A 55,566-nucleotide genomic window follows, 5' to 3' on the forward strand; every position below is an offset into this window, starting at 1 on the left:
ACGACCGGCGGGAGTTCTTGATTCATCTTTTCGCGGAGATCTGCGAGCAGGTGGTGGGCGACGACGAGAGCGGCCGGGAACCGCGAAGGATGCTCGGCGCGGCGGTGCGGGCGTTGCCCGGGGTGCTCGTCGTCGGCGGTCTGGTCACGGCGTTGCTGGCCTGGGCCTGGCCCCGGGTCGTGTCGGCCGCGCAGCTGTTCACCATGGGACAGCGCACGGCGGTCATCGCCGGTGGGCTCGCCGCCACCGCTCTCGGCCTCGTCCTGGCGCTGCTGACCAGCCGGAGTGGAGACCGCAGCGCCCAACGATCGGCCACCACCCAGCAGATGGCCGCCGCTCAGCTGCGCCGGTTGCGCTATCAACTCAGCACCACGGCCATCCGCGGCGGCAAGATCGGGCTGCCGGCCGGCGCGGAGTTCAACGCCTCGGCGAACACCCAGCGGACCGAACTGCAGCGCAGTTACCCCGAGCTGGTGGCCGACTTCCGCGAACTGCTGCAACAGGTCGCCCTGGAACGGCGCAGCGTCGGCCGCCGGGTCATCATCGGGATCGACGAACTCGACAAGATCGCCTCGGCCGCCGACGCCGAACGCTTCCTCAACGACCTCAAGGTCATCTTCGGCATTCCCGGCTGCTACTTCCTGGTCGCCGTGTCCGACGACGCGCTGGTGGCGTTCGACCGGCGGGCCCTGGCCGTGCGCACCACCTTCGACAGTGCGTTCGACCAGATCATCTCGGTGCCGCCGCTGGCCCTCGACGAGGCGCGGGAGCTGCTGAGCCTGCGCGGGGTCCTGCTGCCCGAGCCGTACCTGTGGTTGTGTCACGCCCTGTCCGGTGGTTTGCCCCGGGACCTGCTCCGCTCGGTCCTGCAACTCGCCACGGTGTCCACCGACCCGAACGACGAGCTGCCGGACCTGGCCCGCAAGCTGATCGAGAGCGACGTCCGCTCGGTGCTGCGCGCGCAACTGCATCAGGCCGAGGTCGCGACCGACCCGGCCCGCCCGGCGGTGACCGCGTGGCTGGCACTGGGCGCCGACGGCCAGACGTCCGGCGCGGTCCTGGAACGGATGGTCGAGTCGGCCCCGGTCCTCGACAGCAAGAGCACGCTGACCCAGCTGGTCAGCCAATCGTGCGGCTACGCCCGCTATGCGGCGACGCTGGTCCAGACCTTCGCCGACGAGGCCACGGCCGCCGTCGACTGGCTGCGCGAGGGGCAGCACAGCACGAACATCGACCTGCTGGCCTCGGCCCGCGCGCAGCTGTCAATCAGCACGGATTCGGCGCTGACCCGGGTCGAGCGGTTCCGGGAGGAGGCACCGTTCCTCACCGCGTCGACGCCCGGCGACGGCCAGCTCCGGGTGAACGGCGCAACCGCTCCGCCGCACCTCAACTGATCTCAGGCCTCGCCGAGGACGTTCTGGACGCCGGCCACCGCGGCGCCTCGGGCCCAGTCGTTGAAGGTCAGGGGGGTGGTGACCACGTCCAGGACGCAGCGCTGGACCTCGTGCGGGCCGGGGCGCAGGCGGTCGGCTATCACCTCGGCCAGGGCGGGGGACGCGGTCAGCGCGGCGATGTCCTCGCCGGCCAGCACGATGCAGGTGGTCTGCAGGGCGCCGGCGAAAGTCGCCACCACGTGGCCGAGCGCGCGGGCGGCGGCGTCATCGAGACCGGCGCCGCGTTTTTGCAGGTCCTCGCGGTTGAGGTAGGCGGCGGCGCAGCCGGCGTGGCCCAGGGTGCAGCGCGGGCCCCGCGAGTCGATCGGTGAGTGGGCCAGCAGGTGCCCGTTGTCGATCAGCTGCTCCACCGCTATGCCCTCGCGGACCACGCCGAAGCCGAGGCCGGCGCCGACCGTGATGACGCCGAAGGTGGCGTGGGTGCGGCCGGCGCCGAACCACAGCTGTTCGCGGGCCAGGGCGGTGACGTCGTTGGTGACGATCACCGGCAGGCCGGTGCGCGCGCCGAGCGGGCCGGCCAGGTCGACCTCGCTCCAACCCAGGAAGGTGCCCTCGCGCACGACCGCACGGTCGGCCACCACGCCGCCGACGGCGACGCCGATGCCGTCCAGCGACGGGACCCGGCGGGCCAGCCTCGTGGTCAGCTGGGCCAGCACCCGGATGGCGGCCGGGACCGGCACGCCGCCGCCGGCATCCGGGCCGGGCAGCGCGGCCCGGGCGGTGGCCCGGACGTTGCCGAACATGTCGCAGACCACGCCGTACGCGGTGTCGGCGGTCAGTTTGAAGCCGGCCACGTGCCGGGCGCTGGGCACCGCGGTGAGGATCTGGCGCGGGCGGCCGATGGCCGTCTCCGGTTCCAGGGCCTCGGACGCCATGCCGCCGTCGACAAGCGCGCGGGCCAGCCGGGACATCGAGGCGTAGGAAAGTTTGAGCCGGTCGCCGAGGTCCTGGCGGGTCGCCGGGCCGTGGACCAGGAGGTGTCGCGTCACGGCGAGCTCCCCGGCGGACAAGGTCATGGAACCAGTCTACGAGTGACCCTTGTCACAGGGAGATCGGAGGCTTATTTTCAATCTGGTTGCAAATAAGTCGCCGACTGCGAGGAGGCAGCTCCCCATGGCGATCAGCACCGCTCCCCCACGCCCGCGCCGCCGGGACGACACCCGGCTGGCCATCGCGTTCATCGCACCCGCACTGATCGGCTTCCTCGTCTTCATGGTCTGGCCGACCCTGCGCGGCATCTATCTCAGCTTCACCAAGTTCAACCTGCTCACCCCGCCGGAGTTCAACGGCCTGGACAACTACGTCCGGATGGTCCAGGACCCGGTCTTCTGGAACTCGCTGAAGGTCACCGTCTACTACGTGTTCGTCAACATCGTCATCCAGACGGTGTTCGCGCTGGTCATCGCGGTGATGATGCAGCGGCTCACCAAGCGCACCTGGCTTCGCGGCGTCATCCTCACGCCGTACCTGGTGTCCAATGTGGTGGCCGCGATGGTGTTCCTGTGGATCCTCGACTACCAGCTCGGCATCGGTAACAAGGTGATCGAGATGATCGGGCTGGACCGCATCGCGTTCCTGTCCGACAGCGCCTGGGTGATCCCGACCATCGCGCTGATCAACGTGTGGCGGCACGTCGGTTACACCGCCCTGCTCATCTTCGCCGGGCTGCAGACCATTCCGGAGACGATGTACGAGGCCGGCCGGATGGACGGGGCCAGCGAGATCACCATGATGCGCCGGATCACCATTCCGCTGCTGCGGCCGATCCTGGCGCTGGTCCTGATCATCACGGTGGTCGGGTCGTTCCAGGTCTTCGACACCGTCGCGATCACCACCCGCGGCGGGCCGGTCGACTCGTCCCGGGTCCTGCAGTACTACATCTACGACATGGCGTTCGGGCGCTTCCAGTTCGGATACGCGTCGGCCATGTCGGTGGCCCTCCTGATCATTCTGGTGATCGTCACGTTCGTGCAGTACCGGCTGACCCGCGCCGAGTCGTCGGACCTGAGCTGAGGAGGAGGACGCCATGTCCACCACCACCACGCCGATCGCCGTACCGGCCGGCCGTACCGCCGAAGCCCCACCGCCGCGGCGACCGATCAACATCGGCCGTACCCTCGCCTGGGTCTTCATGGTTTTGGTTATCGTCGCCAGCCTGTTCCCGTTCTACTGGATGCTGCGCACGGCTCTGTCCAGCAACAACGCGCTCTACGCCGGGTCCGACAGCGTGCTGCCGGTGCAATTTTCCTGGGGTGGTTTCGAGCGGGTCTTCGGGCTGCAGACCGGGCAGGAGGCGATCGACGCCGGCGGCGCCGGGCAGCCGATCGCGTTCTGGCACTACCTGCTCAACTCGGTGATCGTGTCCACTCTGGTCACCGGCGGGCAGGTGTTCTTCTCGGCGATGGCCGCGTACGCCTTCGCCCGCCTGCAATGGCGGCACCGGGAGAAGGTCTTCGGGTTCTTCCTGGCCGGCCTGATGATCCCGGCGATCTTCACGCTGCTGCCGAACTTCGTGCTGATCAAGCAGTTGGGCCTGGTCGACACCCTGCTCGGGGTGGGGTTGCCGACCATGCTGATGACCCCGTTCGCGGTCTTCTTCCTGCGGCAGTTCTTCCTCGGCATCTCCCGTGAGGTGGAGGAAGCGGCGCTGGTCGAGGGCGCGTCGAAGGTGCGGGTCTTCTTCCGGCTGATCCTGCCGATGTCGTCGGCGCCGCTCGCCACCCTGGCGATCCTGACCTACATCACCTCGTGGAACGACTACTTCTGGCCGTTGATGGTCAGTTACACCGACCGGTCGCGGGTGCTCACCGTGGCGCTCGGGGTCTTCAAGTCGCAGACCCCGCAGACCGGGCCGGACTGGGCCGGGCTGATGGCCGCGACGCTGGTCGCGGCGCTCCCGATGCTCGTGCTGTTCCTGTTCTTCGCCAAGCGCATCGTCAATTCCATCGGCTTCAGCGGGATCAAGTGATGAGAAAGTTTGCGGCTTTTATGATGACAGCGCTTCTGGCCGGCTGCGGCTGGAGCGGCGCCGACGCCGCCACGTCAAGCGGCGGCGGAACCATCGAATACTGGCTGTGGGACTCCGGTCAGCAGCCCGGCTACCAGAAATGCGCCGACGAGTTCGCCGCCGCCAACCCCGGCCTGCGGGTGCACATCTCGCAGTACGGCTGGGACGTCTACTGGTCGAAACTGACCGCCGGCTTCATCGCCGACACCGCGCCCGACGTCTTCACCGACCACCTCGCCAAGTACGCCCAGTTCGTCGACCTCAAGGTGCTGCGCCCGCTGGACAACCTGGCCCCGACCAGCGACCTCGCCGACTCCGACTACCAGCCCGGCCTGGCCGAGCTCTGGAAAGGACAGGACGGCAAACGGTACGGCGCGCCGAAGGACTGGGACACCATCGCCATGTTCTACGACCGGGCCGAACTCAAGGACGCCGGCGTCGACCCGGCCTCGCTGAACACGCTGATCTGGAACCCCACCGACGGCGGCACGTTCGAGAAACTCGTCGCCCACCTGACGGTCGACACCAACGGCATCCGAGGCGACGAGGCCGGTTTCAATCCTCGTAGTATTCGCATCCACGGGCTGAGCTCGGAGGGTTCCGGCGGGGCCGGTTGGGGCCAGACCCAATGGTCGGCCTTCGCCGGAAGCGCCGGCTGGCAGGCCACCGACAAAAATCCCTGGGGTACGCGCTTCAACCTCGATTCCCCGGAACTGCAACAGACCCTGAACTGGTATTTCGGGCTGGCTCGTAAGGGATACATGCCGACCTACGAGGAGATCGGCGGCGCCAACGCGATCGGCACCGACAAGCAGATCCAGTCCGGCATCGCCGCGATGGGACTGAGCGGATCGTGGATGATCTCGACGTTCAGCAAGCTGACCGACGCGACCGGCGCGAAACTCGACATCGGCCTGGCACCCACCCCGATCGGCCCGAGCGGCAAGCGGGCGTCGATGTTCAACGGCCTCGCCGACTCGATAACCACACTCTCCAAGCACCCGGACAACGCCGCCAAGTGGGTCAAGTTCATGGCCGGCGCCCAGTGCCAGGACATCATCGGCCGCTCCGGGGTGGTGTTCCCGGCCCGGCCGGCGGCCACCGACCTGGCCATCGCCTACAACCGCGACGAACGCAAGCTCGACGTCACGCCGTTCACCGACCAGGTGAAGGACAAGACCACGTTCCTGTTCCCGGTCACCTCCAACGCCGCCGATATCCTCGCTCTGATGAACCCCCGGATGGACGCGGTCTACATCGGCAGTGCCCCGGTCTCCTCACTCACCGCGGTCAACGACCAGCTCAACAAGCTGTTCGAGGTCGCGCAGTGACGCCGCTGCACTGGCGGGCCGGCGGGGTCAGTCTGGTCCTGGACTGCACCCCGCCGCTGCTGCCCCGGGTGCTGCACTGGGGAGCCGACCTCGGCCCGGGCGACCTGTCCGGCCTGGTCGGTGCATCCGTCCCGCAGCAGGTCTCGAACAACATCGACGCCGTGATCCCGGTAAGTGTGCTGCCGGAACACTCGGTGGGCTGGGTCGGTACGCCCGGCCTGACCGGGCACCGGGACGGCACCGGGTTCTCCACCAGCTTCACCGCCGACGCGGCGACCGAGCCGTCCCCGCACCGCCTGGAGGTGACCGCGCACGACGCCGCGGTGGGATTGTCCCTGCTGCTCGAACTGGAGCTGCTGGAATCGGGGCTGGTGCGACAGCGGGTGTCGGTGACCGCAAAAACCCCGTTCACCCTCGACGGCCTGCTCCCCACCCTGCCGGTTCCGCTGGAAGCGACGGAGTTGCTCGACTTCACCGGGCGGCACCTGCGCGAGCGCAGCCCGCAGCGGCAGCCGTTCACGGTCGGCACGAGGCTGCGGGAGAACCGGCGCGGCCGCACCGGCGCCGACGCCTCGATCGTGCTGGCCGCCGGGACGGCCGGCTTCGGCTTCGCGAACGGCCAGGTGTGGGGCGTGCACGTGGCCTGGAGCGGCAACCACCGCGTTCTGGCCGAGCGCACCCCGAACGGGGATTCCCTGCTCGGCGGCGGCGAACTGCTGCTCTCCGGCGAGGTCCGGCTCGGGCCCGGCGACACCTATCGCAGCCCGTGGCTCTACGGCTCCTACGGCCGGGGGCTGGACGAACTGTCCGGGCGTTTCCATCGGCACCTGCGGGCCCGGCCCCGCTCGCCCCGGCCGGTCATCGTGAACACCTGGGAAGCCGTCTACTTCGACCATGACCTGGGCAAACTCACCGCGCTCGCGGACGCGGCGGCGGCCGTCGGGGCCGAGCGGTTCGTCCTCGACGACGGCTGGTTCCGGCATCGCCGGGACGACCACGCCGGGCTCGGCGACTGGTACGTCGACGAGACGGTCTGGCCGAAGGGCCTGCATCCGCTTGTCGACCACGTGCGCGGGCTGGGCCTGGAGTTCGGACTCTGGGTCGAGCCGGAGATGGTCAACCCCGACTCCGACCTGGCCCGGGCCCACCCCGAGTGGATCCTGGCGACCGGCGGCCGGCTGCCACCCGAGGCCCGTTACCAGCAGGTCCTCGACCTCGGGCACGCCGAGGCGTACGACTACATCCTCGGCCGGCTCGATGCCCTGCTGTCCGAGTACGACATCGCCTACCTCAAGTGGGACCACAACCGCGATCTCATCGACGCCGGCCATTCCCCCGCCGGCGAGGCCGGCATTCATAAGCAAACCCTGCAGCTGTACGCGCTGATCGACGAACTGCGGGCGCGGCATCCGGGCGTGGAGATCGAGTCCTGTTCGTCCGGCGGCTCCCGGGTCGACCTGGGCATCCTGGAACGCACCGACCGGGTCTGGTCGAGTGACTGCAACGACGCCCTGGAGCGGCAGTTCATCCAGCGCTGGACCGGCACCCTCCTGCCACCGGAGATGATCGGCGCGCACGTCGGCCCGACCGTCTCCCACACCACCGGCCGGGTGCACACCCTCGACTTCCGGGCCGGCACCGCACTGTTCGGCCACTTCGGCATCGAGTGGGACATCACCCGGGCCACCGACGAGGAGCGCGAGCGGCTGGCCGAGTGGGTGCGGCTCTACAAACAGCTGCGCGGGCTGCTGCACAGCGGCACAGTGGTGCGCTCGGACCACCCCGACCCGGCGCTGTGGGTGCACGGGGTGGTCGCGGCCGACCGGTCCGAAGCCGTCTACGCCCTGGTCGCGATGAGCACCGGGGTGTGGTCGCCACCCGGCCGGGTGCGGCTGCCCGGCCTGGACCCGGCGTCGGTCTACCGGGTCGCCCCGCTGCCGCCGGGGGACGTTTTCGAGGGGCCGGGCCGGAACCCGCTGCCCTGGTGGGGTTCCGGCGTTTCGATGACCGGGCGGATGCTGGCGGTCACCGGGGTTCAGGCGCCGGTGCTGTTTCCGGAACGGCTGGTGCTGCTGCGAGCATCGCGCTGACCTCGGCGGCGTCGACGTTCGCCCCGAAAACCGGGGTGCCGGGCTCCATCCGTACCCCCGCGGTCAGGGGCCCGGCCACGACGGGGTCGAAACCGAGCCGGTCGACCAGGACCGACACCTCGTCGGTCCGGTCGCCGGCGATCGCGATCGCCTTGCGGCCGGGCGCACCTTGCGGCCGGGCGCCCTCCTCGAGGTCGTGATAGCCCATGTGGTTGAACGCCTTGACGACCCGCGACTCGCTGAGGAACGCCTGCACCAGTTCGCTGGAGCGGGACAGGTCGTCGCGGACGCCGTCGACCTCCCACCAGTAGTTCATGGCGTCGACGACCAGCTTGCCGCGCAACTGCTCGGCCGGGATCGTGCGGTACTTGCCGAGCGGCAGCGCCAGGATCACGATGTCCGACCGCTCGGCCGCCTCGGCCGCGGTCACCACCTTCGCGCCGGGGGTGAGGACCTCGACGATGAGCCGGATCTTGGCGGGGTCGCCGGAACCGGCCATCAGAACCTCGTAGCCGGCGGCCAGCGCGAGCCGGGCCAGCACCGTGCCGACCTTGCCCGCGCCGAGAATGCCGATCGTGGTCATCTCAACCGGCCAGAATGTCGCGGACCATGGGCATCACCTTCGCGCCGAAGAGTTCGACCGCGCGCATCCGCGCGGCGGCCGGCTGGGCTCCGGCGCTGTAGATCAGATCGAAGCGGCCCACGCCGAGTTTGTCCACCGCGCGAGCGATCTTGCGGGCGACCGTCTCCGGCGAGCCGATGTACAGCGAGCCGTGCGCGACCTCGGACAGGAACTCCTCGCGGCGCAACGGCGGCCAGCCGCGCAGGGCGCCGATCCGGTCGCGCATCACCTTGTACGGGGCGTAGAACAGCTCTCTGGCCTCCTCGTCGGTGTCGGCGACGAAGCCGGGCGAGTGCATGCCGACCGGGTGGGCGGTGGTGCCGAGCTGCTCGGCGGCCCGGCGGTAGAGGTCGACGTAGGGGGCGAAGCGCGCCGGGTCACCGCCGATGATGGCCAGCATCATCGGCAGGCCGTAGCGCGCGGTGCGGACCACCGACTGGGGTGAGCCGCCGACGCCGACCCAGGTGGCCAGCCGGCCGGACTCGGTCTTCGGGAACACGTCGGCCTCGTCCAGGGCGGCCCGGGTGGTGCCGCTCCAGGTGACCGGCTTCTCGTCGAGGAGCTTCACGAACAGGTCGAGCTTCTCCTCGAACAGCACGTCGTAGTCGCTCATGTCGTACCCGAACAGCGGGAACGACTCGGTGAACGACCCGCGCCCGAGAATGACCTCGGCCCGGCCGTTGGACAGCGCGTCCACGGTCGCGAACCGCTGGAACACCCGGACCGGGTCGTCCGAGCTCAGCACGGTGACCCCGGAGGCCAGCCGGATGCGGTTGGTCTGCCCGGCGATGCCGGCCAGCACGGTCTCCGGGGTGGAGATCGAGTACTCCGGGCGGTGGTGCTCGCCGAGCGCGATCACGTCCACGCCGAGCTCGTCGGCGACCACCGCCTCGGCCACCACCTGACGGATCGCGGCGGCGTGCGAGCTGCCCTCCGGAACATCGCCGAAGGTGTCGAGGCCGAACTCCAGGTCTGTCATGTCACCCCTCCTATGATTGACACGTCAACCACAGGGGGTGGGAGTTTATGCCCGGGCCACGGAGACTGCCGTCACGTTCGGAACTGGACGTCTGGCGCGACTTCATCGAGACCACCGAGGTGCTGCGCACCCAGATCGGCGGCCGGCTGCAGCACGACACCGGCCTGTCGACCGGCGACTACAGCGTGCTGCTCGCCCTCAGCGAGGCCCCCGACCGGCGGCTGCGCTCCTCCGAGCTGGCCGCCGGCGTCGGCTGGGAACGCAGCCGGCTGTCCCATCACCTGGCCCGGATGGAACGCCGCGACCTGATCACCCGCGAGGGCCACGCCACCGACAGCCGTGGCGCGGTGGTGGTGCTGGCCCCGGCCGGCGCCGCCGCGTTCCAGGCCGCCACGGTCCCGCACCTGCGAGCGGTGCGCGAGCTCTTCGTCGACGCCCTCACCCCGGCCCAGCTGGCCGCGGCGGGAGAGATCGCCACGGCACTGCGCCGGCATTTAGACTCGTCCGCATGAAGGCCCCGAAAAAGTCGATCCTGTCGTACAAATCCGAGGGTTCCGTGCTCAGCCTCTGGTCGAACGGGTCGGTTCTGTCGATCGGGTCCACCGGGTCGGCGCTGTCGATCGGATCGATCGGGTCGTACGGGTCGATCCTGTCGATCGGGTCGTTCCTCAGCGTCGGGTCGGTGCTGTCGGCCGTGTCGATCGTGTCAGTGCTGGCCTGGCGCTCGCGCGGCGCTCTCCTCGCTTCCGGCGACCGTCACCGCCCAGCTCGAAAGTAAGCGCAGCGCGTCCGCGGCGGCCGTGCCCGGCTCGGCGCTGTACGCGGTGAGGGTCAGGCCCGGGTCGGCCGGCATCGGCATGGCCTCGAAGCCGAGCTCCAGGTAGCCCACCACCGGGTGCTGGAAATACTTCACCCCGGTCTGGTGCAGGCGCACGTTGTGCGCACCCCAGCGGGTGCGGAACTCGTCGCTGCGGGTGGCCAGCTCGCCGACCAGGTCGGTCAGTGCCCGGTCGTACGGGTCGCGGCCGGCCTCGGTGCGCAGCAGCGCGACAGTGGTGTTGGCGGCCTCGTCCCAGCCGGGGTAGAGCTGCTCGGCGCGCGGATCCAGGAAGCAGAAGCGGGCCAGGTTCACCGGGGTGGTCTCGAAGGCGTACGAGTAGAGGGCGCGCGCCAGCCGGTTGGCGGCGAGCACGTCGAGGCGGCCGTTGCGAACGAACGCCGGCGCGTCGGTCATCGCGTCCAGCAGGTGCTGGGTGGCCGGGCGGACCTGCTGTTTCCCGCCGGGCCGGCGCCGGCTGCGCGGCTGGGAGGCGGCGCGGGCCAGGTCGTACAGGTGGGAGCGCTCGGCCTCGTCCAGGCGCAACGCCCGGCTCAGGGCGTCCAGGACGCTGTCCGACACCCCTGACAGGTTGCCGCGTTCGAGGCGGGTGTAGTAGTCCGGGCTCACCCCGGCCAGCATCGCCACCTCGGCCCGGCGCAGCCCGGCGACCCGGCGGCTGCCCCCGAAATCCGGCAGACCGGCCTGCTCCGGGGTGATCCGGGCCCGCCGGGAGGCCAGGAACTCGCGAATGTCGTCCCGGTTGTCCACGTCACCCACGCTACTTTTCGCGGCGCGGCCGAAGGGGGCCCTGCCATTACCTGCTTCGCCAGGCACTCCCTGCTGCCCGATCCGCCCGCTTTCATGGGTGACATGCGACAGGCAATCATCTACGCCCCCGGCGACGTACGCGTCGAAGAGCGCGACCGCCCCACCATCCTCAAGCCCACCGACGCGATCCTGCGGGTGTCGGCCGCCTGCGTGTGCGGGTCGGACCTGTGGCCGTGGCGCGGCATCGAGCCGGTCGGCGACGCCCACCCGATGGGCCACGAGTACGCCGGGATCGTCGAGGAGGTCGGCGCCGAGGTCACCACGATCAGGCCGGGCCAGTTCGTGGTCGGGTCGTTCTTCGCCTCCGACAACACCTGCGAGATCTGCCAGGCCGGTTATCAGAGCCGCTGCGTGCACGCCGAGCTGGTCGGCGGCGCCCAGGGCGATTACCTGCGGGTGCCGCTCGCCGACGGCACCCTGGTGGCCACCCCCACGGTGCCCGACGCGGACCTGATCCCGTCCCTGCTGACCGCCTCGGACGTGCTCGGCACCGGCTGGTTCGGCGCGGTCGCCGCCCAGGCCGGCCCGGGTAAGACGGTCGCGGTGGTCGGCGACGGCGCGGTCGGCCTGCTCGCGGTCCTGGCCGCCAGGCAGCTGGGCGCCGACCGGATCATCGCGATGAGCCGGCACGCCTCCCGGCAGCGGCTGGCCCGCGAATTCGGCGCCACCGACATCGTCACCGAACGCGGCGACGAGGGCGTCGCCAAGATCAAAGAAATGACCGGCGGGTACGGCGCACACTCGGTCATCGAGGCGGTCGGCACCCAGGAGTCGATGATGCAGGCCATCCACTCCACCCGCCCCGGCGGACACGTCGGCTACGTCGGCGTCGGCCACGGGGTCGAGCTGCCCGGCCTGGAGTTGTTCTTCTCCGGGGTGCACCTGCACGGCGGCCCGGCCCCGGTGCGGCGCTTCCTGCCCGACCTGATCAACCGGATCCTCCACCGCGAGATCAACCCCGGCAAGGTCTTCGACCTGACCCTGCCGCTGGACGACGCGGCCGAGGGCTACCGCGCGATGGACGAACGCCGAGCGATCAAAACCCTGCTCACCATGAACGGATAAGCATGGAACTCAAGCCCGTAAGCCCCACGGTGAAGACCCCCGCCTCATGGTTCACCGGCGACGTCTACCTGACCCCGATCCACACCGGCGCCGGCCCGTCCCGGCTGACCGTCGGCCTGGTGCGATTCACCCCCGGAGCCCGCACCAACTGGCACGCACACGCGGTGGGCCAGACCCTGCACGTCACCGAGGGGGTCGGCCTGGTCGGCACCCGCGACGGCGAGGTCTTCCGGATCCACGCCGGCGAGACGGTGGTCTGCCCACCCGGCGAGGAACACTGGCACGGCGCCACCCCGGACACCTTCATGAGCCACCTGGCCATGGTCGAGGCCACCCCCGACGGCAGCGACCCCACCACCTGGCTGGCCCCGGTAACCGACGACGAGTACAAGACCGCCGACCAGACCTAGACACCTTTCGCGCTCGAGGCCGGGCGTTCCACACCCGCCATACCGATCGGCGCGCGCCGATTCCCAAAGAAACCAACCGCCCTCTCCCCCGACGGCCCGGCGTCCAAAAACCGGCCACTTTCGCCCAAAAAGAGCAAATCCCTTCTTCAGTACGCCCCGACCCACTCCCGTGGCACTCGGTCCCGGTAGGCGCAACTCACCCTCCGCGCGCCCGCCCCGGGCGGTCCCGACCCAAGACCTCAACCCCACCCCACCCCGCCAGCGGGTGCCGGCGCACCTCGCTGACCGGGACAAACATCAGCCTCTGGGGTGGGTGTTCGGTTGCGCGAGAGGCGCGGCACGCGCCGGTGTTGCAGGCCGCCGCGCGGTGGCGGCGGTCGGGGGTAAATGCGGTTGTCTACTGCGTCGCCCGTACCGGAAAGGGTTTCGTTTCTTGGGGCTCTGATTCTGAAAGGTGTCTAGCTCTAGCGGCTCAGAGCCAGCTCCGCGAAGCGGGCGGCTATGCGGCGGTGGGCGGCGGCGTCCGGGTGCAGGGCGTCCGGCAGCGGCAGCTCGGCGTGGTCGGCCTCGCCGTACAGGTCGAGGCCGTTGACGTAAAGCAGTTGGGGGTCGGTGGCTGCGCGCTCGGCGACGATCCGGGCCAGGTGCTCGCGGATCACCGTGAGGGTCAGCTTTCCGGCGGCCCGCTCGGCCGGGTCGCCGGTGGCCCGGAAGCGGATCCGGCCCTCGCGCAGCGCGTCCGGGTCGAAGGCGCCCGGGCCGGGCGTGTCCTCGTGGATCGGGCAGTAGATCGGCGAGGCGACCACCAGCGGCGTGTCCGGGTGGCCGTCCCGGATCGTGTCCAGGAAGCCGTGCACGGCCGGGACGAACGCGCGCAGCCGCATCACGTCGGTGTTCACCAGGTTGATGCCGATCTTCACGCTGAGCAGGTCGGCTGGGGTGTCCCGGATGGTGCGGGCGGTGAACGGGTCGAGCAGCGCGTTGCCGGACAGGCCCAGGTTGATCAGCTCGAGGCCGCTCTGCCGGGCGGCCAGGGCCGGCCAGGTGGAGGCCGGGCTGGCGGCGTTCGAGCCCTGGCTGATCGAGCTGCCGTGGTGCAGCCAGACCGGTCGCCGGGTCGCGGACGGTTCGATCGGGGCGTCGGCCCGCAGCGCCACCAGGTCGGCCGCCTCGGTGTGCGGGAGCCAGATCTCGACCTCCTTGGCGGTGGCCGGCAGGCCGGTGAACGCGATCGTGCCCGGCTCGCCCACCCGGTGCTCGATGGTGCCGGTGGTCATGTCGATGGTGTGCACGGTGCCGCCGGGGATGGTGGCCTGCGCGACCAGCTCGCCGTCGACGAGCAGGTCGTAGACGCCGTCCGGGCGGGGCGGGACGCCGCGGTAGGCCCAGCGGGTCGGCAGGGCATCCAGCTCGATCCCCGTGGCGGCGGTGCGGAAGACCAGGCGTACGCCCGAAGGTTGCGCCTCCACCATCTGCGGCTGGAAGTCGGGGGTCTGCGCGCGGGCCCAGGCCGGCAGCCGATGCGGCCGCAGGCCGCGCCCGATCCGCTCCACCTCGAGGGCGCCGCGCAGCAGGTCCGGAGTGATCTCGATGTCGTGCATGTGTCCCCTACTCATCGGGCCAGTGCCTCAGCAGTGCGTCCAGCGCGTCCATGGCACGCGACCAGGAGCGCTCCGAACTCGGCGAACTGTGGTCGAAGCCGCCGGCCAGCTCCAGGCTCACGTAACCGTGGAAGGTCGCGCCGAGAACGCGTACGGCATGGGTCTCCTCGGCCTCGGGCACGTCGTAGCCGCGCAGAATCGCCCTGATCATCTCGGTGTGCCGGAGTCCGGCACTGGCCGCGGCGGTCGCCGGGTCGAGCGGCATCCGGGCCGCGGCGTAGCGGCCGGGATGCGCGCGGGCGTAGTCGCGGTAGACGTTGCCGAGCGCGGTCAGCGCGTCCCGGCCGGACCGGCCGGCCAGCGCCACCAGACCTCGATCGGCCAGCTCGGCCAGAGCCAGCAGGGCGACCCGGGTCTTGAGGTCGTGCGTGCTCTTCACGTGCGAATAGAGGCTCGGCACCGACACCTCGAACCGGCGGGCCAGCGCCGACAGGCTGACCTGCTCGAACCCGGCTGCATCGGCCAGCTCGGCCGCGGCCTCGGCCAGTCGTTCCGCGGTAAGCCCCGCACGCGCCACACGCCACCTCCCCCAATTGCCTATGCTATCTAAGCAAAAACCTAAAGGCTTTAGGAAGGGTACGGATGCGCTTCGATGGCTGGATCGCCGGCCTAGGCACCGCCAGTGGCGTGCGGCTCGTGCTGGGGCATTGGCCGGGGTCGCCGTTCGGGCCGGTCAGCGACGTCATGATCGAGCACGCGAGCGGCCACCGGGAGCTGCTCGCGCCGACCGAGGAGCTGGCCCGGTTCGTCGCCGACACCTACTCCTTCGACCAGGTGCGAATCGTGCCGGTGACGGTCGAACGGTCCGGGCCGGAGTGGGCCGTCGCGGCCGGGCCGCTCAGCCTGCGATTCACCACCGGTGGGCGCGGAGCGCTGGGGTGGCTGCTGCGCGCGGTGCCGCCGGTCCTGGCCCGGCAACTTCCGTGGGTTCGGCTGATCGACGTGCCGGCCCGGCTGCTGACCGGCGTGCGCACCTACGGCAGTGCGGGGAACGGCCGCCGCGAGTGGTATGCCGTGCAGGACCTGCACCGGATCACCGCGGCCGGCGCGACGCTCGACGGCGTGGATCTGGGACCGCTCAGCGACGTCGACCCACCGGTGCGGTTCGGCTTCGGCTCGACGCCACGCTCCCCGTCCCTGGCCCGCATCACCACCACGGTCCGGGTGTCCGGGCGAATGGCCGGGAAGTGAGCACTGGTTGACCTTCCGGGTGAACAACGGATCACCGCAGAATCCGCCATCAGGGCGCACGCGTTGTCCCGTTTAGTTTCCGGGGGGAATTCCACATGGCTCACAGTCAGAACGGGTGGTCGGCCGGCACGCCGACCACGATCGGTGGTCTCGACAAGTCACCGGTACCGGGCACGAAGATCAAGCTGCCGCAGGGGGTGCGCAAGGGTGATGTGGCGACAGTGCTGCTCTACGTCGCCGAGCGGTTCCACCATTCCGTCGAGGCTCTGCACGCGGATCAGTGCTGGGGGTACAACTATCGCAAGGTCCGCGGCTCGGAGAGCACCCTCTCGAACCATGCCTCGGGCACCGCGATCGACCTCAACGCTCCGGCGCACCCGCTGGGCAAAGCCGGCACCTTCAACGCCAAGCAGGTCGCCGCGATCCGCAAGATCCTGGATTTCTGCGACGGGGCGGTGCGCTGGGGCGGCGACTATCGAACGCGTAAGGACGAGATGCACTTCGAGTTGATCAAGGACGCCTCCGACGTCGCCCTGATCGCCAAGAAGATCCACGTCGCGCGGGCCGACGCGGCGGCGCATGCCAAACTGGCCGAGACCAGCCTGCTCGACCCGGCAACGATCCGGCGCTGGCAGCAAATTATGCACACCCCGGCGGACGGGGCGATCCACGAGCCGTCGGATCTGGTCAAGGCTGTGCAGCGACACCTCAACAAGCACGGCGGCAAGCTGACCGTCGACGGCCTCGGCCTGGCTCGGGGCACGAAGACCAAGACCGTCGCGGCGCTGCAGAAATATCTCGGCATCCGAGCCACCGGGATCCTGCCCAAGGGCAAGTCGGCCACGGTCCTCACGCTCCAGAAGCGCCTCAACACCGGCACGTTCTGATCGCGACGGTCCGCTAGGCTGGACGCTTTCCCGGCCACTGTCGTGAGTGGATGGCGTTCCGCATGGATGTCGGCAGCGCGCTCGACCACCAACTCAGGAAGGCCCGCATGCGGGCCTTCCTCGGTCGCGCCCGGGAGCTGGCCGCTTTCCGGGCGGCCCTGGCCCGGCAACCCAGCTACACGGTGCTCTACCTGTACGGTCCGGGCGGCATCGGCAAATCCACGCTTCTGCAGCGCATCGCCGATGAGATCCCAGCCGTCTTTCTCGAGCCGGGCGCCGAACCGGGCACCGAACCAGCGCCGCTGATTCTGATCGACGGCCTCGACCGCCTCGACCGGCCGGCGGAATGGCTTCGCGAGAAGGTGCTGCCGACCGGCCCGGTGATCGTGGTAGCCGCTCGGCAGCCGCCCTCCGCACAGTGGCGCGCCGACCTTGGCTGGAACGACATCCTGCGGCCGCTGCCGCTGGGGCCGCTGACTCCCGCCGAGTCGGCCGCGCTGCTGCACACGCACCGGGTGCCGGCCGACCGGCACGCCGCAGTGCTGGCCTTCTGCTGCGGCAATCCGCTGGCGCTGCGGGTGGCCGCGCAGTTGGTCACCGGCGACCGCGACGCGACCGACGACGACATCTGCCGCGACGTCGCGGCGTCGATCGCCGACCAGTTGCTCGGCGACCTCCCGTCACCGGCCCATCGGCAGGCCGTGGAGGCAATCGCGCACGCCTGGCGGACCAACGAGGAGTTGCTGCGCGCCGCGCTCCCCGGTGAGGATGCCGCGACCCTGTTCAGCTGGCTGCGAGCTCAGCCGTTCACCGCGGCCGACGCCCGCGGCGTCTACCCGGTCGACGCGGTGCGCAACGTCGTGGAGGCCGACCTTCGGTGGCGCGACGAGAACCGCTTCGCGGCCATGCATACCAGGATCAAAACCCACTTGATCGTACGCGCGCGGACCGCTACCGGCAGCGCCGAGCTGCCCAACGCCGCCGACGTGATATTCGTGCAGCGCCACGAGAACCGCCTGTGGCCGTACTTCACCAGGCTCTACGGATTCGAGGTGACCGAGCACCCGTACGATCCGGCCGACCGGCCGCAGGTGCTGGAGATGGCGCGGGCGGCCGAGGGCCCGGAGAGCGCGGCCATCGCGGACTTCTGGCTCGGCCGGCAGCCAGCCGCGTTCCGGGTCTATCGCCGCGCCGGGAATCTGTGTGCTTTCGGCGCCCGGCTGCGGCTGAGCCGGCCCGACGACGACGAACTCGCCGCGGATCCGGTCGTCGCCACGGCCTGGGCCCGCACGCAGCGCGTCACGCCGCTGCGGCCGGGCGAACACCTGAACATTGCCCGGTTCAACGTCGAACCCGCGGCCTACTACCGGCCGTCCGAGGCGATGGACCTGATGCGGCTGCGCCTGGCCGCGACCATCATGTGTGAGGACGGCCTGGCCTGGTCGGTGATTCTGACCCCCGACCTGTTCTGGGCACCGACCATCGAGCGCAGCCACACCCGTGATGCCGGGCCGCCGATCACCGTCGGCGGCCGCGACTATTTCCTGTTCTCGCAGTGCTTCGGGGCGATGCCGATCACCGCCTGGTCGGACGTCGGCGTCGACCTGATGATGGAGCGCCGCCCCCGGTCGGTGCCCCGCGCGGCCTCGCCGTGGAACCGGGACGACTTCGACGAGGCGGTCCAGCAGGCATTGCGCTGCTGGCGGCGCACCGACGAACTCGCCGAAACCGACCTGACCCACAGCCGGCTGGCCCTCGAGGCGGGCAACGGCGACCCGGTGGCCGGTCTGCGCCGAGTCCTGGAAGCCGCGCTCGGGACACTCCGCGACGATCCCCGCCAGCAGCGGTACCACCGAGTCCTGCAGGTCACCTACCTCGACGGGGTGCCCAGCCAGCAGGCCGCCGCCGACCGCCTGCATCTGCCCTTCAGCACGTACCGCCGGCACCGGCAACGCGGCCTGACGGCCCTCTGCGACCTGCTCTGGAAGGTCGAGACGCACGGCATAGGAGTGCTTTCGTAACTAGGGTTTCGGGGCTTCGATCGCGGCCGCACCCGCCGCGGACGCCCGCAGTGAGGTGGCCGCGCCCGGGTCCTGGGCGGCGGTCGGCGGCTTGGCGCCGGTTGTTCGCAGGGAGACCAACCTGGAGAGTACGTCGAACCAGAACGGTGCCCCGAGCATCAGCAACAGTGCCGTGACCAGCCAGCCGGCGAGGTGCGACACGGTCCACGCGGCGTCGCTCCAGTGGGTGCCGTGCTCCCAGCCGACCGGCAGGCCGAGACCGGCGAGGTCCTGCACCGTTTCCACGTTCTTGGTTACCAGGCCGTCGCCGGTGGGGCTCTTCGCGGCGGCCTGCTCGGCGGCGTCCAGGGCGGCCTGCCGGACGGCCGGCTGCTGCCACAGGGTCTGGGCGGTGTGGAACGCGGACACGTTGCCGGCCACCGCCAGACCCAGCCCGACGACGAACAGCACGCCGGTGGCCCACCGCTTGTAGGCGCCGCTGAGCCGGCCCATCGTTTCGTCGTACCAGTTCTCCAGGGCGGCCTTCGCGTCCAGCGCCAGCGACTCGCCGTCGGTCTTGAAGTTCTTCAGGCGCTTGTTCACGCCCTCGACCGGCGTCTCGGTCAGCTTGTCGGTCAACTCGTCGATGGCGTCGGCGAACGAGCGGGCCGACAGGTAGGCGGGGCCGACGTCCTTGCGGAACCAGCGCCGGCCCTTGCTCGCCGCCATCTCCGCCGACTGGTAGATCGAGGTGCCCTTGAACAGCGTCAGGGCCTGCTTGGCGGCGTCGTCGAAGGTCGTGCTGCCGCTGAGCATCTGGCCGATCGTCTCTTCGAGGTCCTTCGCCCGCTTGCGCAGCAGCCGCGAGGTGCCCTCCACGATGGCCGAAGCCAGCGTGGCCACGACGAAGAAGACCAGGGCGAGCCCGATCGTGGTTTCCAGTGCCAGCGAGCCGAACATCCTGGGGAGGCTAGCGGTCTTAGTTGGAGAAGGCGAGGTACAGCAGGGCAGCCAAAGCGACCACCATCAGGAGGATGAGGCCGCCGACGATCAGGGTCACCGCGGTGCCGCCGCCGTCCTTCTCGTACGGGATGTCCTGCTTGTCGTCGGCCACGGTGGTTCCTCCTGCGTTAGTGGACGCGGGGAGGTTAACTACCAAGATCCATCAGGGGCGAGGCGTCATTCCGCAGCGCGAAACGCGTCACCGGACGTCATCGCGTGGTCGCGGTCAGGACGCTGCGGACCAGGCGGCCGGCCCGGTGCAGTTCGGGGCCGGGGTAACGCATCGTGGAGGCCAGCACGGCCAAGGCGCCGACCACCCGGCCACTGACGTGCACCGGCACCGCGGCGCCGGACATGCCGGGCAGGAACTCGCCGGACTGGATGGCGTAACCGCGCGCCCGGCTGGCCGCCACGTCGGCGGCCAGGGCGTCGGGGTCGACGATGGACGAGGTGGTGCGCGGGGTGAGCCGCAGTTTCGGCACGACCGAGGCCAGGCCGGACGGCGGCAACCCGGAGAGTACGGCCTTGGCCAGGCAACCGGTGGCGATCGCGTACCGGTGCCCGACCGCCGAGGTGGCCGCGGCCGGTTGCACCGGGTGCCGCTTGCCGATGATGAGCAGCGACAGCGACGACCAGTCGACCTCGGCGATCAGCACCGTCTCGCCGGTCATCCGGGCCAGCTCGTCGGCGGCCGGCCCGGCCCGGTGGGTGATCGCCGAACTCTCGGTGACCTGGCTGCCCAGCTCCAGCAGCCGCACCCCGAGCAGGTAGGCACCGTCCTCGTCCTGCCGCAGGAAACCGCGGTCGATCAGGGTGACGGCAAGCCGGCGGACGCTCGGGCGGGGCAGCCCGACCGCCTCGGCCAGCTCGGACAGGGTCAACCGGGGGTGCGCGGAACTGAACGCGCTGAGGATGTCCAGCGCGCGCCCGACCGACCGAACCTCCCCGGTCACAGCTTGCGGGCCACCGCCCCGTACGCGTCGATGTGCTCGACCTCGCCCGGTTCCGGCCGCCACGAGGTGATCTCGGTGAGGCCAGGCTCGATGATCTCGAAGCCCTCGAAGCAGGTCGCCAGCTCGGCCGGGCTGCGCAGAATGTACGGAACGCCGCCGCTCTCGGCCAGTTTCTCGGCGCCGGCCACCACCGCCGGGGTGGTGTCGGTGCCGTCCCACAGCACGACGAAGCTGCCGGGCGCGGTGGCGGCCATGATCGTGCGGACGATCCGGTGGATCTCGGCCACCTCGGGCTCGTAACCCATCACACCCATGAACATGACCGCGACCGGCTGCGAGAAGTCGATCGTCTCGGCCGCCTGCTCGAGGATCCCCTCGGGGTCGTGGTAGTCGGCCGGCACGTAGTTGGTGACGCCCTCGGCGGTGGTGCCGCGCAGCAGAGCGCGGGCGTGCACCAGCACCATCGGGTCGTTGTCGACGTAGACGATGCGCGACTCGGGGGCGATGTTCTGCGCGACCTCGTGCGTGTTCTGCATGGTGGGCAGGCCGGTGCCGACGTCGAGGAACTGGCGGATGCCGGCCTCGGCGGCCAGGTAGCGCACCACCCGGATCAGGAACTGCCGGGAGAACCGGGCCATCAGCGCGATCTCCGGGTAGACCCCGACGACCGCGTCACCGGCCGCGCGGTCGGCGGCGAAGTTGTCCTTGCCGCCCATCCAGTAATTCCAGATGCGCGCGGCATGCGGGATGTCAGCCTGGAGCTCTTTCGACAGGTCCTCGTCCGTCATGGCGCTCTTTCTATGCCACCGGCTAGATTTTGTCCAACAAGGACTCAGTGAACGCAGCGTACATATCCGGCGTCGGCCTTGCGGTAGTTGGTGTAGCCGTCGTCGTAGTTGAGCGCCCACCGCCGGGTGCGGTCGGGTGCGGCGGCGGTGGAAGTCCAGTACCAGCCGTTCTTCACCGTGTTTAGATATGCGTCTAGATCGATGGCGGGGGCCACCCGGGTCTCGTCGACGGTGGTGGAAAGTTCCCGCAGGGTGGGCAACCGCATCCCAAGATCGGCACACTGCGTGTCGGCCGCCGTCGCGGTCATGGTCGCCGACGACCCGCTGCGCTGCCAGGTGAGCCCGGTCGCCGGATCGGTCACCTGGTCGCCGGAGATTTCGTATTTCGGCCGCCCACCGCCCTCGCCGGACCGCACGCACCGAACCTGATACGACCCGGACTGATAGGCCCCGTTGGACGCCAGCCCCTCGTAGAAGTTGATGATCCAGGCACGCAGCGGCTCCTTGGTGACCGCCCACGGCGACGACGTCCAGAAGAACTGCGCCGGCGTGCCCGGGAATGCCGTCCTGTCGATCGCCGGCCCCGATCGCGACGGATCGACGATCGAGGTCAGCTCGATCCGGCTCGGCAGATGCCAGCCGCCACCGTCCAGGTCGAGCCCCGCGCAGTAGGTCTTCGCCTCGGTGAACGTGTGCGTCGCCGGCGCCACCGCCTTCTGCCACACCAGGCAGGTCGATTCGTCGCGGACGGTCCCATTGCCCAGGTCGGCGTAGTCGGGTGACGCCACCATCGGCCAGCTCGCCCAGATCCGATCCAGCCCCGCCCCGCAGCCGGCCGCCTTAACAGCGGCGACGGCCTTCTTCTTGGTGGCCTTCGAGGCAGTCGGCGAAGGCTTCGTCGGAGAGGGCGACGCTGGGAGGGATGGTGCCGGCTCCGCGACGAAGCTGGGCGCGGCCAGGATCTGGGCGGTCGGCTGCGGCTTCGCGTCCGGCATTCGGGCGTACGCGAACCCGCCGCCCACAAGCACCACCGCGGCCGCGACCGCCGCCACGAGCAACAGCCCGCCCTTGCGGGCCCGCCGGTCACTGCGTTCCCGCATCATTTTCCCCTTTCGGCCGGGCGAGGATAAATTGCTTTTCACCCCTCTGTCAAACGGCGGCCGAATAGACGGCAGGCAGATATAGCTTTTGCCGGGCCGGGCTAGCCACAGTCTCCTGACCTGCGGTTACGTGTGATTATCGCGGAGCTGGCCGACGTACGCAATTAAGATTTTCTTAAGGCCTTCGGGATTTTGTAATCACGCAACCAGGTGGCATTTATGCACGATCACAGCCTGGCGCCCTAAGGTAGGCAGCATGGAACTGTTCAGCGAGGAGCGCTCGGCCGAGGTGGTCGCCGCCAGCTTCGGCGAGGCCGCCGATCCGCGACTCCGGCACGTGATGACGTCGCTGGTCAGGCACCTGCACGCGTTCGTGAAAGACGTCGAGCTGACCGAGGCCGAGTGGGCCACCGCGATCGACTTCCTGACCCGCACCGGCCAGAAGAGCGACGCGTCCCGCCAGGAGTTCATCCTGCTCTCCGACGTGCTGGGCGTGTCGATGCTGGTCGAGACGGTCAACCATCGCGCCACCGGCGACTCGACCGAGTCGACCGTGCTCGGCCCGTTCCACGTCGTCGAGTCGCCGCCGCGCGAGGTGGGTGACTCGATCGCGCTCGACGACAAGGGCACCCCGTGCCTGGTGTCCGGCCAGGTCACCGGCCCGTCCGGGGAGCCGGTCGCGGGCGCGACGGTCGACGTGTGGCAGGCCAACGAGGACGGCTTCTACGACGTGCAGCAGCCCGGCATCCAGCCGGCGGGCAACCTGCGTGGCCTGTTCCACACCGATGCCGAGGGCCGCTTCTGGTTCCGCTCGGTGGTGCCCCGCTTCTACCCGATCCCGTCCGACGGCCCGGTCGGCGAGTTGCTGGCGGCCGCCGGCCGGCACCCCTATCGCCCCGCCCACCTGCACTTCATCGTCACCGCGGCGGGTTATCGCCCGGTGACCACGCACGTGTTCGTGGCCGGCAGCCCCTACCTCGACTCGGATGCCGTCTTCGGGGTCAAGGAAAGCCTGGTCCGCGACGTGCCCCTGGTCGACGATCCGGCCCGGGCGGCCACCGCGGGCCTGGACAACCCGTTCCGCGCACTGACCTTCGACATCGGATTGCTGCACTCATGATCGGCGGATTCGCCTACAGGGCGTTACCGATGCGGGTGGTGTTCGGGGCCGGCTCGCTGTCCTCGCTTCCCGCCGAGGTGACGGCGCTGGGCCTCCGCCGGGTGCTGGTGCTGTGCGGTCCCCGGCAGGAAGACACCGCCAAACTGATCGCGTCGTCGCTGGGCGACCGGGCCGTGGGCATTCTCCCCGAGGCGACGATGCACGTGCCGGCGGCGACCGCGTCCCGGGCCGTCGAGGTGGCGACCGCGCTGGGCGCCGACGGCTGCGTCGCGGTCGGCGGCGGCTCGTCGATCGGCCTGGGCAAGGCGGTCGCCAAGGAGTTGGGGCTGCCGGTGGTGGCGGTCCCGACGACGTATGCGGGTTCGGAGATGACCCCGGTCTGGGGCCTGACGTCAGACGGCGTGAAGCGCACCGGCCGCGACCCGCGAGTGCTCCCGGTGAGCGTCATCTACGACCCGACACTCACTGTCTCGATGCCCGCCGCGCTCTCGGTGACCAGCGGTTTCAACGCGATAGCCCACGCGGTGGAGGGCCTCTACGCCCCCGACGCCTCGCCGATCGTGTCGCTGATGGCCGAGGAAGGCGCCCGCTCCCTGGTGTCGGCGTTGCCCGGGGTGGTCGCCGACGGCAGCGACCTGACCGCGCGCACGGCGGCGTTCCATGGCGCGTGGTTGTGCGGCGCGGTGCTCGGCGCCACCACGATGTCCCTGCACCACAAGCTGTGCCACGCCCTGGGCGGCACGCTGGGCCTCCCGCACGCGGAAACCCACACCGTGGTGCTGCCGCACGTGCTGGCCTTCAACGCGCCGTTCGCCCCGGCCGCGGTCAGCGCGCTGAGCCGGGCTTTCGACACCACCGAGCCGGCCCGCTACCTGTGGGACCTGGCCGACAGCCTCGGCGCCCCCGGCTCCCTGTGCGAGCTGGGCATGTCCTTCGCCGACATCGACGAGATAGCCGACGCCGTCGTGGCCACGCCTTATGCCAACCCACGCCCGGTAACCCGCGACATCGTGGCGTCCCTGCTACGAGCCGCCTGGGAGGGCGCCCTCACCGAGTAACCGTCATGAGCGCCTGATTCAGGCGGATATCCGCACCTCGCGGGCCTTGCGCGTGATGTCGGCGGCGAAGTTGGGGGTCTCCTCCTCGCAGTGCCGCCGGATGAACAGCCCCAGCACGATCGTGCGCGCCAAGACCGCCAGTACGGGAGGCAGGATCACCTCGACGCGGCAGGCGAACGTGGCCGACGTTGCGGACTTGGGCGTGGTGGTGAGCGTCCATCGCACCGCGCCGGTCACCGGGACGAGATGGAACAGGAAGATGCGGCTCGCGGCCGAGTACATTTCGACGAACGACTTCTCCGCCCGCACGACCCGGTAGTGCTGGATGATGAGATTGCCGCCCACCGACTCGGTGTTGACCATGCCGCGGCCTTTTTCATCGGTGAACGTGCCCGCACCGTGGTGGCCTCGCGCACAGGCCTGATATTCGTCGTCGGAGAGGCCGAACAGCCAGTTCTCCAGGTCGATCTCGGGGTTGGGCAGTTCAACCGTCGCCAGTGCGGTGTGCTTGATGGTCATCGTGTTGCCCCTCGTCGATGGGGCCGGCGGCGGAAATCCGCACGCCCAGCTCGCACAGGCTCCGTCGAGGCACTTGATGACGACTGGATCGGGTCGTCCAGTGCCTGTCAATCAGCCGGGATCTACGTTGCCCGCCAAAGATTCCCCCTTCTTCGGCGAGGTGACACCCATGGCCCTGGACGAAGCCACGGCTCAGTTCTTGAAGCAACTGGGCGAGGCGGGCAGCAGCCCGCTGCACGAGTTGACCCTGACGGCGGCCCGCACCATGTACGCGCAGCTGCACAGCCTGTCCGGTCAGGGACCGCCGATGGCCCGCATCGCGGACGTCACCATCGAATCGGAGGACGGCGCCTCGATCCCGGCCCGCGTCCTGACCCCGACCACGACCCCGCGCGGCGTGATCGTGTACTACCACGGCGGCGGCTGGACCGTCGGCAGCATCGACGACGTCGACGCCGTGGGCCGGCACCTGGCCGAGCGCACGAACTGCACCGTCGTCCTGGTGGGCTACCGCCTCGCCCCCGAACACCCCTTCCCGGCCGCGTCCCGCGACGCCTACGCCGCCCTGTGCTGGGTCGCCGTGGCGCTGCCCGGACAGCCGATCGTCGTGGCCGGCGACAGCGCGGGCGGCAATCTCTCGGCCGTCGTGGCCCGGCGAACCCGGGACGACGGTGGCCCGGTCATCGACTTGCAGGTGCTCATCTACCCGGCCACCGACTGCGACCTGGACCGAGCCTCCTACCACGACCCGGCCAATCAGCTCCTGCTCGATCGGCACGCGATGGTCTGGTTCTGGGACCACTATGTGCCCGACCCGGCTCGGCGCGCGGACCCGGACGCCTCTCCCCTGCTGGCCGTGGACCTGTCGGGCTTGCCGCCCGCCGTGTTCGTGCTCCCGGAGCACGACGTGCTGAGTGAGGAGGGCGAAGCCTACGCCGAGCGGTTGCGTCAGGCCGGCGTGCCCGTCCAGCTCCAGCGGGCCGCCGGCCAGATGCACGCCTTCTTCCCTCTGGTCGGCGTGCTGCCGGGCAGTCTGGCCGCGCTCACCCGGGTCGCGGAGTCGATAGACGCGGCCCTGACCCGGCCCAAATGATGTACGTATTGCTAAGGTGCGATTGACGGTTGTTGGCCGACAGATCTGTCGCACCATCCGGGAGCCGGCGTGGCATCGCCCTTGCGCCTTCAGGTCCTTGGTCCGTTGCGGGTGTGGTGCGACGGTGTCGAGGTGGATGCCGGTCCCCGGCAACAGGCCTATCTGCTGGCCTTGCTGCTGGCCCGGGTGGGCAGCCCGGTCAGCACGAGCGAGCTGGTGGACCTGATCTGGGGCGACCAGGTCCCCAGCAGTGCGCTCAACGTCATCCACAAATACGTCGGTGTGTTGCGGCGACTGCTCGAGCCCGCGGTCCCCACCCGCACCCACGGTTCCTACCTGCTTCGCCGCGGAAACGCCTACCTGTTCACCGCGGCCCCCGGCACCCTGGATCTCGTCACCTTCCGGGAACTCGTCGAGACGGGCAAGGAGGCCCTCGCCGAGCAACGCCTGGACGTGGCGCTCGATCGCTATGTCGAAGCGCTCGGCCTCTGGCGGGGCCATGCGGGCGCCGGATTCACGCACCGGTCAACCGCGCTGCCGATCTTCGCCGCCCTCGACGACGAGTTCTACGCCGCGTGCACGGAAGCGGCCGAACTGGCCGTGTCGCTGCGCCGGCCGGTCCGGGTGCTGGCGGCGTTGCAACTGGCCGCATCGATGGCGCCGTTCCACGAACCTGTCCAGGCCGGCCTCATCGCCACCCTCGGGGCGGCGGGACGTCCGGCGGAGGCTCTGTCGTTGTTCCGCGAGGTCCGCGCCCGCCTTGCCGACGAGCTCGGTATCGACCCCGGCCCGGAGCTGCAAGCCGCGCACCTACGAGTGCTGTCGCAGCCCTCGATGTCGCCGGAGGTAGTGCGCACGGACACGCCAGGCCTGGTCGGCCGGGCCGAGGAACTCGCCCTGCTGCGGCGATCCGTCGAGATGGCATTCGCCGGCCACCCGGCGCTCCGCATCGTCGAAGGCGAGCCGGGCGTGGGCAAGACCCGGCTGGTGCAAGAGATCGCCACCGAAGCGAGCCGGCGTGGCGCGCTGGTCGTGTGGGGTTCATGTCTGGAGGGCGACGGAACACCTTCGATGTGGCCCTGGGAACAGACGCTCCGCCCGATTCTTGACAGCCTGCCCGCGCTGCTACGGGAGAAGTGGCTCGCCAGTGAGCTCGGCGGCCTCCTCGAATCGCGAGACGACGGTTATCCGATCGCGCCGGCGATTCCCGACAGCAGTGCGCAGTTCCGGCTGTTCGAGCAGGTCGTCACGGTCGTCGGGCAGGCCTCGGCGCTGCGGCCCGTGCTGCTGGTCGTCGATGACCTGCAGTGGGCCGATGCCGCCTCGCTCCAGCTGTTCGGCCACCTGGCGGGCCGCTTACCCGCCGGCACGGTGATCATCGGTGCGCTGCGCGATCGCGCACCCACCCCCGGCTCCAGCCTGTCGCGGGTGCTGGCGGAGGCCGGCCGGCTGCCCGGTCACCGCCGGATCCGGCTCGGCCCGCTCGGGTTGACCGAGGTGACCGAGCTCATCCGCCGCGAAACCGGCCACGATCCCGGTGCCGAGGTCGCCCGCGACGTCCATGCCCGCACCGCCGGTAACCCGTTCTTCGTCCAGGAGCTGTCCCGGCTGCTCGGCGACGGCGGCGCGGCAGCACTGGCCGGGGTGCCGCCCACGGTGCGAGACGTCGTCCGCGATCGGATGACCGGTCTCGACGACAGCGCTCACGGCCTGCTGCGCATCGCCGCGGTCATCGGCCGCGATGTGGACCTCGACCTGCTCGCCCGCGCGATCGGTGCCGACATCGCGGATTGCCTCGAACGCCTCGAACCGCTGCAGGCACTCGGTCTCCTGGAGACCAAACCGGAAGAACCGTTCTCCTGGCGCTTCGCCCACGACCTGGTCCGCGAGTCGGTCACCGAGACCACTGCCCGGCAGCAGGCCGTCCGGTTGCATTTGCGCGTCGCCGACGCCCTCGAACACATCCATGCGGACGACGAGTCCGTCGCCGAACGCCTCGCCTACCACCTGCGGGCCGCCGGCCCCCTGGCCGACCCGGGTCGCACCACCAAGGCACTGGCGCGCGCCGGTCGCCGCGCGGCGACCAAGCTCGCGTTCGCAGCCGCCTACCGGAACCTGGAATCGGCCGTCCAGATCGCTCGGGCGGCCGGGCGGCCGGAGCTGGAACTGTCCGTCCTGTCGCTGCACAATCTCCTCGCCGTCGAGCCCCCGGGATTTGGCGGCTCGACGTTCGATCTGCTGGAACGGGGCGCCTATCTGGCCGGCAAACTCGGCCGCGAGACGGCCGCTGCCGAGTTCCTCTTCTTCCGGATGACCGGGGCCTACGTCTCCACCGAGAAAGACCGTGGGATGTGGGCTCGCCGGCTGCATGAGCAGGGCCAGGCGTCCGCGGACCCGATCATCCAGGCGTACGGCCGGCAGGCCTGGGGCCTGTACCACTGGGACATCGGCGACATCGACACGGCGTATCAGTGTTTCAGCTGGCTGGCCCGTACCACCACGGACGGCGTTGCCTCGCTGCTCGCCAACTCGGCCGAGCCGCACCCGGGGCCGGCTCAGGAAAGCATGTACCACCTGGCCGGCCAGGTCGGGGGTGCCCCGATTCGACGCCGGCACGACCTCGGACGGTGGCGGATCCCGGATGAGTGGGTCGGCTATCTGGCCGTGATCACCGCGCTGCACGGCGATGTCGAGACGGCGCGGTCTCTGCTCGGCACGGTGTACCAGGCCGAGGGCGACCCGTTTGAGATGTCGGGCTGGACTCGTTACCAAACCATGGCCGCCTCGATGGCCGGTGACGCGGCCTGGGCGATGCACGCGACCGAACGGTGGGTCGCGGCCAGCGCCGACCTTCCCGGCGTCGCGCAGGAGGTCTATATCCGGCTGGACTGGCACTGGGCCCGCGCCCACACCGGCGACGACCCGGCCGGCAACGCGGCCGAGGCCGAACATCTCCTGGCCGAGACCCTGCGTGACCCGCCCCGGTGGGGCCTCGCCTACTGGTACGGACTGGTCGCCGAGATGTGGCTGACAGCGAGAATGCCCGACCGGGCCGCGACCGCCCTCGACCGGGCCGACCAGGCCGTCACGGCCCATGGCCAGCGCTACGCCGAAGGACTTCTCCTGCTGCTGCGCGCTCGCCTGCTGCACGCCCGCGGCGAACCCGTCGACGTGGTCCGAGCCGCCGCCGAGAAAGCCCGGGTCCGATCGAGCGAACGGGGGGCCCATCTCTTTGCCCGCCGGGCCGAGGAGTTCCTGGCCGATCTGGCGGCTCAGACCGGCGGAAGGGCACGTATCGGCAGGTGATGGGATGACTACGCCGCGGGTGCGCACTGGAGTTGGTGACTCGCAGTGGCCAAAGTACCGGGCATGCCGACAACACTTGCCGACCCGATTGAAGGCCGCGAAACCTGGCGGCCGGACGTGGAACTGATGCTGCGCAGTCTCCCGGCTCCGCACCAGGAGATCATTGTCGCGACGTATTTCGGCCGCCGGACGGCGCAGCAGGCGGCGGAACAGCTCGGCATCTCGCCGGTCGAGGCGAAGGCGCGGCTCTACGAGGCGATGCGCAGCCTGTCGGGGATGGTGGACACCCGCTGGCCTGGTCTGGCCGACCCGCCGGACACCGGAAATGTGACCCGCCGGATTTGGAAAACCACTCGAATGAATCTCGCGAAATGGCGGGCGTGAAACGCCGAACGGCGGCCCGCTGAAATCAGTCGAGCCGCCGTTCGGAAGAGTCTTGGTCAGACCGGGCGAATGTTCTCCGCCTGCAGGCCCTTCTGGCCCTGGGTGATGTCGAACTCCACCCGCTGGTTCTCCTCGAGGCTGCGGAAACCGCTCGACGCGATCGCGGAGAAGTGGGCGAAGACGTCGGCGCCGCCGTCGTCCTGGCTGATGAAGCCGAAGCCCTTGTCGGCGTTGAACCACTTCACGGTACCTGTAGCCATGTCTGCTCCCTAGCAGGCTGTTCGAGATCGCACTGTGCGATCTCTTGCCGCCGCGTTGAAAACCCGCGTCGAAAGCGACACGAAAACGAAAAAGCGCCCGCTGGGTTTCAGATAACCCCATCAGGCGCCGAAAACGTCTACGGTAATCAAAACTGCAACGAGGCCAACCGTAGCACAGAAACGCCGGTGTCCAGCCCTTCGGCCAAACTTCTCCAGCCGTCGTGTCGCCGGACCGGACAAAAGGCCTAAGGGAATACGGAGATCGCGGCGGCGGGGCATACCGCCGCGGCGTTCTCGACGGCGGGGCGTAGCTCGGGCGGCGGGGCCGGGTCCAGCAGGATCACCACGCCGTCGTCGTCGCGCTGGTCGAACACCTCCGGCGCGATCATCACGCACTGGCCGGCGCCGCAGCACGCGTCCTCGTCAACAGTGATCTCCATGGCAGTCCCCCAAAGGATTCAGACGGTCAGCAGGTCGGCGATCGCGTCGATCAGCAGGCGGCCGGTGCGTGGCCAGGAACCGGGCGCGGCGTGACCGGCGGCCAGGTCGCGCTCGTGGTCGGCGCAGGTGTGCACGATCAGATGGCCGATCATCTCGATGCGCGGGACGGCGGCCGGGGGCACCACCTCGAGCAGGACCTCCATCGCCCGGCTCATCGCGGGCGTCGAGGTGGCCGACCGCACGGCCACCGTGCGCAGGACCGGGTCGATCAGGATCTGCGCGGAACAGCGGGCGTACCAGCTCGGCGTGCCCAGCTCGGCCAGGTGCCGGGTGAGCGGCAGGACCACGCAGGCGATCCGGGCGCGGGGCGCGCCAGGGACCCCGTCCAGCATCCGCGCGCGGTAAAGATCCATCGGGACCGCGTGGGTACGGATGATCGCCGCGACCAGGTCGGCCTTGGTGCCGATGTGGTAGCCGACCGCCGAGTTGCTGCCCTGCCCGGCCGCCTCGGCGATCTGCCGGTTGGAGACGGCGTGCACCCCCCGCTCGGCGAACAACTTCTCCGCCGTACGCAGCAAAAGCGCTTGGGTCGCCGCGGCATCCGCCCGCACCCGCCGGCGCGGCGTAGCCGCGTCTACCACCGGACCGGCACCTCTTCGATGCCGCCGACCACCAGGCCCTCGCGGCGGCGCAGCGCGGCCGGCTCGACGTCGAGGCGCAGGCCGGGCAGCCGATCGAGCAGGACGCCGAGGACCGTCTGCAGTTCGACCCGGGCGAGGGCCTGGCCGAGGCAGGAGTGCGGGCCGGCGCCGAACGCGATGTGCGGGTTGGGACGGCGGTCGAGCACCATCTCGTCGGCGTCGGCGAACACGCAGCCGTCCCGGTTGGCCGAGGCCAGGTTGGTGATGACCGTGGTGCCGGCCGGCAGGGTCTCGCCGGCCACCTCGTACTGCTCGGAGACGTACCGCGGGATGCCGATGTTGGGGTTGGCGTCGAAGCGCAGCGCCTCCTCGACGGCCGACGGGATGAGACCGCGGTCGGCGAGCAGGGCCTCCCAGCGGGACCGGTCGGCCAGCAGCATCGCGACCATCTTGCCGATCATGTTGGCGGTGGTCTCGTGCCCGGCGACCAGCAGGCCCTGGGCGGTGATGATCAGCTCGACCTCGGTGAGCCGGCCGTCCTGCGCGTCGACGATCGTGGCCAGCTCGCTGAGCAGGTCGTCGCCGGGGTTATCCCGCTTGGCGAGCACGTGGGCGGCCATGAACTCGTGGAACTCGCGAGCCGCGGTGTCGAGTTCGTCCTGCTTGAACTTGGTGAGGTTGAGCATGGCGTCGGACCAGTGCGCGAACCGGTCGCGGTGGTCGGCGGGCACCCCGAGCAGCTCGCAGATGACGAAGACGGGCAGCGGGAAGCCGAGGGCGGAGACCAGGTCGACCGGCGGCTGGACCGCGGAGATCAGCTCGTGGGCGATCTCCTCGATGCGCGGGCGCAGCGCGTTGACCCGCTTGGCGGTGAACGAGCGGCTCATCATCCGCCGCCAGCGCAGGTGACCCTCGCCGCTGGTCATGTCGGTCACCAGGGAGGCCTCGTTGAACACGCCGCCGCTCTCCGAGTCGGCGATCCGGGCAGCGTCGGGCCGGCTCAGGTTGTGGGTGAAGCGGGGGTCGGCGAGCAGGGTGCGCACGTCCTCGTAGCGGGTGAGCAGCACGGTTTCGTCGCCGCTGGCCATCCGCACCCGGGAAACCGGGCACTCGTCGCGCAGCCGGGCCCACTCCGCGGGCGGCTCCAGGGCGCTGGGCTGGGTAAACGGATATTCCACTTCAACCTCCCGTGCTTGACACAGTGACGGTCCTCAATGGAACCTAAGTCAAGTGACTGATCAACAGCAACCCCGATCATCCAGGCCGCCGTTCATTCTTTCGGTCAGACCATTTCGGAATTGCCGCCCGGAGTCACTAAAAGCCAAATTTGTGTTGCTAGGAGATTTCCGAGGCGGCCTGCGATAGTCCCGGCATGGATCGCAAAAGGATTTTCGCCGCCGCTGCGATCGCGGCTCTCATTGCAGCCCTCGCCGGAACCCCGGCTCAAGCTTCGGCCAGCAAACCGGTCCAGGTCACGTTCACTTTCGACGACGGTGTCGCCGATCAGCTGCAGGGGCAACAACTACTGCAGAAGTACGGCATGACCGGCACGTTCTTCATCAATTCGGCACTGATCGGGCTGCCCGGATACATGACCCGCACCGATCTTGACGGGCTCAAGGCGGCCGGGCACGAGATCGGCGGGCACACCGCAACACATCAGAGTCTGACCAGCCTGACTCCGGCCGAACAGAATCGGCAGATCTGTCTCGACCGGAATACGCTGCTGTCCTGGGGATTCGCGGTGACGTCGTTCGCGTACCCATTTGTGGAATTCGATTCAACGACGAAGACGATCGTGCAGACGTGCGGATACAACTCGGCTCGCGCGGCCGGCGATTTAAGATCACCATTCAGCTGTACGGACTGTCCGGTCGCGGAAACCGTGCCGCCGCTGGACCGGTGGGAGATCCGCACCCCCGACGACGTCGAGAGCAATTGGACCCTCGCGCAGCTCAAGAGCGTGGTCACCCGGGCCGAGGTCACCGGCGGCTGGGTGCCGTTCAACCTGCACCACATCTGCGCGGGCACCGGCTGCCCGGCCGAGTCGATCTCGCCCACCATTCTCGACCAGTTCCTGGCCTGGCTGCAGCCGCGCTCCGCGCCCAGCATCCGCACCACCGTGCGGACCGTGCAGCAGGTGCTCGGCGGGGCGGTCAAACCCGCGGTGCCGCCGACCGCCGCGCCGGCGCCGGGTGCGCCGGGCGTCAACACGGTCCGCAATCCGTCGCTCGAGACCACCGACTGCTTCACCTCGGCCGGGTACGGCACGAACACCGTCACCACCACCCGGGTCAGCGACGCGCACACCGGATCGTGGGCGACCCAGATGAACATGACCAGCCGCACCGACGGTGACGCCAAGCTGATCCCGACCTTCGACCTCGGCCAGTGCTCGTCGCAGGTGGCGCAGGGCCGCACCTACCAGGTCGCCACCTGGTACAAGTCGACCGTCCCGGTCTTCTTCACGCTCTATCAGCGCAACGCGATCGGCCAGTGGAGCTACTGGACGCAGAGCCCGCGGTTCGCCGCCGCCAGCACCTGGACCAGGGCGACCTGGCTGAGCCCGGCGCCCCCGGCAACCGCGGTGGCGGCCAGTTTCGGCCTGGCCATCGACAGCGTCGGCACCCTGACCGTGGACGACTACGGCTTCGCCGACACCGTCGCCACGCCCGCCCCGGTCGGGGTGAACGCCCTGGTCAACCCGTCGCTGGAGACGCCCGGCGCGGACGGTTTCCCACAGTGCTGGACCGGCACCGGTTACGGCACCAACACTCCGGTGTGGACCCGGGTCACCGACGCGTTCGACGGCACGTACGCCCAACGCCTGGAACTGACCAGCCGCACCGACGGCGACGCCAAGCTGATCCCCGGCTGGGACTCGGGCAACTGCGCTCCGCTGGTGCTGACCGGCCACACGTACACGCTGAGCGTCGCCTACAAGTCCAGCGCGCCCACGTTCCTGACCCTCTATCGGCAGGACAGCGCCGGAACCTGGTCGTGGTGGACGCAGAGCCCGGCATTCGCGACCTCGGCCGCCTACACGACCGCGACCTGGACCACGCCGACCGTCCCGGCCGGCACCAAGGCGGTCACCTTCGGCCTGACTCTCGACAGCGTCGGGCAGGTGACCACCGACAAGTACTCGATGGTGGCGAACTAGAGCGGCTTGTTGAAGATCAAGAAGTCGCAGGGGCAAGCCAGATGGGGCGCCAGGGCCGGGTAGTCCTCGGCCAGATCGGTGACGCGCACGACGCGATATCCGGCCCTGGTGTACCACTCACGCAGGAACTGCTTGACCGGGTGCGTCCACTCCCGCGGAACCAGCAGTTCCACCTGCATGCTTTTCAGACCAAGATCAACAGCCCAGCCTTCGGCGTACGCCAACAGGTCCCGCCCGATGCCGGCGCCGCGCCGCTTCGGGTCGGCCACCAGCATGCCGGCCTCGCCCACACTCTCGTCCGCGGGCAGGCGGCAGACCCGGGCCACGCCGATGATCTGGCCGCCCTCGCGAGCGACCACCAACTCCCCCGCCGCGATAATTTTCGCGATCTCGGTGCCGTCGGTGCGGTCGGTCGGACCGGCCCACAGCCCCTCCTCGGCGACCGCGTAAACCTCGTTGACCAGGTCAGTAACGGTCGCCACCAATGCCACATCGGAGGCCAGGGACGGGGCGGCGATCGCGATCATGTCTTTCCCGACTTGAGGATGGTGGGCAGGTCGGCCGCCGCGGGGGCAGCCGCCGGAAGCGGTGGGCGGTCGACCGCGCGCAGGCCGTCGAGCAGCAGGGCCAGGTAGCGGCGCCACAGGTCGGCGGAGAGCTCGCGGCTCATCGTGAAGGCCGGGCCGAGCAGCGCGAAGATCGCCGCGATATCCTGCGGTGTCGCGTCGGCCCGGACCACCCCGGCGGTGTGCGCGCGGTCGAACAGGTCGGTGACCGCGACGATGATCTCCGGCCAGATGCGGGCCTGGGTCTCGTCGTCGCCGCGGCCGGTCAGCGCCTCGTAGAGGCCGCGGTCGCGGGCCTGGCGTTCGGCGTTGGCCTCGAAGAACGTGACCAGGGCCAGCCACGGGTCGGCGACGGTGAGGGCGTGCCGGGCGTCGACGACGATCTGCTCGGTGGCCCCGGCCAGGACCTCGGCGGCCAGCGCCTGTTTGTTCGGGAAGTGCCGGTAGGCGGTGCCGGTGCCGAGGCCGGCGTGCCGGGCGATGTCGTCGAGAGTGGCCCCGAAACCGCGCTCGGCGAAGACCTCGCGGGCGGCCTCGACCAGACGGGCCCGGTTGCGGGCCGAATCCTTGCGGACGCTCATGACCGGCTCATCGTAGCGGTCACCCCCTCGGCGAGGAGGCTGCGGGCGCAGTCGACCACCGTTTCGGCGGCCGGTCGCGGGTGCCAGTCCAGCATCGAGGCGGCCTTCGCGGTGCTGTGCCGGTTGCGGCGGCCCAGGGACACGGTGATGGCCCGCAGCGACGGGTCGGCGAGCGCGAATGCCCGTACGACGAAGTTGGGAAGCCGGCGGGTGGGCACCCGGCGGGCCGCATCGCCGAGGCCGGCGCGCAGCGCCTCGGCCATCTCCGACATCCAGGTGAACTCGCCGGTGCCCAGGAACCGCTGGCCGGCCGCCGCCGGCGCGAGCATCGCCCGGATGTGCAGGTCGGCCAGGTCGCGCACGTCGACGATCTCGAGGCCGATCCGGGGCGTGCCGGGCACGGCCCCGGTCAGCATCCGCCGGACGATCTCCACCGAGCCCACGTTGTCGCTGCTCAGGACGGGGCCGAGGACCGCGCCGGGCAGGATCGTGGTGAGCTCGGTGGGGCCGTCGTAGGCGGCCATGAAATCCCAGGCCGCCTTCTCGGCGACGGTCTTCGACCGCCGGTAGGGGCTCAGCGCGGGGTCGGCCGGGTCGGTCCAGAGGGTCTCGTCGGTCATTCCTTCCTCGGCGTACGACGAGGGGCTGGCCGCGTTGGCGGCCGAGGTCAGCACCACCCGGCGTACGCCCGCGGCGGTGGCCGCCCGCAGCACCCGCAGCGTGCCGTCCCGCGCCGGGCCGACGAGGTCCTCTTTGCCGTTCGCGAGGCCGAGCGGCGATGCCACGTGCAGCACGTAGTCCATGCCGGCAACCGCCGCGTCCCAGCCCTCGTCCTTCATCAGATCGGCGACGACGACCTCGCCGCCGGGCGTTTGGCCGGCTCTGCCGATGGCGCGGACCGTGGTGCGCACCTCATGCCCGCGGCGCAGCAGCTCGACGATGATCCAGCCGGCCACATAGCCGGTGCCGCCGGTGACGAGAACCTTCATGACTCGCTCCCCTCAGGCGGAGACAAGATCTCCGCTTTAGAAAAGCTAACACGAAGCGGAGACTCGGTCTCCGTCTTACGCTCGTGATCCGGTTCACCTGGCGGGGCCCTCAAGTTTTGAAAAAGGCGCTTAGGTTAGCCTCACCTCATGACAAGCGAGGCCGTGCTCACCGGCGCTGATCTGACGCTCGCCTACGACGGCCGGACCGTTGTGCACGGCGCCGGCATCGAGCTGCGGGCCGGCACCGTGGTGGCGCTCATCGGGCCGAACGGTTCGGGCAAGTCCACCCTGCTGCGTTCGCTGGCCCGGCTGCACACGCCGCAGTCCGGCACGGTGGACCTCGGCGGTGCGGACGCGTTCGTGCTGCGCCCCCGGGACTTCGCCCGGCGGGTCACCCTGCTCACCCAGTCCCGGCCCACGCCGGGCGGGGTGCGGGTGCGCGACGTCGTCGCCTATGGACGGCACCCGTACCGCGGGCGGTTCGGCGCCGGCGACCCGGACGGGCCGGCGCACGTGCAGCGGGCCATGGAGTTGACCGGGGTCGCCGAGATGGCCGACCGGGCCGTCGACGAGCTCTCCGGCGGCGAGCTGCAACGGGTCTGGCTGGCCACCTGCCTCGCCCAGGACACCACCGTGGTGCTGCTCGACGAGCCCACCACGTTCCTCGACCTGCGCTACCAGATCGAGACCCTGGACATCGTGCGCGACCTGGCCGACGAGCACGGCGTCGCGGTCGGGGTGGTGCTGCACGACCTCGACCAGGCCGCCGCCGTCGCCGACCACCTGGTGCTGCTGCAGCAGGGCGTCGTGCGGGCCACCGGCCGGCCCGCCGAGGTGCTCACCTCCGAACTGCTCACCGAGATCTACGGCCTGCGCATCGACGTCCACGTCGACGCCGACGGTCACGTCCGCACCCGGCCGGTCGGCCGGCATCACACCCGAAAGGTTTCCATCTAAATGGCCATTACCCGCCGCGCCTTCGCCACCTCGGCGGTCGCACTCACCGCGATGCTCATCGCGGCCTGCGGCACCACCGAGGACACCACCGACACCGCCGCCCCGGCGTCGTCGGCGCCGACCGGACCGGTCGACCTCACCGACGAGCGCGGCACCGTCCACCTGGACGCGCCCGCCAAGAACGTCGTCTCCCTCGAGTGGGGACTCACCGAGAACCTGGTCGCGCTCGGGGTGAAGCCGGTCGGCGAGGCCGACGTCAAGGGCTACAACGTGTGGGACACCAGCGCCCCGATCGACGCCTCCACCCCGGATGTCGGCCAGCGCGGCGAGCCCAGCCTCGACGCGATCATCGCGCTCGACCCGGACCTGGTCGTCACCACCACCGACCTGCCCGAGACGGTCATCGCGCAGCTCGTCAAGAAGGTGCCGGTGCTCGCGCTGCGCGGCTCCGACGGCACCGACCCGATCGGCTACATGCGCAAGACCGTCACCACGCTGGCCAAGGCCACCGGCACCGACGCGAAGGCCACCGAGCTGCTGGCCGGCTTCGACGCCAAGGTCGCGGCGGGCAAGGACGCGCTGGCCAAGGCCGGTAAGACCGGGGCGCCGTTCACCATGTCGGACGGCTGGGTCGACTCCGGCACCGTCTCGATCCGGATGTACACCCCCAACTCGTTCTTCGGCGGCATCGCCAAGGAACTGGGCCTGGAGAACCAGTGGACCACCGGCGGGGACAAGGACTACGGCCTGGCCACCACCGACGTCGAGGGCCTCACCAAGGTCACCAACGCGCAGAACACGTTCGTCTACGTGGCCAACAAGACCGACGGCGGCGACTTCACCGACAACCTCAAGAGCAACGCGGTGTGGAAGCAGCTCCCGTTCGTCACCGCCGGCAAGGTCAAGCGCATCCCCGACGGCATCTGGATGTTCGGCGGCCCGGCCTCGGCCAACGCCTACATCGATTCCCTCGTCACGGCACTGACCGCCTGACATGACCAGCACGATCGCCCCTCCGGCCCTTTCGAGAACCGAAAAGACCACGACGAAGACGTACGGCATCATCGGCGTCTTCGCCGGGGCGATCGTGCTGCTCGCCGTCCTGGCCGCGGTGCACCTCACCCAGGGCACCGCGAGCCTGGGCGTCGGGGAACTCCTGCGGGCGGTCTGGCCGTGGGCGCACGACGACAGCTCCCGCGACCAGGCGGTGGCCGTACTCGTAGCCAGCCGCCTCCCCCGTCTGGCCGCCGCCCTGCTGGTGGGTATTGCCGTCGGCGTCGCCGGCGGGGTCCTGCAATCGGTGGCCCGCAACCCCCTCGCCTCCCCCGACACCCTCGCCGTCAACGCCGGTGCCTACGTGTCGGTGGTGGCCGTCGCCGCGTTCGGCCTGTCCCTGCCGTTCTTCCTGAACGGCCTGGTCGCCTTCATCGGCGGCATGCTGGCGGCCGGCCTGGTGCTGCTGGTGGCCCGGGGCGGCGCGGCCGGCCCGACCCGGCTGGTGCTGGCCGGTTCGGCGGTGGCGCTCGCCCTGAACGCGCTCACCACCGTGCTGCTGATGCTGTTCCAGCAGAACACCGTCGGCCTGTTCGCGTGGGGCAGCGGCACCACCGTCCAGTCCGGATCGCACCAGGTCACCATGGCCGCGCCGATCATCGCGCTGGGCCTGGTCGCCACCCTGTTCCTGGCCCACCGGCTCGACGTGCTCGCGCTCGGCGACGACCCGGCCCGGGTGCTCGGGGTGGACGTACGCCGTACCCGGGCCGTCGCGGTGACCCTCGCCGTGCTGCTCGCCGCGATCTCGGTGACCGTCGCCGGCCCGATCGGCTTCGCCGGCCTGTGCGCTCCGGTGATCGCCAAGCTGATCGCCCGCCGGGTCCCCGGCCTCGGCTCCCACCTGCTGCTTCTGCCCTTCGCCGGCCTGGCCGGCGCCCTCATCGTGACCGGCGCCGACGTGCTGATGCGCCTGATCCTGCCGCCCGACCGGGCCATCTCGGTGCCCACCGGCGTGGTCACCACCCTGGCCGGCGCGGTCGTGCTGGTCTGGCTGGCCCGCCGCCTGCGCGACGGCGGCCCCGCCGGGGTTCCCGCCCGCGGCGGCCACGGCTCGGTGCGCTCCCGCGGCTGGATCATCGGCGTCAGCGCGGTGCTGGTGGTGGCCCTCCTGGCCGCGTTCGTGGCGGCGTTGCTGCTCGGCGACCGCATCGTGCTGCTCGGCGACGTGGCCAACTGGGTGCAGGGCAACTCCGGCCGTACCGTCAGCTTCGTGCTCGACCAGCGCTGGCCGCGAGTGCTGGCCGCCGTGCTCGGCGGCGCCGCGCTGGCCCTGGCCGGCGGCATCGTGCAGGCCGTCTGCCGCAACGCCCTGGCCGAACCCAGCCTGCTCGGCATCACCCCCGGCGCCGGCGTGGGCGCGGTAGCCGTGGTCATGCTGCTGCCCGGCCTCAGCGTCTGGCCGGTGGTGGGCGCCGCCACCGCGGCCGCGCTGGGCACGTTCGCCCTGGTCTACTGGCTGGCCTCGGGCCGCGGCCCGGCGTCGGACCGGATCGTCCTGATCGGCGTCGGGGTCAGCGCCGCCGCCACCGCCATCACCACGCTGGTCGTCGTCCTGGTCTCCCCCTGGAACGTCAACACCGCCCTGACCTGGCTGGCCGGCTCCACCTACGGCCGCACCATCGGGCAGGTCGTGCCGGTGGCGCTGGCCCTGGTCGTGGGCCTGCCGCTGGCCCTGGCCGGAGCCCGCACGCTCGACCTGGTCGCCCTGGACGAGGACGTGCCGCGGGTGCTTGGGGTGCCGCTCGGCCGGGCCCGGCTCGGTTTCCTCGCCCTGGCCGCGGTGCTTACGGCGGCAGCGGCGGTCGCGGTGGGTGCGCTGGCCTTCGTCGGCCTGGTCGCGCCGCACGCGGCGCGGGCCCTGGTAGGCGCCCGGCACAGCCGGGCCCTGCCGGTGGCGGTCGGCTTGGGCGCCCTGCTGGTAAGCGTCGCCGACACCCTGGGCCGTACGGTCATCGCGCCCTCGCAACTGGCGGCCGGCCTGGTAACGGCCCTGATCGGCGCCCCCTACTTCGTCTGGCTCCTCTACCGAAGCCGCTCCACCGCCTAGCCGCCCGCCCCCATCCGCCCCGACGAGCCGTCGGCGCCCACCGCATCACCCGCGACTTCCCTCAGCCCTGGCCGACGTGATATCTCGCGGATTTCGTAAATGTCCGGCAGAGGGCGCGGCGCCGACCGGCGCCGCAGACGGCACAGCACGAAACGCCAGATCGGCGTGGCGCGGCAGGCCGCGTGGCGCGGCAGGCGGCGCGGCGCGGCAGGCGGCGCGGCGCGGCAGGCGGCGCGGCAGGCGGCGCGGCAGGCGGCGCGGGCCCGGCCCCGGCCAATGCCCGCCGGGCTACCAGATGGTGAACGCCGCTCTCGGATTCTGGCCCGACTTCGCGCATTGCGGGCCTAGTCCCGCTTTTCGGACATCGCTTCCATCTTCTGGGCCAGAACCACCCGAAATACCCGGCATGCCGCTTATATCTCTGGGCGGAGTCCGACTCACCTCGACATTGTCGAGTTAGCTACCCGTCTGTTGACGCAGCTTTCCAAGATCTACGTTTTTGGGCACCGCACTACGAAAAGAACGACGTGCGGACCTCCCAGAATCATCGCAAAGCGCGCATTGCGGGAACGGCCGGGCCGGCGCGGACGACGGGCCCGCTCGGACAGCGGGCCGGCGTTAGCCGGGGGTTTGGGGTCGGGACCGCCCGGGGCGGGCGCGCGGAGGGTGAGTCTCGCCTGGCTGGACTGGTGGCACGGGACTGTTTGTAGGCCGTATTTGGAAAAGGCGTAAGCGACACGCCTGGCTGTCGCCTCTTGGTTAGCAGGCTGCGCCGGTCAAGGCGCCCTTTTGGAGGGTTACGTTTTCGCCGGTCAGGCGGATTCGCAGGCCGTCGGGGAGGACCTCTACGCCGGCGTATGTCAGGCCGGGCGGGAGTTTCTGCAGGTCGTATGTGGTCTCCTGGGGTGCCACCTGGGCCAGGACGTTGGTGGCCGGGAAGCGCACGCCGAACATTTCGATCTGGTCCGGGGAGATGTCCAAGGTGCTGTCCTTGATTACCGGTTTGCCGTAAAGGACGACCGGGGTGTCCTTTCCGGAGCCGCCCGTCGCCGTTGCGGTCAGCAGGCCACCCTCCGCGCCGAACAGCGTCGGGTTTCCGGGGGGCTGCTTCAGGACCGTGAACGGCTGGGTCGTCACGCCGGAAATCACCACCTTGATGCCCTGGGGATCTACCGTCACCGAGCGGTAGGTAACGCCGGACGGCAAGGTTGGCAAGGTCTGCTTCAGGTCGTCCTGGTTGATCTGGCTCAGGACCAGTTTGCCCAGCGTGCTGTCGGGCTTGTGGTCGGCGCCGAGGATGTGGACCAACTTGGGCACCAGGGTCAGCGTGCCGGGGCCCAGCACGGGCTGGGTGTGGATGGTCAGGGGGACGCCGATCGCGGTGGTGTTGATGCCCAGCAGGCCGTTTGCCGCGGTGTAGGAGACGGTGCGGCCACCTACGTCCGTGGGCAGGGTGTTCAGGGCCGTCGTCGAGACGCCGCCGATCTGGATGTGCACGCCGTCGGTGCGTGGGGTGATCGACTGGTAGCGGACGCCGTCCGGCAGGGGTGGTAGCTGCTGGCTGCGCACGCCGCCGGCCAGGTCGCCCACCTGGGACGCGGGCAGGGACTTGCCGAAGATCTCCAGGCGTTGCGGGACCGACTGCGCCGTCTCGCCGCGCAGGCGCATCTTCATGAACAGCTTTGCCTGCACGTTGTCGGCGGCTGCGGCCGGCATCGTCACATCGACCGAGAGGCCGCCGTCACCGGCCTTGTGGAAGGTGCGTTTCGGAGTGCCCGCCGGGGTTGGCAGGTAGCCGAAGTTTACCGTGATCGCGGCGTCCATGCTGCCCACATGGGTGCCGCCGGAGGGTTGAGTTACGTCGCGCATGGTGGCGGTGAAGCGGGCGTGCGGGACGCCGCTCAGCGTGGCGTCGGGGACGATCAGCTTCACCTCGGTCAGGCGCTTGTGCAGCGCCTGCGGGACCAGCGGGCCGCCGCCCACGGTCACCTCGGTGCCGGCCGCGGCCGCGCCGGAGCAGGAGACCTGGCTGCTGACCTGCTTGACGATCCGGTCGCGGATGATGTCGTCGAGGATCGGTACCGGGACGGCGTAGGCGAGCATGCCGGCCGCCAGCAGCAGTACGCCGCCGGTGGCGGCGGCCGCGACCCACTTGAAGCGCGGGCCGCGCGCGAGGTGCAGGGGCCGGTGGTTATCGGCCCGGCTTTCGGTCTCCACCACGGTCATGCTGTTGTTTACGTGCCGGTAACCTCTCCGGGTTCACTGACAAGAACCTTTTCGGCACGCGGCGCGACTGAACCGGCTGAGGAGGGCAGATGACCGACGAGTTGTTGATCGTCCGCTGCCGGCTCGGGGAACGCGCGGCCTTCGCCGAGCTGGTCCGGGCCTGGCACGACCCGGTGTGGAACTACGTGCGCCGGATGCTGGGGCCGGACCGGGCCGAGGACGTCGTGCAGGAGGTGTGGCTGGCGGTGTTCCGCGGGCTGCCGAAACTGAACGATCCGGCCCGGTTCGCGCCGTGGCTGTTCACCATCGCCCGCCGCCAGGTGACCGACCTGCTGCGCGCGTCCTACCGGCTCCCGGAACCCGAGGCGCCGGTCGAGGACACCGCCGACCTCATTGTGGACCGCGCGGTGCTCGGCGAGCTGCTGGCCGCCGTTCCGGTCCGCGAGCGCGAGGTGCTGATCCTGTTCTACCTGCAGGATCTGACCCTGCAGACGTGTGCCGAGATCTGCGCGGTCCCGGTCGGCACGATCAAGTCCCGGCTGAACCGGGGACGCCGGTTGCTGCGCGAGGAAGTCGCCCGGAAGGGGTTCACCCGATGACGCCCGACGAGATTCTGGCCCGGCTGGAGGCTCCGCTGTCGCTGCGCCGCCGGCTCGGCTACCTGGCGGTGCTGCTGGCCGGCCTCGGCGGCGCACTGCTGACCGGGACCCTCTGGGCGACCGAACCGGCCCTGCCGGGCCGCACGGCCGCCGCGTTCGGGCTGCTCACCACGGTGGGTCTGGGCTGGGCCGGTTACGGCGGGTGGGCACTTACCCGGCGCGCCCCGCTGTACGCCCGGGACCGGGTGATCGCCGCCTGGATCGCGCTGGCCGCCTGGCTGGCCGGCGGGGCGGGGGTGGCCGCACTGGCCGCCACCCGCGGGTCGTTCCCGGCCGGGATGGCCGTCGTCGTAGCCGTGCTGGGTGCCGCCGCGGCCGTGAACCTGGTCGTGGCCCACCGCCGGCGGGCGGCACTCCGGCGACTGCGGGGGTAAGAAATTACCGACAATTCACCCTTACGGGGGTCTCCGGTCGCCGGCCCCGGGACCGGAACCGGTCCCGGGCCGACGAGTGGAGCGCATCAGAACGGCGCTGGACCGCGACCGGCGAGCGACATCAGGACCTGCGTGGCCAGGAGTTTGCGGACGCCCGTGACGGCGACCTCGCCCACCTGGTCATAGGGCAGTTCCAGGGACAGCCCGTCGCCCGCGTCGCGGACCTCGGCGCTGACTTGATCCGGACGGAACGTACCGCCCCAGCCGTCGATACCGCCGCGCTGGTTGGTGCTGAGCGAGGCCATGCCGGATACGCGTGTGCCGTCGACGAGGGTCAGCCTCGCCGGACCGGAATAGGTCGTCATAGTCGTCAACGGTATCCGGCTCGCTCAGGTGCGCGCGGTCCGGATCTCGCCTGCGTGATGCTGAGCCACCCCGGTGGCCACTCCGGCCACCAGGAGCACCGCCAGGAAGGCGAGCAGGACCGGCGGTCGAAGATCAGCCAACAAAAGTCCGAGAGCCAGGGGTACGCCGAGGCCGGGCCACAGCAACGCCGGGCGCACCTGCCGGGACAGCCCGGCCTGGATCACCGTGGCACTGAACAGGTATCCGGCGACCCCGGCCGCGAGCACGCCTCGCGTTCCGGCCGACAGGTGATCCTCGGCGCCGTGCAGGATGGCGTGCTCCAGCCCCACCGCCACCGCGGCCAGGCTGATCGCGACCGGCAGGTGCGCGTACACGTAGAAGTCGTGCACGCCCTGCCTGGTCCGGTCGTGGCCCTCCTCCAGCAGCCGGCGTTTCGCCGCGCCGCCGGACAGGTCGAAGTACGACCACCAGAGCGCCGCGGTGGCCACGAACGCGAACACCGCGGTGACGACGACCCCGCCCTTCCAGGCACCGTCGTGCACACCGGTAACGGCGGCCGCCACCGACTCCCCCAGCACCAGGATCACGAACAGGCCGAAGCGTTCCGGCAGATGTTCCATGTGCAGCGGCAGGGCGTCCTCGAGCCGGGCCGACAGGGTCGGTCCCAGCAGGTCCACCGCGACCCCCACGCCCCACAGCACGTACTTGGCCGGGCCCGGCACGGCCAGCGAGACCAGCCAGAAGGCGGCTCCGGCGGTGTGCCCGATCAGGTAGGGCCGCATGGTCGGCCGGGCGTCCGGCACGTGCCACCAGGCCCGCAGGTAGCCGGCGACCAGCACGAACCGCAGCAGCACGTACGACAGGGTGAACCAGGCCCCGCCGAGCTCGTCGATCGACGCCGCCATCCCGATCACGGCGGCCATGCCCACCAGCATGAGCAGCCGGAACACCGCGTCGTCGGTGTCGAACCGGTTCGCGTACAGGGCGCTGCTGGCCCAGGCCCACCACCCCACCGCGACCACCGCCGCGAAGGTCAGCCCGCCCACCCAGGTCTCGTCCTTGGCCAGCAGGTCGGCGCACCGGGCGACGAACAGCACGAAGGCCAGGTCGAAGAAGAGCTCCAGCCGGGTGGCTGACCGATTCGTATCCTGGTTGAGGTCCGGCGGCCGGACGATCTCCCGCTCTTCCGCGTCTTCCCGATCAAGTTCGGCGATCTCGTCCGGCGTGGCACCCATGACTGCGACAGTGCCCACCGCGGCCCCGCTTGATGTCAGCGGGCGACGGTGACCTTCACCCCGCCGGAGAGCAGCGAGTCGTGCAGCTCCAGGCTGGTCAGCCTGGTCGCCTTCGGGACGTCGAAGACGAGCTTGCCCTCGACCCGGTCGCCGGGGCTGAGCTTCTTCAGAAACGTCTGGGTGTCGTGGTTGGCATAGACGCCGGCGATCTCGTCGTTGCCGTACTCGGTGCCGGCCGCGTCGAACGCCTTCTGCCAGCGGCCGAGGAAGTACTGCGACTCGTCGGCGATGTTGCGCACCGACAGGCTGACCACGCAGTACTTGCCCTTCGCGGTCTTCTCCAGGTGTTCCAGCCCGACCTTGGTGCGGGAGCAGTCCACCCGGGAGACCACGAACTCGAACTTGCCGTCCCGCACCGGGTCGCCGACCCCGGGCGGCGGAGGTGTGGTCGGGGCCTTTTTCGTGGCCTTTGTCGTGGCCGCCGGCCCGGCGACGGCGGCCGGTTCCTTGCTTCCGTAACGCTGGGCGGCCAGGCCGGCCAGGAACAGCACGGCCACCGCGCCGACCGCGAACAGGACAGCGAGCAGCGGGTTGAGCGGAGCCCTACGGTCGTGCGCCATGTCTTAACTGTCGAACAGCGAGCCGGGCGAAGCCACCGATTTCGCCTGATCAGCGTGACCCTCCACCTGATCGGACAAGCGACGCGCACGGCTCGCTAGGCTCGTCGGTATGACGACCCTTGCCAGCCGCACCACCTCGGTTCTGCGCAGTGAGCACGACACTCTCGCGAGCCTGGTTCCGACACTCACCGACGAGCAGCTCACCGGCCCGTCCGGCGCGTCCGACTGGACCGTCGCCGACGTGCTGTCGCACCTGGGCAGCGGCGCCGAGATCTCGCTCGCCGGTTTCCGCGCGGCCCTCGGCGAGGCCGAGGTGCCGGGCGACGGCTTCAACCAGAGCGTGTGGGACCGCTGGAACGCGCTCAGCCCGCAGGACCAGGCCGCCGGCTGGGTGCGGTCCGACGAGGCGCTGGTCGCGGCGTTCGAGGCGGTGCCCGAGTCGCGGCACGACGAGCTGCCGGTCAAGCTCGGCTTCCTGCCCGAGCCGCTGCCGTTCGCCTCGTTCCTGGCGATGCGGCTCAGCGAGGTCGTCCAGCACGGCTGGGACGTGCGGGCCGGCATCGACCCGGCCGCCGCGCTCACCGAGCCGGCCGCGCAGCTGCTCGCCGAGCACCTCAGCGGCGGGATCGGCTTCATGCTCGGCTTCATCGGCAAGCCCGCGGAGGCGCGCGAGCACGCGGTGGTCGAGATCGCCAAGACGCCGTACCGCATCGTGCTCGACGACGCGGCCCGGCTCACCACCGAGACCCTCCCGGCCACCGCGACGTTCAGCGGCCCGCTGGAGTCGGCGGCCCGGCTCGTCTACGGCCGGCTCGGCGAGCGGTTCACCCCGGCCGGCGTCGAGGTGTCCGGCAACATCACGCTCGCCGAGCTACGCGCGGCGTTCCCTGGCTTCTGAGAAACGCTCGGCGAGCATGGCGCAGAACAGCGCGCCCTGCTCGATCGCGTCGTCCAGCGCGACGTGGGTGTGCGGGGCATCGTCGAACCACGACCGCGGCATGGAGCGCTTCGCGGTCGCCCGGTAGTCGGTGCCCAGCAACGCCATCGCGTAGGTCTTGATGTCCAGCGCCGAGTGCGAGAACGGGCTGGACCCGGCAAACCGGATCAGATACCAGTACACGAACATGAAGTCGTACGCCGCCGGGTAGCCGACGAACACCGGCTTGCCCGGCAGCCCTTCAAGCCACTCGCGGTAGCGGATCATCGCGGCGGCCGGCTCCTCCTGGTCCGCCCGGCAGGCCGCCCAGGCCTCCGGCTGGGTCGCCCACCAGGCCATGGTGTCCGGGTTACCCTCGGCGCCGGGCAGCGTGACCAGGTTGGCGCTGAACGTGCCGACCAGCTCCTTGCCCGCGGTGAACGCCGCCGAGGCAAAGCTCAGCATCGAGTGCGGCCCGGGAATCGGCCCATCGGCCTCAACGTCGGTGCTGACATAGATCTCCGGTCGCGCCACCCCCGAACCGTAGCCATCCGGGCGGTCCGCTCGCGCTTCATTTTCGGCCTACCCTCTTCGCATGATTCGCAGTGGTCGATGGTTCGCGCTCGGTGTCGTGGCCGCCACCTACGCGGTGGCCGGGCTGGCCGCCTGGGCCGTCGCCGCTGCCACGCCCGGGCACCCGCTCGCCCGCACCCTCGGCGCCGATCTGGTCGCCACCGTCGTGGTATTCGCGGCCAGCCTGGTCGTCGGCAACGCCAGCCTCTACGACCCGTACTGGAGTGTTGCGCCGCCGGTGGTCGTGTCGGCCTGGGTGCTGTGGCGGGACGACCTCAACGGGCGGCAAGTTGTCGTGGTCGCGCTCGTGCTCATCTGGGCGGTGCGGCTGACCGGCAACTGGGTGCGGTCGTGGCGCGGGCTGGAGCACGAGGACTGGCGTTACGTGCAGATGCGCGAGCAACGACCGCCCTGGCTGCCGTGGTGGCTGGTCAACCTGGCCGGCATCCAGCTGATGCCGACGCTCGTGGTCTTCGCCGGGCTGCTCGCGGTCTGGCCCGCGGTGACCGTCACCGACCGGCCGCTAGGCTGGCTGGACGCCCTGGCCGTGCTGGTGACCGGCGGTGCCGTACTGATCGAAGCGGTCGCGGACCGGCAGATGCACCGCTTCACCGCGGACCCGGCCAACCGCGGCCGGATAATCGACCGCGGGTTGTGGCGCTACTCGCGTCACCCCAACTACCTCGGCGAGATCGGCTTCTGGTGGGGATTGTGGCTGTTCGGCCTGGCCGCCGCGCCGAGCTGGTGGTGGACCATGGCCGGGCCGATCGTGATGGTGCTGCTCTTCGCGCTGGTGAGCGTGCCGCTGATGGACCGCCGTTCCCTCGCCCGCCGTCCGGCCTACGCCGAGCACATGCTCCGCGTCCCGGCCCTGCTCCCCCGGCCCTGGCGTCAACGCGGCGTCAACAACGGCGACGCGAGCGTCCCAGAGCCGTGAACGACCCTGTCCGCCCCGCACCGCGCCGGGTGATCGTGGCCAGGTGACTGATGAGCAGGTGATCGTCGGCGTTTCGCCGTCCCTGGCGGGACTCGCGGCATTGCGGTGGGCGCTCGGTGAGGCGCGCCGCCGGCAGGTGCCTCTGTTGGCCGTACGGGCCTGGCAGCTCGATTTCGGACCCCGGGCCCGGCCCACCTGGGAGTTCGAACGGGCCACCGCCGAGGACGCCCGGACCCTGGCTCACGGGGCGTTCCGGCTGGCCGGCGAGTCGGCCGACGACGTGGTGATCCGGGTGCCACGCGGGCTCGCCGCGACCGCGCTGCGCGACTACGCCCACCCGCACGACCTGCTGGTTCTGGGAGCCGGGCGGAGCCGCTGGCTCGGCGGGCCGGTGGTGCGCGCCGCCGTGCGCGGTGCGCCCTGCCCGGTGATCGTGGTGCCGCCGCCGGAGCTGACCCTCCACGGCCGCCGGGCCGGTCGCCGCCTGCACCGGGAGGTGAGCGACGCCCTCAGCCGGCTCCCCCGCCCCGGCGAGCCGGAAAAGCGGCCAGGCTGGGCCGAGAACGGCCCAGCCTGGCACGAGAAGTGACCGGGGTCAGCGCAGCGCGTACGCCCGGATCACGGTCTGCGACACCGTGTTGCCCTTGGTGTCGGTGGAGGCCACGCGCAGCGACGCGAAGCCGGCCTTGCGCGGGTGGTTGACCGTCGCCACCCGGTGGTTGCCGGAGCCGCGCACGTCGGCCCGGTGCCACGTCTTGCCGTCGTCGTACGAGACCTCGACCTTGACCGACTTCGCGGTCCCGGCGGTCGAGCCGGGCTGCTGCTCGACGGTCACCGGGATCTCGAAGCGGCGACCGGCGGCCGTCGCGTTGTGGTCGTCCAGGTTCGGGCTGAACCGGACCGTGGACAGGGCCAGCCGCTGGTAGCCCTCCGCCGGGGCGTGGCCGGACTTGAACGTCCAGGTCCCGCTGACCGAGGTGGAGAACAGGTGCGGCGCACTGCGGGTGGCCGACACCTCCAGGCGGTACTTCGCGGTGGCGGCCGGCAGGTCGTACTCGCCGCCCTCACCGATCTTGGTGCTGCCCTGGTAGAGCGCCGACGTGTAGGTGTCGGTGGTGGAGAAGCCGGGGTGGCCGGCTCCGTCACCGAACAGCGACGGGTACGCACTGAGGTGGTCGCCCTGCCGGGACACCCAGTCGCCGATCCACAGCGGCTGGGTCACGTTCGGCCCGAAGACCGCCGTGTTCCAGGCCTGGTGGTACGTGCGGCCGGCCCGCACCGGGGTGGCCCCGCCGATCTGCTCGCTGATCAGCTCCGGCCAGTCCTCGCCGACGGCAGGCAGCTGCTGCATGAAGTCGGGCTGCCACGGCGCCTCGGTGCTGAGGTACTCGGTGCGGTGGAACGGCAGGGAGAACGGCAGCGCCACGAACCAGCCGCCGCTGTTCTCGCTGTACTTGGCGAAGTTGCCCTTGGTGCCCTCGGCACCGGTGGCGGACACCGCGTAGTCGGCCTTGACCGTGGCCAGGTCCCGCAGGCGCGGGGTCTTGGTCAGGCCGTTGAACATCTTGCCGGGCTGGAAGTACGCCAGGTCGGTGGTCCACGGGCTGTTCCGGAAGGTGCCGTCGGCGCCCGGGTCGGCGAACGACCCGTTCACGCTGGCCACGAAGAAGTCCTTGGACACCGGGGTGGCCGGGGCCGCGGACAGCTGGTCGAAGGTCAGGCCGAGGGCGCTCGCCCCGATACCCCAGTCCGCGCCGGTCCAGTCCGCGTTGACCGCGGCCAGGACGGTACCCGCGTTGGCCTGCGGGGCCTTGACGTTGACCGGCTTGGCCAGCCGGCCGTCGAACGAGATCGTGCTCGCCTTGTCGACGACGAACTCGGTGATGGTCAGCATCGCGGTCGACTCGGCCTCGGCGTTGTTGATCCAGACGAACGCGCCGTAGCGGCCCTTGGGCAACCGGACGGTCTCCGAGCCCTGCGCCTGGTAGACGTCGAAGCTCTGGAAGGTGTCCAGGTTGAACAGGCCCGCGTAGTGGTCGAGCGACGGCGTACCGTCCGGGTTGGTGGTGTTGACGACGACGTCGTAGCTCTCGACCTCGCGGTCGACGCCGAGCGGCGTGGTGACCTTGAGGTCGCCGGCCGTCGCCACCAGGTAACCGCTGAGCAGGCCGTCGGACAGCGACGGCGAGCTGGTGTCGGCGGTGACCGTGGTGGAAGCCGTGCCGCCGGCCGGAACGGTCAGCGTCGAGGCGGCCACCGTGAACGGCGCGGCCGGGGCGGACAGCGCCAGGGTGACCGCGGCCGTACCCGAGTTGCGGTAGGTGATGGTCTTGGTCACCGGCTGGTCGTCACCGTGCGGCCAGATCGCCAGGCCGAAGCTGAGGCTGCCCTCGTCGGCGCTGACCGTCTGGGTGATCTCCCGGGCCACGTCGACCCGGCCGGCACCCTGTTCGAAGGCGTTGAAGCCGTCGATCGTCTTGGCCGAGCCCATCAGGGTGTTCTTGCGCAGCTTCGACGACCAGGCCGGGTGCTCCTGGGTCAGGATCGCGGCCGCGCCGGCCACGTGCGGGGTGGCCATCGAGGTGCCGGAGAGCGCCACGTACCCGTCGACCGGGGCCGGGTCGCCGATGAAGCCGTTCTTGGCCTTGGCCGCCACGATGTCCACGCCGGGCGCGGTGATGTCCGGCTTGATGGCGTGGTCGCCGACCCGGGGGCCGGTGCTGGAGAAGTAGGCCAGCTGGTCGTCCCGGTCGACGGCGCCGACCGCGAGCGCCGAGTCGGCGGTGGACGGCGAACCGGCCGAGTTCGGGCCGGCGTTGCCGGACGCGATCACGAACAGCGTGTTGTACTGCGCGGTCAGGTCGTTGACCGCCTGCTCGAGCGGGTCGATCTCGGGGGTGTCGCCACCGCCGAGGCTCATGTTGATCACCGGCGCGCGCTCGGCCGCCCAGGCCATGCCGGCCAGGATCGCCGAGTCGTCACAGAACTCGGTCTCGCAGACCTTGCCGATGAGCAGCTTGGCGCCGGGAGCGACGCCCTTGTAACGGCCGCCCGACGCCGCACCGGAGCCGGCGATGATCGAGGCGACGTGGGTGCCGTGCCCGACCTCGTCGTCGGCGGTCGCGGTGGTGGTGAAGTTCTCCGCGGCGACGATCTTCCCGGCCAGGTCGGGGTGGGTGGCGTCGATACCGGTGTCGAGGATGGCGACCGTGACCCCGGTGCCGTCGTAACCAGCCTGCCAGGCGGTGGGCGCGCCGATCTGCGGCACGCTGTGGTCGAGGCTGACCTTGCGCTTGCCGTCCAGCCAGACCCGCTGCACGCCCGGCTTGAGCGAGCGCGCGGTGGCCGAACCGCTGGTCAGGGACGACCAGAGGGTGGCCCGCTCCTCGAGGTTGGCCCGCGCGGCCAGGGTGCCGACCTGCGCGATGTCGCGGGTGACCCGCGCGCCACCGGCGGAGAGCGCGCTCCGTGCGCCGGTCGCGCTGTTCTTCGGGTACGAGATGAGCAGGCGCAGGTCGCCACCGCCCTGGGCGGCGAGCTCGGAGATGTCGAACAGGCGCTTGTCGAGGCGGCCGGCACGCAGGAGCGCGAGCGCGTCGGTCGGGATGACGTAGCGGTGACCCTTGATCGTCTGGGTCAGGAAGCGGACCTTGCTGCGGCCCGGTCCGGGCTGGACGGTCGCGCCTTTGCCGTGCGTGGTGACCCGGTCGCCGGTGAGCAGCGTGACCGAGATGGGCTTCTGTGCTGTCGGCGTTCCGGTGGTCGTGGACGGTGCGGCTGCCGCCGGTGCCTGCAAGCCCCCGATGACCAGGGCTGAGGTGAGCAGTACGGCGGACAGTCTTCGTCGACGCATCTGGGTGCCTCCCCGTGCCGGGACCGTCCCGGCTCCGGGATAGACACTGGCAAATCCGCGCAACCTGACAAACGTCATATCGAGAAAACGTTTTCCTTCGAAGCGCTTCGATCCATTGACGGGCCCGACCGGTCCTCCGTAACGTGGCCGAAATCCCCGGGTGTCATCGCGATCGATGAGGTGGCTCGAATTGAGAAAAGCTTTTCCGGTTATCACTCTTCTGGGTCTGCTCGTCGTCGCACCGGCGTCAGCGGCCTCGGCGGCGACCCCGGCACCGGTGGTCGCCTACACCTTCGACGCCGATGACGTCGCCGGCGGCGTGATCGCCGACTCGTCCGGCCACGGCCTCGACGGCACGCTGGTCAACGGATCCACCGCGGCCTTCGTGGACGGTGCCCTCCAACTCCCCGGGGGCGGCCCGACCTCGAACGGCGCGTACGTCACGCTGCCCAAGGCCATCCTCGACGGCCGCACCGACCTGACCCTGTCGCTGCGGGTCAAGTGGGACGCCAGCGCCACGCCCTGGCAGTGGATCTACGCGCTCGGCAAGGACACCACCAGCCGGCTGTTCACCACGCCGTACAGCGGGGACGGCAAGCTGCTGACCGGGCTGGCGGCCAACGTCGCCGGGGCCGGCACCGAGGTGATCGGCTCGGCCGCGCTGCCCGGCAACGCCTGGAAGACCGTCACCGTCACCCTCGACACGACGGCCGGGCGGCTCACCACCTACCTGGACGGGGCCGCTGTCTCGTCGTCCGCGACCACCGCCACCGCGGGCGGCCTGATCGACGCCGGCACCACCTCGTCCGGCTTCATCGGTAAGTCGTTCTACGCCGACCCGCTGTTCGACGGCGCGATCGACGACTTCCGGGTCTGGGACACCGCGCTGACCGCGGCGCAGGTGGCCGCGGAGGTGGGCACGACGCCCACGGTTACCGGGATCGCGCAGACCGCGTTCACCGTCGGCACCACGATCGGCACCGCGCCGAAGCTGCCGGCGAGCGTTCGCGGGACGTTCTCCGACGGCTACGACCGGGACGTGCCTATCACCTGGGCCGCCGTCGACCCGTCGCAGTACGCCCAGCGCGGCACGTTCACCGTGACCGGCACGGCCGCCGGGACCGCCGTCACCGCGACGGTCACCGTCATCCGCGAGGGCGAGATGACCATCGACCTCGGCAAGAGCACCGGGAAGTTCCACGGTGGTGCGGCCGGGTCGCTCTACGGGCTGTACGGCGAGGGTGTGCCGACCAACAACCTGATCGAGGGGATGAACCTGCGGACGGTGTCGACCAAGGCGCAGGACGGGCCGCAGCACCCGGGGGCGGACGCGCTCGAGGTGGTCAAGCCGCTCGCCGACAGCACCGACGGGGACGTCTACATCTACATGACCGACATCCACCGCGGCTTCCCGTACCAGTGGCCGGGCAGCACACCGGCCGAGAAGCTGTCGCTGTTCGAGCAGAAGATCGCCGTACAGGTGGATCAGGTGTTGAAGTTGCCCTTGAAATACCAGGACAACATCGTGTTTGTGCCGTTCAACGAGCCCGAGGGCAACATGTTCGGGACCGGCGAGTGGAGCTACAACGGGGTGTCGTGGCTGACCGATCCGGCCGACTATTTCCGGGCCTGGGACGAGGTCTACCACCTGATCAAGGGCAAGATCCCGGCCGCGCGGATCGCCGGTCCCAACACCAGCATCCTGTTCGACCAGGTCAAGGGCTTCCTCCAGCACGCTTCATCGGCCGGAACACTGCCCGACGTGATCACCTGGCACGAGCTGAGCCACCCCGAGGCCGTGCGCGAGAGTGTTGCTGAATACAGAACTTGGGAAGCGGAAGTTCTGCCCGGGAAACACCTTCCGATCAACATCAATGAGTACGCGTTCAACTACCACACCTCGGTGCCCGGGCAGATGATCCAGTGGATCTCGGCGATCGAGGAGTCCAAGGTCGACGCGGACATCGCGTACTGGAACATCGACGGCAACATCTCCGACTCGGCCGTGCAGGCCAACCGGGGCAACGGCCAGTGGTGGCTGTTCAACGCGTACGGGCAGCTGACCGGCGACACCGTCGCGGTCACCCCGCCGTACCCGGGCCAGAACTACACGCTGCAGGGCGTGGCCACCCTGGACAAGAGCAAGCAGCAGGCGCGGGCGATCATCGGTGGCGCGGCCGGCAGCAGCTACCTGCAGTTCACCAACGTGCCCGCGTCCTTCGGCCGGAAGGTGCACGCCTCGGTGCGGGAAATCCCGTGGACCGGCCAGATCGGCGACTCGGCCCAGCCCCTTGTCGTCGCCGAGAAGAACGTGCCGGTGAGCGGCGGGACGGCGGTCGTGGAGCTGTCCGGGCTGAGCGAGTCCTCGGCGTACGAAATCGTGCTGTCCCCGGGGTCCTCGCCCACCGCCGCGGCGGAAAGGTGGCAGGCCTCCTACGAGGCTGAGGCGGCAACCTACACCGGCGATGGCTACAGCAAGAACGGGCCCGAGGGCTCGACCGCCGACGTGTCGAAGTTCTACACCTCCGGCGGCTTTGACGTGGGGGGCCTGCGCACCGGCAGCGACGGCGTGCTGTCCTTCGACGTCGACGTGCCCACCACCGGCCGCTACGACCTGTCGGTCTTCGCCAACTCGCTGAACACCTACCCGCTGGTGCAGGAGCAGGGGCCGACAAACGTGTTCCTGCGCGTCGACGGCGCCGCCGAGCAGGAACTGTTCCTGCCGCTCGGCTACAAGTGGGTGGTCTGGGACCACACCGACACCACCGTCCAGCTCACCGCCGGCAAGCACACCATCGCCCTGGCCGCCCGCAGTCTCGACGGCACGAAGGCGACCAAGGGCGACGTGATCCTCGACCGGATCACCCTGTCCCAGCCCCGGCCGGCCACCTCCACCTACGAGGCCGAACTGGCGACGCTCACCAAGGGGCTGCCGCGGGCCGGTGGGGTCGCGCTCGCCCGCGGCGGCACCGCGACCTTCTGGGTCTACTCCAAGGCGGATGCCGAGGCCACGCTCGACCTGCGGGTCAAGGCGGGTAAGGCGAAGCTGACCGTCAACGGGCTGGAGGTGGGTTCGGGCCGGGTGGCGGTATCGCTGTCCGGCGGCGTCAACAAGGTCACCGCGATCGGCCCGGCTTTCATCGACCGGCTGGATGTCACGTCGACCGTTTCGCATCTGCCGACCACCGTGGTCGAGGCGGAGAGTGGGACCGGCGGGACGGTCACCGCGAAGAGCCTGGCCAGTGGCGGCCAGGCGGTCACCGGCATCAGCGGCGCGAACACCCTGACCGTCACGGTGCCGGCCGCCCAGGCCGGCACGTACGCCCTGCGGATCCGGTACGCCAACCCCGAGCAGGCCGAGGCCACCCACTACAACCCCGACCCGCTCGCCCGGCACGCCGACCTCACGATCAACGGCGGTACGGCCAAGCGGGTGCTGTT

The 55,566-nt window shown here is 70.3% G+C and carries 52 protein-coding genes (2 of these 52 only partly in view); 27 read left to right on the forward strand and 25 right to left on the reverse strand.

Features of this window, described 5'->3' with window-relative positions:
• Positions 1-1,394, forward strand: the end of a protein-coding gene (locus Ate02nite_RS40705) for an NACHT domain-containing protein (protein ID WP_203813266.1). The gene continues 2,959 nt to the left of window position 1, outside the view; only the last 1,394 of its 4,353 coding nucleotides appear in the window; the start codon falls outside the window, past its left edge; the stop codon is at positions 1,392-1,394.
• Positions 1,395-1,396: 2 nt separating this feature from the next.
• Here Ate02nite_RS40705 and Ate02nite_RS40710 read toward each other — a convergent pair whose 3' ends face one another.
• Positions 1,397-2,470 (reverse strand): ROK family transcriptional regulator, encoded by a 1,074-nt coding sequence (locus Ate02nite_RS40710; RefSeq protein ID WP_203813267.1) that lies wholly within the window; start codon positions 2,468-2,470, stop codon positions 1,397-1,399.
• A gap of 97 nt (positions 2,471-2,567) precedes the next feature.
• Here Ate02nite_RS40710 and Ate02nite_RS40715 point away from each other — a divergent pair, with 97 nt between their 5' ends.
• The 4 genes from Ate02nite_RS40715 to Ate02nite_RS40730 are packed head-to-tail and all read left to right on the forward strand — an operon-like array spanning position 2,568 to position 7,882.
• A complete protein-coding gene (locus Ate02nite_RS40715; protein WP_203813268.1) occupies positions 2,568-3,467 on the forward strand; it encodes a carbohydrate ABC transporter permease in 900 nt (299 codons plus the stop codon).
• A 13-nt stretch (positions 3,468-3,480) separates the two neighbouring features.
• Positions 3,481-4,422, forward strand: a complete 942-nt coding sequence (locus Ate02nite_RS40720) for a carbohydrate ABC transporter permease (RefSeq protein WP_239148074.1) — start codon at positions 3,481-3,483, stop codon at positions 4,420-4,422.
• Between the two features lie 20 nt (positions 4,423-4,442).
• On the forward strand, positions 4,443-5,792 hold the full coding sequence (locus Ate02nite_RS40725) for an ABC transporter substrate-binding protein (protein ID WP_239148075.1): 1,350 nt from the start codon (positions 4,443-4,445) through the stop codon (positions 5,790-5,792).
• The gene (locus Ate02nite_RS40730; RefSeq protein WP_203813270.1) at positions 5,789-7,882 is read left to right on the forward strand and encodes an alpha-galactosidase; all 2,094 of its coding nucleotides are present in this window, start codon (positions 5,789-5,791) and stop codon (positions 7,880-7,882) included. Before Ate02nite_RS40725 ends, Ate02nite_RS40730 begins: the two co-directional genes overlap by 4 nt.
• Here Ate02nite_RS40730 and Ate02nite_RS40735 read toward each other — a convergent pair.
• Positions 7,818-8,465, reverse strand: coding sequence for an NADPH-dependent F420 reductase (locus Ate02nite_RS40735; RefSeq protein ID WP_203813271.1), 648 nt, complete (start codon positions 8,463-8,465; stop codon positions 7,818-7,820). The genes Ate02nite_RS40730 and Ate02nite_RS40735 overlap by 65 nt on opposite strands.
• A 1-nt stretch (position 8,466) precedes the next feature.
• Positions 8,467-9,483 carry an LLM class flavin-dependent oxidoreductase gene (locus tag Ate02nite_RS40740; protein WP_203813272.1) on the reverse strand — a complete coding sequence of 339 codons (1,017 nt, stop codon included), beginning with the start codon at positions 9,481-9,483 and terminating at the stop codon, positions 8,467-8,469.
• A 47-nt stretch (positions 9,484-9,530) separates the two neighbouring features.
• Between Ate02nite_RS40740 and Ate02nite_RS40745 the strand changes: the two genes are divergently transcribed.
• Together Ate02nite_RS40745 and Ate02nite_RS40750 are read left to right on the forward strand one after the other, a co-directional pair.
• A complete protein-coding gene (locus Ate02nite_RS40745; protein WP_203813273.1) occupies positions 9,531-9,995 on the forward strand; it encodes a MarR family winged helix-turn-helix transcriptional regulator in 465 nt (154 codons plus the stop codon).
• A complete protein-coding gene (locus Ate02nite_RS40750) occupies positions 9,992-10,261 on the forward strand; it encodes a hypothetical protein (RefSeq protein ID WP_203813274.1) in 270 nt (89 codons plus the stop codon). The genes Ate02nite_RS40745 and Ate02nite_RS40750 overlap by 4 nt, the downstream gene beginning before the upstream one ends.
• Here the strand turns inward: Ate02nite_RS40750 and Ate02nite_RS40755 are convergent.
• Entirely contained in the window at positions 10,190-11,071 is an 882-nt protein-coding gene (locus Ate02nite_RS40755) for a helix-turn-helix transcriptional regulator (RefSeq protein ID WP_203813275.1), read from the reverse strand. The two genes, Ate02nite_RS40750 and Ate02nite_RS40755, sit on opposite strands and share 72 nt — an antisense overlap.
• A gap of 102 nt (positions 11,072-11,173) precedes the next feature.
• On the opposite strand from Ate02nite_RS40755, the gene Ate02nite_RS40760 reads away from it, so the two are divergent.
• Positions 11,174-12,196 carry a zinc-dependent alcohol dehydrogenase family protein gene (locus Ate02nite_RS40760; RefSeq protein ID WP_203813276.1) on the forward strand — a complete coding sequence of 341 codons (1,023 nt, stop codon included), beginning with the start codon at positions 11,174-11,176 and terminating at the stop codon, positions 12,194-12,196.
• A 2-nt stretch (positions 12,197-12,198) separates the two neighbouring features.
• Positions 12,199-12,606, forward strand: coding sequence for a (R)-mandelonitrile lyase (locus tag Ate02nite_RS40765; protein ID WP_203813277.1), 408 nt, complete (start codon positions 12,199-12,201; stop codon positions 12,604-12,606).
• 464 nt (positions 12,607-13,070) lie between these two features.
• Here Ate02nite_RS40765 and Ate02nite_RS40770 read toward each other — a convergent pair whose 3' ends face one another.
• Positions 13,071-14,222, reverse strand: coding sequence for an SGNH/GDSL hydrolase family protein (locus Ate02nite_RS40770; protein ID WP_239148076.1), 1,152 nt, complete (start codon positions 14,220-14,222; stop codon positions 13,071-13,073).
• Complete coding sequence (locus tag Ate02nite_RS40775) at positions 14,215-14,784, reverse strand: TetR-like C-terminal domain-containing protein (RefSeq protein ID WP_203813278.1); 570 nt, start codon at positions 14,782-14,784, stop codon at positions 14,215-14,217. Before Ate02nite_RS40775 ends, Ate02nite_RS40770 begins: the two co-directional genes overlap by 8 nt.
• A 65-nt stretch (positions 14,785-14,849) precedes the next feature.
• Here Ate02nite_RS40775 and Ate02nite_RS40780 point away from each other — a divergent pair, with 65 nt between their 5' ends.
• The 3 genes from Ate02nite_RS40780 to Ate02nite_RS40790 all read left to right on the forward strand — a co-directional run bounded on the left by Ate02nite_RS40780 (position 14,850) and on the right by Ate02nite_RS40790 (position 18,366).
• On the forward strand, positions 14,850-15,458 hold the full coding sequence (locus Ate02nite_RS40780; protein ID WP_203813279.1) for a hypothetical protein: 609 nt from the start codon (positions 14,850-14,852) through the stop codon (positions 15,456-15,458).
• Positions 15,459-15,553: 95 nt separating this feature from the next.
• A complete protein-coding gene (locus Ate02nite_RS40785; RefSeq protein WP_203813280.1) occupies positions 15,554-16,345 on the forward strand; it encodes a M15 family metallopeptidase in 792 nt (263 codons plus the stop codon).
• A 50-nt stretch (positions 16,346-16,395) separates the two neighbouring features.
• Complete coding sequence (locus tag Ate02nite_RS40790; protein ID WP_203813281.1) at positions 16,396-18,366, forward strand: hypothetical protein; 1,971 nt, start codon at positions 16,396-16,398, stop codon at positions 18,364-18,366.
• On the opposite strand, the gene Ate02nite_RS40795 is transcribed toward Ate02nite_RS40790, so the two are convergent.
• From Ate02nite_RS40795 to Ate02nite_RS40810, 5 genes are all read right to left on the reverse strand, one after another.
• On the reverse strand, positions 18,367-19,305 hold the full coding sequence (locus tag Ate02nite_RS40795; RefSeq protein ID WP_203813282.1) for an MLKL N-termimal domain-containing protein: 939 nt from the start codon (positions 19,303-19,305) through the stop codon (positions 18,367-18,369).
• 19 nt (positions 19,306-19,324) lie between these two features.
• Complete coding sequence (locus Ate02nite_RS49605; RefSeq protein ID WP_275422995.1) at positions 19,325-19,459, reverse strand: hypothetical protein; 135 nt, start codon at positions 19,457-19,459, stop codon at positions 19,325-19,327.
• A 97-nt stretch (positions 19,460-19,556) separates the two neighbouring features.
• Entirely contained in the window at positions 19,557-20,300 is a 744-nt protein-coding gene (locus Ate02nite_RS40800; protein WP_203813283.1) for an IclR family transcriptional regulator, read from the reverse strand.
• Positions 20,297-21,088, reverse strand: coding sequence for an SAM-dependent methyltransferase (locus Ate02nite_RS40805; RefSeq protein WP_203813284.1), 792 nt, complete (start codon positions 21,086-21,088; stop codon positions 20,297-20,299). Before Ate02nite_RS40805 ends, Ate02nite_RS40800 begins: the two co-directional genes overlap by 4 nt.
• Positions 21,089-21,132: 44 nt before the next feature.
• Positions 21,133-22,188, reverse strand: a complete 1,056-nt coding sequence (locus Ate02nite_RS40810) for an Lcl C-terminal domain-containing protein (protein WP_203813285.1) — start codon at positions 22,186-22,188, stop codon at positions 21,133-21,135.
• Between the two features lie 256 nt (positions 22,189-22,444).
• Here Ate02nite_RS40810 and Ate02nite_RS40815 point away from each other — a divergent pair, with 256 nt between their 5' ends.
• The gene (locus Ate02nite_RS40815) at positions 22,445-23,308 is read left to right on the forward strand and encodes an intradiol ring-cleavage dioxygenase (RefSeq protein WP_239148077.1); all 864 of its coding nucleotides are present in this window, start codon (positions 22,445-22,447) and stop codon (positions 23,306-23,308) included.
• A gap of 29 nt (positions 23,309-23,337) precedes the next feature.
• Positions 23,338-24,366, forward strand: a complete 1,029-nt coding sequence (locus tag Ate02nite_RS40820; RefSeq protein WP_239148078.1) for a maleylacetate reductase — start codon at positions 23,338-23,340, stop codon at positions 24,364-24,366.
• 18 nt (positions 24,367-24,384) lie between these two features.
• On the opposite strand, the gene Ate02nite_RS40825 is transcribed toward Ate02nite_RS40820, so the two are convergent.
• Complete coding sequence (locus Ate02nite_RS40825) at positions 24,385-24,885, reverse strand: hypothetical protein (RefSeq protein ID WP_203813287.1); 501 nt, start codon at positions 24,883-24,885, stop codon at positions 24,385-24,387.
• Positions 24,886-25,054: 169 nt separating this feature from the next.
• Between Ate02nite_RS40825 and Ate02nite_RS40830 the strand changes: the two genes are divergently transcribed.
• The 3 genes from Ate02nite_RS40830 (at position 25,055) to Ate02nite_RS40840 (ending at position 29,668) form a co-directional block, all read left to right on the forward strand.
• The gene (locus Ate02nite_RS40830) at positions 25,055-25,978 is read left to right on the forward strand and encodes an alpha/beta hydrolase (protein ID WP_203813288.1); all 924 of its coding nucleotides are present in this window, start codon (positions 25,055-25,057) and stop codon (positions 25,976-25,978) included.
• Between the two features lie 69 nt (positions 25,979-26,047).
• Positions 26,048-29,284 carry an ATP-binding protein gene (locus Ate02nite_RS40835; RefSeq protein WP_203813289.1) on the forward strand — a complete coding sequence of 1,079 codons (3,237 nt, stop codon included), beginning with the start codon at positions 26,048-26,050 and terminating at the stop codon, positions 29,282-29,284.
• Between the two features lie 45 nt (positions 29,285-29,329).
• Positions 29,330-29,668, forward strand: a complete 339-nt coding sequence (locus Ate02nite_RS40840; protein ID WP_239148079.1) for an RNA polymerase sigma factor — start codon at positions 29,330-29,332, stop codon at positions 29,666-29,668.
• Between the two features lie 56 nt (positions 29,669-29,724).
• On the opposite strand, the gene Ate02nite_RS40845 is transcribed toward Ate02nite_RS40840, so the two are convergent.
• From Ate02nite_RS40845 to Ate02nite_RS40860, 4 genes are all read right to left on the reverse strand, one after another.
• Complete coding sequence (locus tag Ate02nite_RS40845) at positions 29,725-29,928, reverse strand: cold-shock protein (RefSeq protein ID WP_203813290.1); 204 nt, start codon at positions 29,926-29,928, stop codon at positions 29,725-29,727.
• Between the two features lie 245 nt (positions 29,929-30,173).
• A complete protein-coding gene (locus Ate02nite_RS40850) occupies positions 30,174-30,368 on the reverse strand; it encodes a ferredoxin (RefSeq protein ID WP_203813291.1) in 195 nt (64 codons plus the stop codon).
• Between the two features lie 18 nt (positions 30,369-30,386).
• Positions 30,387-31,010: a TetR/AcrR family transcriptional regulator gene (locus Ate02nite_RS40855; protein ID WP_203813292.1), complete on the reverse strand. Its 624-nt coding sequence runs from the start codon at positions 31,008-31,010 to the stop codon at positions 30,387-30,389.
• A complete protein-coding gene (locus tag Ate02nite_RS40860; protein ID WP_203813293.1) occupies positions 31,004-32,188 on the reverse strand; it encodes a cytochrome P450 in 1,185 nt (394 codons plus the stop codon). Before Ate02nite_RS40860 ends, Ate02nite_RS40855 begins: the two co-directional genes overlap by 7 nt.
• A 194-nt stretch (positions 32,189-32,382) precedes the next feature.
• Here Ate02nite_RS40860 and Ate02nite_RS40865 point away from each other — a divergent pair, with 194 nt between their 5' ends.
• Positions 32,383-34,173: a polysaccharide deacetylase family protein gene (locus Ate02nite_RS40865; RefSeq protein WP_203813294.1), complete on the forward strand. Its 1,791-nt coding sequence runs from the start codon at positions 32,383-32,385 to the stop codon at positions 34,171-34,173.
• On the opposite strand, the gene Ate02nite_RS40870 is transcribed toward Ate02nite_RS40865, so the two are convergent.
• From Ate02nite_RS40870 to Ate02nite_RS40880, 3 genes are read right to left on the reverse strand one after another with little or no spacing between them, the layout of a single operon-like run.
• Positions 34,170-34,700 (reverse strand): GNAT family N-acetyltransferase, encoded by a 531-nt coding sequence (locus tag Ate02nite_RS40870; protein WP_203813295.1) that lies wholly within the window; start codon positions 34,698-34,700, stop codon positions 34,170-34,172. The genes Ate02nite_RS40865 and Ate02nite_RS40870 overlap by 4 nt on opposite strands.
• Positions 34,697-35,320: a TetR/AcrR family transcriptional regulator gene (locus Ate02nite_RS40875; protein ID WP_203813296.1), complete on the reverse strand. Its 624-nt coding sequence runs from the start codon at positions 35,318-35,320 to the stop codon at positions 34,697-34,699. The genes Ate02nite_RS40870 and Ate02nite_RS40875 overlap by 4 nt, the downstream gene beginning before the upstream one ends.
• Positions 35,317-36,309 carry an NAD-dependent epimerase/dehydratase family protein gene (locus Ate02nite_RS40880; protein ID WP_203813297.1) on the reverse strand — a complete coding sequence of 331 codons (993 nt, stop codon included), beginning with the start codon at positions 36,307-36,309 and terminating at the stop codon, positions 35,317-35,319. Before Ate02nite_RS40880 ends, Ate02nite_RS40875 begins: the two co-directional genes overlap by 4 nt.
• Positions 36,310-36,456: 147 nt before the next feature.
• Here Ate02nite_RS40880 and Ate02nite_RS40885 point away from each other — a divergent pair, with 147 nt between their 5' ends.
• The 3 genes from Ate02nite_RS40885 to Ate02nite_RS40895 are packed head-to-tail and all read left to right on the forward strand — an operon-like array spanning position 36,457 to position 40,366.
• Positions 36,457-37,266: an ABC transporter ATP-binding protein gene (locus Ate02nite_RS40885; RefSeq protein ID WP_203813298.1), complete on the forward strand. Its 810-nt coding sequence runs from the start codon at positions 36,457-36,459 to the stop codon at positions 37,264-37,266.
• Positions 37,267-38,259 carry an ABC transporter substrate-binding protein gene (locus tag Ate02nite_RS40890; protein ID WP_203813299.1) on the forward strand — a complete coding sequence of 331 codons (993 nt, stop codon included), beginning with the start codon at positions 37,267-37,269 and terminating at the stop codon, positions 38,257-38,259. It begins immediately after the preceding gene.
• A 1-nt stretch (position 38,260) separates the two neighbouring features.
• Positions 38,261-40,366 (forward strand): iron ABC transporter permease, encoded by a 2,106-nt coding sequence (locus tag Ate02nite_RS40895; RefSeq protein ID WP_203813300.1) that lies wholly within the window; start codon positions 38,261-38,263, stop codon positions 40,364-40,366.
• Positions 40,367-41,125: 759 nt separating this feature from the next.
• Here the strand turns inward: Ate02nite_RS40895 and Ate02nite_RS40900 are convergent.
• Entirely contained in the window at positions 41,126-42,583 is a 1,458-nt protein-coding gene (locus tag Ate02nite_RS40900) for an LmeA family phospholipid-binding protein (RefSeq protein WP_203813301.1), read from the reverse strand.
• A 98-nt stretch (positions 42,584-42,681) separates the two neighbouring features.
• Here Ate02nite_RS40900 and Ate02nite_RS40905 point away from each other — a divergent pair, with 98 nt between their 5' ends.
• Complete coding sequence (locus Ate02nite_RS40905; RefSeq protein WP_203813302.1) at positions 42,682-43,191, forward strand: RNA polymerase sigma factor; 510 nt, start codon at positions 42,682-42,684, stop codon at positions 43,189-43,191.
• Positions 43,188-43,625, forward strand: coding sequence for a hypothetical protein (locus tag Ate02nite_RS40910; RefSeq protein WP_203813303.1), 438 nt, complete (start codon positions 43,188-43,190; stop codon positions 43,623-43,625). Before Ate02nite_RS40905 ends, Ate02nite_RS40910 begins: the two co-directional genes overlap by 4 nt.
• 86 nt (positions 43,626-43,711) lie before the next feature.
• Here Ate02nite_RS40910 and Ate02nite_RS40915 read toward each other — a convergent pair whose 3' ends face one another.
• Genes Ate02nite_RS40915 through Ate02nite_RS40925 form a run of 3 tightly spaced genes read right to left on the reverse strand, consistent with a single transcriptional unit; the run spans position 43,712 to position 45,846 of the window.
• Complete coding sequence (locus Ate02nite_RS40915) at positions 43,712-43,990, reverse strand: hypothetical protein (RefSeq protein ID WP_203813304.1); 279 nt, start codon at positions 43,988-43,990, stop codon at positions 43,712-43,714.
• A gap of 24 nt (positions 43,991-44,014) precedes the next feature.
• Positions 44,015-45,226, reverse strand: coding sequence for a low temperature requirement protein A (locus tag Ate02nite_RS40920; protein ID WP_203813305.1), 1,212 nt, complete (start codon positions 45,224-45,226; stop codon positions 44,015-44,017).
• A gap of 35 nt (positions 45,227-45,261) precedes the next feature.
• Positions 45,262-45,846 carry a DUF4352 domain-containing protein gene (locus Ate02nite_RS40925; protein WP_239148080.1) on the reverse strand — a complete coding sequence of 195 codons (585 nt, stop codon included), beginning with the start codon at positions 45,844-45,846 and terminating at the stop codon, positions 45,262-45,264.
• Positions 45,847-45,955: 109 nt separating this feature from the next.
• Between Ate02nite_RS40925 and Ate02nite_RS40930 the strand changes: the two genes are divergently transcribed.
• Positions 45,956-46,744 carry a maleylpyruvate isomerase family mycothiol-dependent enzyme gene (locus Ate02nite_RS40930; protein WP_203813306.1) on the forward strand — a complete coding sequence of 263 codons (789 nt, stop codon included), beginning with the start codon at positions 45,956-45,958 and terminating at the stop codon, positions 46,742-46,744.
• Here the strand turns inward: Ate02nite_RS40930 and Ate02nite_RS40935 are convergent.
• On the reverse strand, positions 46,718-47,296 hold the full coding sequence (locus tag Ate02nite_RS40935; protein WP_203813307.1) for a 3'-5' exonuclease family protein: 579 nt from the start codon (positions 47,294-47,296) through the stop codon (positions 46,718-46,720). The genes Ate02nite_RS40930 and Ate02nite_RS40935 overlap by 27 nt on opposite strands.
• A gap of 61 nt (positions 47,297-47,357) precedes the next feature.
• Between Ate02nite_RS40935 and Ate02nite_RS40940 the strand changes: the two genes are divergently transcribed.
• Both Ate02nite_RS40940 and Ate02nite_RS40945 read left to right on the forward strand, forming a co-directional pair.
• Complete coding sequence (locus Ate02nite_RS40940) at positions 47,358-48,272, forward strand: DUF1295 domain-containing protein (protein ID WP_203813308.1); 915 nt, start codon at positions 47,358-47,360, stop codon at positions 48,270-48,272.
• Positions 48,273-48,315: 43 nt separating this feature from the next.
• Entirely contained in the window at positions 48,316-48,861 is a 546-nt protein-coding gene (locus Ate02nite_RS40945) for a universal stress protein (RefSeq protein WP_203813309.1), read from the forward strand.
• 6 nt (positions 48,862-48,867) lie between these two features.
• Here Ate02nite_RS40945 and Ate02nite_RS40950 read toward each other — a convergent pair whose 3' ends face one another.
• Positions 48,868-52,125 (reverse strand): S8 family serine peptidase, encoded by a 3,258-nt coding sequence (locus tag Ate02nite_RS40950; protein WP_203813310.1) that lies wholly within the window; start codon positions 52,123-52,125, stop codon positions 48,868-48,870.
• 190 nt (positions 52,126-52,315) lie between these two features.
• On the opposite strand from Ate02nite_RS40950, the gene Ate02nite_RS40955 reads away from it, so the two are divergent.
• Positions 52,316-55,566 carry the 5' portion of a LamG-like jellyroll fold domain-containing protein gene (locus Ate02nite_RS40955; RefSeq protein ID WP_239148081.1) on the forward strand. 217 nt of this gene lie beyond the right edge of the window, so the window shows 3,251 of its 3,468 coding nt (coding positions 1-3,251); its start codon is at positions 52,316-52,318; its stop codon lies beyond the right edge, outside the window.

The organism is Paractinoplanes tereljensis, assembly GCF_016862435.1.
GTDB lineage: Bacteria > Actinomycetota > Actinomycetes > Mycobacteriales > Micromonosporaceae > Actinoplanes > Actinoplanes tereljensis.

Coding starts and splice junctions, on each gene's coding strand:
- Ate02nite_RS40925 (WP_239148080.1), bottom strand. CDS start 45,846: ATGGCGCACGACCGTAGGGCTCCGCTCAACCCGCTGCTCGCTGTCCTG.
- Ate02nite_RS40740 (WP_203813272.1), bottom strand. CDS start 9,483: ATGACAGACCTGGAGTTCGGCCTCGACACCTTCGGCGATGTTCCGGAG.
- Ate02nite_RS40845 (WP_203813290.1), bottom strand. CDS start 29,928: ATGGCTACAGGTACCGTGAAGTGGTTCAACGCCGACAAGGGCTTCGGC.
- Ate02nite_RS40770 (WP_239148076.1), bottom strand. CDS start 14,222: ATGAGTAGGGGACACATGCACGACATCGAGATCACTCCGGACCTGCTG.
- Ate02nite_RS40825 (WP_203813287.1), bottom strand. CDS start 24,885: ATGACCATCAAGCACACCGCACTGGCGACGGTTGAACTGCCCAACCCC.
- Ate02nite_RS40940 (WP_203813308.1), top strand. CDS start 47,358: ATGATTCGCAGTGGTCGATGGTTCGCGCTCGGTGTCGTGGCCGCCACC.
- Ate02nite_RS40760 (WP_203813276.1), top strand. CDS start 11,174: ATGCGACAGGCAATCATCTACGCCCCCGGCGACGTACGCGTCGAAGAG.
- Ate02nite_RS40890 (WP_203813299.1), top strand. CDS start 37,267: ATGGCCATTACCCGCCGCGCCTTCGCCACCTCGGCGGTCGCACTCACC.
- Ate02nite_RS40715 (WP_203813268.1), top strand. CDS start 2,568: ATGGCGATCAGCACCGCTCCCCCACGCCCGCGCCGCCGGGACGACACC.
- Ate02nite_RS40915 (WP_203813304.1), bottom strand. CDS start 43,990: ATGACGACCTATTCCGGTCCGGCGAGGCTGACCCTCGTCGACGGCACA.
- Ate02nite_RS40805 (WP_203813284.1), bottom strand. CDS start 21,088: ATGACGGACGAGGACCTGTCGAAAGAGCTCCAGGCTGACATCCCGCAT.
- Ate02nite_RS40815 (WP_239148077.1), top strand. CDS start 22,445: ATGGAACTGTTCAGCGAGGAGCGCTCGGCCGAGGTGGTCGCCGCCAGC.
- Ate02nite_RS40930 (WP_203813306.1), top strand. CDS start 45,956: ATGACGACCCTTGCCAGCCGCACCACCTCGGTTCTGCGCAGTGAGCAC.
- Ate02nite_RS40790 (WP_203813281.1), top strand. CDS start 16,396: ATGGCGTTCCGCATGGATGTCGGCAGCGCGCTCGACCACCAACTCAGG.
- Ate02nite_RS40830 (WP_203813288.1), top strand. CDS start 25,055: ATGGCCCTGGACGAAGCCACGGCTCAGTTCTTGAAGCAACTGGGCGAG.
- Ate02nite_RS40885 (WP_203813298.1), top strand. CDS start 36,457: ATGACAAGCGAGGCCGTGCTCACCGGCGCTGATCTGACGCTCGCCTAC.
- Ate02nite_RS40735 (WP_203813271.1), bottom strand. CDS start 8,465: ATGACCACGATCGGCATTCTCGGCGCGGGCAAGGTCGGCACGGTGCTG.
- Ate02nite_RS40910 (WP_203813303.1), top strand. CDS start 43,188: ATGACGCCCGACGAGATTCTGGCCCGGCTGGAGGCTCCGCTGTCGCTG.
- Ate02nite_RS40710 (WP_203813267.1), bottom strand. CDS start 2,470: ATGACCTTGTCCGCCGGGGAGCTCGCCGTGACGCGACACCTCCTGGTC.
- Ate02nite_RS40950 (WP_203813310.1), bottom strand. CDS start 52,125: ATGCGTCGACGAAGACTGTCCGCCGTACTGCTCACCTCAGCCCTGGTC.
- Ate02nite_RS40865 (WP_203813294.1), top strand. CDS start 32,383: ATGGATCGCAAAAGGATTTTCGCCGCCGCTGCGATCGCGGCTCTCATT.
- Ate02nite_RS40780 (WP_203813279.1), top strand. CDS start 14,850: ATGCGCTTCGATGGCTGGATCGCCGGCCTAGGCACCGCCAGTGGCGTG.
- Ate02nite_RS40785 (WP_203813280.1), top strand. CDS start 15,554: ATGGCTCACAGTCAGAACGGGTGGTCGGCCGGCACGCCGACCACGATC.
- Ate02nite_RS40720 (WP_239148074.1), top strand. CDS start 3,481: ATGTCCACCACCACCACGCCGATCGCCGTACCGGCCGGCCGTACCGCC.
- Ate02nite_RS40920 (WP_203813305.1), bottom strand. CDS start 45,226: ATGGGTGCCACGCCGGACGAGATCGCCGAACTTGATCGGGAAGACGCG.
- Ate02nite_RS40895 (WP_203813300.1), top strand. CDS start 38,261: ATGACCAGCACGATCGCCCCTCCGGCCCTTTCGAGAACCGAAAAGACC.
- Ate02nite_RS40870 (WP_203813295.1), bottom strand. CDS start 34,700: ATGATCGCGATCGCCGCCCCGTCCCTGGCCTCCGATGTGGCATTGGTG.
- Ate02nite_RS40880 (WP_203813297.1), bottom strand. CDS start 36,309: ATGAAGGTTCTCGTCACCGGCGGCACCGGCTATGTGGCCGGCTGGATC.
- Ate02nite_RS40795 (WP_203813282.1), bottom strand. CDS start 19,305: ATGTTCGGCTCGCTGGCACTGGAAACCACGATCGGGCTCGCCCTGGTC.
- Ate02nite_RS40745 (WP_203813273.1), top strand. CDS start 9,531: ATGCCCGGGCCACGGAGACTGCCGTCACGTTCGGAACTGGACGTCTGG.
- Ate02nite_RS40810 (WP_203813285.1), bottom strand. CDS start 22,188: ATGCGGGAACGCAGTGACCGGCGGGCCCGCAAGGGCGGGCTGTTGCTC.
- Ate02nite_RS40875 (WP_203813296.1), bottom strand. CDS start 35,320: ATGAGCGTCCGCAAGGATTCGGCCCGCAACCGGGCCCGTCTGGTCGAG.
- Ate02nite_RS40725 (WP_239148075.1), top strand. CDS start 4,443: ATGATGACAGCGCTTCTGGCCGGCTGCGGCTGGAGCGGCGCCGACGCC.
- Ate02nite_RS40750 (WP_203813274.1), top strand. CDS start 9,992: ATGAAGGCCCCGAAAAAGTCGATCCTGTCGTACAAATCCGAGGGTTCC.
- Ate02nite_RS40905 (WP_203813302.1), top strand. CDS start 42,682: ATGACCGACGAGTTGTTGATCGTCCGCTGCCGGCTCGGGGAACGCGCG.
- Ate02nite_RS40850 (WP_203813291.1), bottom strand. CDS start 30,368: ATGGAGATCACTGTTGACGAGGACGCGTGCTGCGGCGCCGGCCAGTGC.
- Ate02nite_RS40765 (WP_203813277.1), top strand. CDS start 12,199: ATGGAACTCAAGCCCGTAAGCCCCACGGTGAAGACCCCCGCCTCATGG.
- Ate02nite_RS40820 (WP_239148078.1), top strand. CDS start 23,338: ATGCGGGTGGTGTTCGGGGCCGGCTCGCTGTCCTCGCTTCCCGCCGAG.